We start from the raw sequence: 41319 nt of genomic DNA on the forward strand, positions 1-41319 counted from the left end.
GGAAGGTCGCAATCGCGAGCAGGCTCGCTCCCACATGGAATATCTGACATTCCTTAGTTGAGGCCTGCATGTCTTTCGATCTCGCYGCACGCCTTGCTGCCCGTCGTGCCGAAAATCTCTACCGTCAGCGCCCATTGCTCGACAGCCCTCAAGGCCCGGAAGTAGTGGTCGATGGCCAGCCGTTGCTGGCGTTCTGTAACAACGATTACCTGGGCCTTGCCAATCACCCGCAAGTTATCGAAGCCTGGCGCGCCGGCGCTGCTCGTTGGGGCGTGGGTGGCGGGGCGTCGCACTTGGTCATCGGCCACAGCACGCCCCATCACGCACTGGAAGAAGCCTTGGCCGATCTGACCGGCCGCCCGCGTGCGTTATTGTTCACCACCGGTTATATGGCCAATCTCGGCGCGGTCACGGCGTTGATCGGACAGGGCGATACGGTGCTCGAAGATCGGCTCAATCATGCTTCGCTACTCGATGCCGGTTTGCTCTCCGGCGCACGCTTCAATCGCTATTTGCACAACGACTCGGTGAGTCTGGCCAAGCGCCTGGAGAAAGCCACCGGTAATACGCTGGTGGTCACCGACGGTGTGTTCAGCATGGACGGTGACATTGCCGACCTGCCGGCGCTGGCGCGTGAAGCCAAGGCCAAAGGCGCGTGGCTGATGGTCGATGACGCTCACGGTTTTGGCCCGCTGGGTGCCAATGGCGGCGGGATCGTCGAGCATTTCGGCCTGAGTCAGGAAGATGTGCCGGTTTTGGTCGGCACGCTGGGCAAGGCTTTCGGTACGGCCGGGGCCTTTGTCGCGGGCAGCGAAGAGCTGATCGAAAGCCTGATCCAGTTCGCCCGTCCCTACATTTACACCACAAGCCAGCCACCGGCGCTGGCTTGTGCGACGCTCAAAAGCCTCGAGCTGCTGCGCACCGAGCATTGGCGACGTGAGCATCTGAAAACGTTGATCCGCCAGTTCCGCCAAGGCGCCGAGCAAATCGGTCTGGAGCTGATGGACAGTTTCACGCCGATTCAGCCGATCATGATCGGTGATGCCGGGCGTGCGGTTCGCCTGTCGCAGATGTTGCGCGAGCGTGGGCTGATGGTGACGGCGATCCGCCCGCCGACCGTGCCGGCTGGCAGCGCCCGCTTGCGGGTGACCCTGACCGCCGCTCACAGCGAGGCACAGGTGCAACTGTTGTTAAACGGCCTGGCCGATTGTTTTGCACAACTGAAACCGGAGCCAAGCCATGCGTGATCGACTGATTCTGTTGCCCGGTTGGGGCCTCGGGATTTCGCCGCTGGAACCTTTGGCGGCAGCTTTGCAGGGGTTGGATGAACACCTGCGAGTCGAGATCGAGCCGTTGCCGGAACTGGAGTCGAGCGATCTTCAAGAGTGGCTCGAAGAACTTGATTCGACAGTTCCGCAGGATGCCTGGCTCGGTGGCTGGTCCTTGGGCGGCATGCTGGCGGCCGAGTTGGCGGCGCGTCGGGGTGATCGTTGCTGCGGCTTGCTCACCTTGGCAAGCAGTGCCTCTTTTGTCGCCCATGAGCAATGGCCGAACGCAATGTCTGCCGAGACGTTAGATGCGTTCCTGGCCGGCTGCAAGGCCGATCCACGCATGACGTTGAAGCGGTTTTCGCTGCTGTGTGCCCAAGGCGCGCAAGACCCTCGCGGATTGTCGCGGCTATTGCTCGGCGGTGCGCCACAGACTTCTGCAGCGGCGTTGATGAGTGGTCTGGAAGTGCTTGCACAACTGGACACTCGCCAGGCTTTGCAGGCGTTCCGCGGTCCGCAATTACATTTATTCGCCGGCCTCGACGGTCTGGTCCCGGCCGAAGCGGCGGAGGACTTGCTGGCGCTGCTGCCGGATGTCGAAATTGGTCTGATTGAACAGGCCAGTCACGCGTTTCTTCTGGAAGACCCCCACGGTGTGGCGGGGGCGATTCAGGCCTTTTTGCATGAGTCCGGTGATGACTGATTTATCCATTCCCAACTTGCCTGGCGGTTTGCCCGACAAGCGTCAGGTGGCAGCGTCCTTTTCTCGCGCAGCGGCGAGCTACGACAGTGTGGCCGAGTTGCAGCGTGATGTTGGCAGCCAGTTGTTGAGTCGCTTGCCGGCTGATTTTGTCCCCGGTCGCTGGCTGGACCTGGGCTGCGGCACCGGGTATTTCAGTCGCGCTCTGGGTGAGCGTTTTCCGACGGGGCAAGGTGTCGCCCTTGACATCGCCGAGGGCATGCTCAATCACGCCCGGCCATTGGGTGGTGCCACTCATTTCATCGCGGGTGATGCAGAACGGTTGCCGCTGCAGGATTCGACCTGCGATTTGATCTTCTCCAGCCTTGCCGTGCAATGGTGTGCGGATTTTGAATCGGTGCTCAGTGAAGCGTATCGGGTGCTGAAGCCAGGCGGGATTTTCGCGTTTGCTAGTCTGTGTGTAGGGACTTTGTTTGAGCTGCGTGACAGTTGGCGTCAGGTGGATGGCATGGTGCACGTCAACCGCTTCCGCGAGTTGGGTGTTTATCAGCAACTGTGTGCGACCAGTGGCATGAAAACGGTCAGCTTGCAAACGCGTCCTCATGTGTTGCATTACCCGGATGTGCGTAGTCTGACTCATGAACTCAAGGCATTGGGTGCGCACAACTTGAACCCTGGACGACCAGGTGGTTTAACGGGGCGGGCGCGGATTCTTGGCTTGATCGAGGCCTATGAGCAATATCGTCAGGCCGAAGGATTGCCAGCGACTTACCAGGTTGTTTACGCCGTGTTGGAGAAACCTATATGAGCGCAGCCTATTTCATCACCGGTACTGACACTGACGTCGGCAAGACCACCGTTGCCGCCGGTTTGTTGCATGCGGCGCGGTCGGCGGGCTTGAGTACGGCGGCGGGAAAACCGGTGGCTTCTGGCTGCGACTCGACGCCCAAGGGGTTGCGTAACGCCGATGCGCTGGCGCTGTTGGCCGAGTGCTCGCTGCCCTTGACGTATGCCCAGGTCAACCCGGTCGCGTTCGAGCCGGCCATCGCTCCGCACCTGGCCGCACGGGAGGCCGGAGTGGCATTGACGGTGCAATCGCTGTTGACGCCCATGCGCGAGATTCTCGATTTGCAGGCGGACTTCACCTTGATCGAAGGGGCAGGCGGCTGGCGTGTGCCGTTGGCGGATCAGTCCAATCTGTCTGACCTGGCGATAGCGCTGGGTTTGCCGGTGATTCTGGTGGTCGGCGTGCGGTTGGGGTGCATCAACCATGCGTTGTTGACGGCTGAGGCGATTGCCCGGGATGGATTGCAGTTGGCGGGCTGGGTGGCCAATATCATTGATCCCAAGACTTCGCGCCTGGAAGAGAACCTTGCGACGCTCGCCGAGCGTATCCCTGCGCCATGCCTTGGGCGAGTACCGAAACTCAAATCGGTCACGGCTGAATCCGTGGCGGAGCATTTGCAACTGGATTTGCTGGACTAGGTTTCATCTATGAAGGCACCGCGCTATTGGTGTTTTTGTCGGGCCTTTCACCATAAGGACTGGTTCAATAACCAATGTTGATCCCTCGCTGAACTGTCCCTAGAAGCCGCGACTGTTCGTGGCGTTTCTGCGTAAGTCCTCCTCCTCCCTCAACTAATCTTTTCTACACAGCGCCTGGTTAGTCCAGCGGCGATGCATTGCTGTGTGTCCAGCAAATCGATGATGTGAAGACAAACGGCTACAGATCGATGCTTGACAAGATTTAGTCGTAAACGTATGTTTCAAACAGCTGTTTGATCGCAGCGACAATTCGACGCGGTCGTTCATTCCCGGTTACATCAGCAGAGGTTTTTCGCTATGCCTGACTACAAGGCCCCCTTGCGTGATATTCGCTTCGTTCGTGACGAACTGCTCGGCTACGAAGCGCATTATCAGAGCCTTCCGGCTTGCGCGGACGCAACTCCGGACATGGTTGACGCCATTCTCGAGGAAGGCGCCAAGTTTTGTGAACAGGTACTGGCCCCGCTGAACCGCGTGGGTGACACCGAAGGCTGCACCTGGAGCGAGTCCGGCGTTAAAACCCCGACTGGCTTCAAAGAAGCCTACAAGCAATTCGTTGAAGGTGGCTGGCCAAGCCTGGCTCACGACGTAGAGCACGGTGGCCAAGGCCTGCCGGAGTCTCTGGGGCTGGCAGTCAGCGAAATGGTTGGCGAAGCCAACTGGTCGTGGGGCATGTACCCAGGCCTGTCCCATGGCGCGATGAACACCATTTCCGAACACGGTACGCCTGAGCAGCAAGAGGCTTACCTGACCAAACTGGTTTCCGGTGAGTGGACCGGCACCATGTGCCTGACCGAACCGCACTGCGGCACTGACCTGGGCATGTTGCGCACCAAGGCCGAGCCTCAGGCCGACGGTTCCTACAAAGTCTCCGGCACCAAGATCTTCATCTCGGCCGGCGAACACGACATGGCCGACAACATCGTCCACATCGTACTGGCCCGCCTGCCGGATGCACCGGCTGGCACCAAAGGCATTTCGCTGTTCATCGTGCCGAAGTTCATGCCGAACGCGGACGGTTCGATCGGCGCTCGTAACGCCGTGAGCTGTGGTTCCCTGGAACACAAGATGGGCATCCACGGTAACGCCACTTGCGTGATGAACTTCGACGCAGCCACCGGTTTCCTGATCGGCCCCGCGAACAAAGGCCTGAACTGCATGTTCACCTTTATGAACACCGCACGTCTGGGCACCGCGCTGCAAGGTCTGGCTCATGCCGAAATCGGCTTCCAGGGCGGCCTGAAATACGCTCGTGATCGCCTGCAAATGCGTTCGCTGACTGGCCCGAAAGCGCCGGAAAAAGCCGCTGATCCGATCATCGTTCACCCGGACGTACGTCGCATGCTGTTGACCATGAAGGCATTCGCCGAAGGCAATCGTGCGATGGTTTACTTCACGGCCAAGCAAGTCGACATCGTCAAGTACGGCGTGGACGAAGAAGAGAAGAAGAAAGCCGACGCACTGCTGGCCTTCATGACGCCAATCGCCAAAGCCTTCATGACTGAAGTCGGTTTTGAATCCGCCAACCACGGCGTACAAATCTACGGCGGCCACGGCTTCATCGCCGAGTGGGGCATGGAACAGAACGTTCGCGACAGCCGCATTTCGATGCTGTACGAAGGCACCACCGGTATCCAGGCACTCGACCTGCTGGGCCGTAAAGTGCTGATGACTCAAGGCGAAGCCCTGAAAGGCTTTACCAAGATCGTCCACAAGTTCTGCCAGACCAACGAAGGCAACGAAGCCGTTCAAGAGTTCGTCGCACCGTTGGCTGCACTGAACAAAGAATGGGGCGAGCTGACCATGAAGGTCGGTATGGCAGCCATGAAAGATCGCGAAGAAGTTGGCGCAGCTTCCGTGGACTACCTGATGTATTCCGGTTATGCCTGCCTGGCCTACTTCTGGGCTGACATGGCGCGTCTGGCGGCTGAAAAGCTGGCAGCCGGCACTTCCGAAGAAGCGTTCTACACCGCCAAGCTGCAGACTGCACGCTTCTACTTCCAGCGCATCCTGCCGCGTACCCGCACTCACGTTGCAACCATGCTGTCGGGCGCCAACAACCTGATGGACATGAAAGAAGAAAACTTCGACCTGGGCTACTAAGCCTTAACGCAGTACTTCAAAAAAAACCGCCGCTCCTTTGGGAGTGGCGGTTTTTTTTGCGCTGTGGTCAGGCCTTGATCACCATGGCGTCGGATCCAGGGGGCCGACGCCAGTCGGGGTGCTCACGCCTTCGCCGTTACGTATGAACGGCAGGTGCCAGAAGTCGTTAGGCACCACCGGATCGCCAGGCTTGACGCCTTCCGGAAAGATGAACTCAAACACCGGCGCCACATACTGTCCGGCAATCAGTCCATTGGCGACGGTCAGCCTGCCCGCATTCTGGATGCAACTGTCCACGCCGGCCTGGGATAAGCTTTGCTGTGGAACGCAAAGTGACCGCGCAACGACGCGCAAGGTTCGTGTCGGCTGGCTAAGAAGCCCAGTGGGCGCTTTGGTCGCACGTAATCTGGCGCGTTGTGGCTGAGGACCCGTGTTCTGTGTGGTAATACCACCCGAGGCTCCCAGGCAACTGGCCGCAAGGCCCAGCCCAGGGTTGCATTCACCCGTCATCTCATAGGGTGTAACCCAGCGATTGGTTTGCACACCTGTCGATGGATTGACATCTATCAGATAGATGTCGACCGGGGTCTTGATGTCGGTGGTCGAGGCTTCAAGGAAAATCCGGTCCTGCGTCTCCTGGGCTACTCCGCTGATGGCCGTTGCGGCCGGGTCGGCCGTGCCGACGCCAAATTCCCCGATTGCCAGGTAGCTGGGCTGCGAACCAGGTTGAGTGTAGATCCCGACATTCGCCTCGATCGTGTGTGCAGAGATGAAATCCGGGAGGCCCGTTGTTGTTGACTTGAATAGAGTGCCGGACCAACTGATGAAGTCGCCGACTTCGAAGGGTGCCTGTTGTGTCGGGTCGGGGTCCGTCGCCGTGCGTGTAGCATCGCTGAATCTCTTCATGACGTACTGGCTGCAATAGACCTGCCCCACCGCTGGCCCCGAAAGTTCCCCACTGGCCGGAGGTGTGACGCCGGCCTGGCTGAAATTGCGGCAGTTGTTGGTCGTGGTCGGGGTGACCACTTTTGGCCGGTTTTTCTCTGGGCAGAGCGCATCGTCCCCGGAAATCGTGCGTGGCACGCACATCGGGTAGCCGGTGGCGGCATGGATGGTCGGGTTGGCATCATCGACGGAGAAGCGTGGGTCGGGGCTTTGGGCGCGGCCAAAACGTCCGTTCGGGTCGTTGATCTGAATAATCGTGGGTTGCGTCGGGTTACCACTGTCAACTTCGAGGTTGCCGTTGGTGTAGTCGATCCGGGTGATGAAACCATTACCCGCGTTGACTGATTGCTGGGAGACAAAGATCAGCCCGGCAATCTGCTTGTTGGAGACGTTATTGCCTACCACATGGATCTCGAACGAGGGATAGGCCGCCGCTGATTTTCCGAGCGCCAGGGTTCCACCCCTGACGAAGTCGGCCCAGGTCAGGGTGTTGGCCGGCATCTGCATAACGGTGTTGCAAGGAACTGTAATCGTGACGCCGTTTAATTGGACGGTCCCCCCAAAGCGGCCCGGGTCGCCGGTATTGGGGCAATTCGCATTGGTGGTGTCCAGGGTCATATTTTGGATAAAACCGGTAACGTCAAACCCATTAATCGCAGTCGGGTTTGTAAAAACCGGGTCGGGCAGTGTGGGTGTCGAGAACGGCGAGGGCAAACCCGGGGGCTTGGCAGTCCCGCCACCGCCGCCGCCTCCACCACCACCGCCAGCACCGTTTTTGGCAAATGCATCTCCACCACCAATGACCAGTGCGACAGCGACGGCACTGGCGAGTAGAGCATGGCGACTGAAGATGCCGTTGAGTCGTTTGTGAGGCAGCAGCGCTATGGCGAGCGTTTTTTCGTACAAAGATAAGCTCATGGCTCACTCCAGAATCTTGCAGGACCAATTGCCGGCCAATCGAAATCGCAGATCTGCTGATGCGCTGAATCCTGCGCAAGAAAAACGCAAAGCCGTGAAATTGGGGCTCGATCCAGCGGGAGAAGTGTCTGTGTACGGTCGACACTTGCCGTTCGGAAGCTTTCACCTGCGTTGCGTCGGCCGGTTACGGGCGCAATAGCGAGAGACATTTCCTTGAGCCTGAGGTGTACAAAGCAGTTGTCGTGCCTGTTTTGAAACAATTAGACACAAACAATCGCCAACGCACTCAGAATGCGGGCTGCGCGGCCAAGGATGGTATTGCGCACGACACTACCAAATTAATATCCACCAACATAGGGGGGGGATATATGCCCAAGTTCGGGAGTGTGCGAAGTTAAGTTCAGGTACTCGTTGGGTGAGTTTGGTCCTAAGTACTGAATGAGAAATGTTGTCTATATCTACCCCGGGCGGAATAACATTGCAAGAAAAATATGTTGAAGTATTAGTGGTAATGTTTTTTCTTGGAATTAAATAAAAGCCATAGCTCGCGCAGTGCAACTTGTGCACGCGCGGAATTATGACTTATGTAAGTTTACGCCCCCGATTGACTTAGGCTTGTTAGCCGTATCGTAAATGCATTTGGTTCCTGTGAAGTGTTAGTTGGCAATTGCTATGCCAAGCGAATAAATCGTCACCTTAAAAAATATTTACCTTTAAATTCATTAGGTTGTGATTGTCGTTGTAATCGATGTATGCATGCATTTGGGGGGTTGCCCCCAGTGTTGGGGGAAGTTCACCAAATTTGAGGTGCATCTGTAGTCTTTGTTCGTATGTGTTGTCAGGTGTGTTTGCAATGCATTTTTATTTGTATTGATTTAGACAAAAGCATTGATTTTTTTGCTGCTGAAATTTTTTGTTACAGCTAAGGTTGGGGTAAGCGCACTCGTCGGTGCGACAGAGCAATGTCTTTATCAAGCCTGAGCCAAGAGAGTACTTTGCCAGTTAAGCGTCGCCTTGCCCGAGCCATTTCGAGTGGTGTAACTACTCGTGCAAGCAGCAAGATTTGTGGCGATGAGTTCATCTCGCAACAGGATAATCCCGGAGTTTGGCTACTCCGCACTGAATCGAGAATGTCATGATGTTTAAGTACTTGGACTTCTTTCGAATCACCCGTTTAACCTGTGCGATGGCGTGCGCTCTACTGACCATCGGTCTACCGGTCGCAAGTGCCTGGGCCGCTGACCCGGTAGCGGTCGATCCGCCCGTACCGGACGTGCCCACTCTGCAATCGCTGCGCGGGCTGCTCCCGCCCGACCCGTCGGGAACTGAAGGCGGGCGCAAAGTCGACCTCATGACTGACTACGTGCTCAATCGCTCTGCGGCGGTTCTCTTGGGCAAAGCGCTGTTCTGGGACATGGAGATCGGCAGTGACGGTTCGACTGCTTGTGCCTCCTGCCACTTCCACGCGGGTGTCGATCACCGCACCACCAACCAGATCAACCCCGGTCAGGCGAATACCAACGCGAACGTTTCGTCGATCTTCAACAAGCCGTTCACCGCCTCGGACATTCCAGGCGACGTGCCGAGCTACACCACCAAATCAGGAGGCAAGGGCGGCCCGAACTACCTGCTGAAGAAAGACGACTTTCCGACCCATGTGCTGGCTGATCCGCTGGATCGCAATTCGGCGATTGTCTATTCGACTGACGATGTGATCGGTTCCCAGGGCGTATTCGACGCCAACTTTGTCAAGCCTCATCAGGCGCGTTTCGACAAGTGCATTCAGCAACCGGACGGCATCTTCCAGGTAGGTGGCATCAATGTTCGTCGCAGCACCGGGCGCAACGCACCCACAGTGATCAATGCCGCGTTCAACGTGCGTAACTTTTGGGATGGGCGCGCCAATAACGTCTTCAACGGCCTCTCTCCATTTGGCAATCGCGACCCTGACGCCGGGATTTTCGTGACCAGCGATCGCAGTGGCGTGGCGACCAAAGTCAGACTGGCGCTCAAGGATGCTTCCGCTGCTTCGCAAGCGGTAGGGCCTCCCGGCAGTCCGGTGGAAATGTCCTGCGGCGGTCGTACCTTCGCCGACATTGGCCGACGCATGCTCGACACCTTGATGCTCAAGCAGCAGCGGATTTCGTCTACCGATTCGGTACTGGGGCCAGTGTCCGGCGCCCGCCGGCCGACCTACCGTGAGCTGATCAAGAACGCGTTCCAGCCGCGCCTGTGGAATGCCACGCAGCAGGTCTCGCTGGGTGGTGCGCCATACACCCAGATGGAGGCTAACTTCCCGCTATTCTTCGGGCTGGCGATTCAGATGTATGAGTCCACGCTGATCTCGGACCAGGCGCCGTTGGATGCCTATTTGCAGGGCGATCATGCGGCCATGAACGACCAGCAGGTCCAGGGCATGAATCTGTTCCTGGGCAAGGGCAAGTGCATCAGTTGCCACGGCGGTGCGGAGTTGACCAACGCCGGTAGCCGTTTGCTGTTCCATCCTCGGGAACGGATCGAACGCATGGTTATGGCCGACAACCTGACCACGCTGTATGACAACGGCTTCTACAACACCGGGGTGCGTCCAACGTCGGAAGATCTGGCGCTCGGTGGCTCGGATGCCTGGGGCAATCCATTGTCCTTCACTCGCGAGTACAACACCGTGCTTCAGGGGGGCCAGATCCCTGACCCGCTGGATGTCGATGTGTGCACCTTCGAAGCGCGTTTGAGTCCGGCGATCCCTTGTGATGCGACGCTCAAGCCGAATGTCGGTTTCCGCGACGCGGTCGATGGCGCCTTCAAGACGCCGACCCTGCGCAACATCGCGTTGACCGGACCGTACTTCCACAACGGCAGTCGTGCGACGCTGCGTCAGGTCATGGAGTTCTACAACCGTGGCGGCGACCGGCGAGGTGAAGATGCCAGCAACACCAGTGGCTTCGACCACCCGGCGGTCAATCAGCACAACGGCTCAAACCTCGACCCGGACATGACTCGGCTGAACCTCACCCCGGATGAAGTGGATGCGCTGGTCAAATTCATGGAAGTCGGGCTGACCGATCCTCGGGTCGCATGGGAACGGGCGCCGTTTGATCATCCGTCGCTGGTGCTGGCACAGGGCGCAAAAGGTGATGAAAACTCGGTCGGGCAAAAGCCGGCGAGTCCGAAGATCATTACCCGGCAAGCGCAGGACGCCGAAATCCAGCTCAAACCGGTCGGTGCTGAAGGTCGCACAAGTCTTGAAGGGCCGCTGCAACCGTTCAACAACGACCTGTAACCCTATTTCCCTTTGCGTCACTGGCGGCTGATGGACGCCAGTGACGCCTCTTTTTGTAAATACCGCAGTTTTTCACTCAGCAATTCGGGGTTTCTGCCGTTAAGGTAGTGGGCACAATGCCATCTATTGAACTGACGGGTCGGAGCGTTCCCCTTGCCGCGTTCTTCCGCTGTACGTTTCAGCCATTTCCTACCGTCGTTACTGCTTTTACTTGCGGGGCTTGCGGCCGCCTACATCAAGGACCTCAACGTTTTCTTCACCTCGCTGTTCAACGTGCTACCGACGCTGGTGCTGTTGCTCGGCGGTGCGTACTGCGCGGTGTACCGACGTCAGCGTGAGCTGTTTCTGATGATCACGGTATACATTGCCTACTTTTTGCTCGACACCCAGACCGACTATTACCGCGACAACGGCACAGTCCGTGATGACGCCGCCGTGGTCTTCCATTTGTGTTGCCTGTTGCTGCCGCTGATGTTTGGCGTGTTCGCTGCCTGGCAGGAACGCACGCACCTGTTTCAGGACATGGTGGCGCGCTTCGCTGTGTTGCTGGCCGTTGGCAGTGTGGCGCTGGCGCTGGAGCAAAGTTACCCAGAGGCCTTGTTGGTGTGGTTGTCGGAAATCCGCTGGCCTGCGTTGCATGGCGACTGGATGAGCTTGATCCAGCTGTCCTATCCGGTGTTCATCGCTTCGTTCTTGCTGCTGAGTTGGCAATACTGGCGCAACCCGCGACCGTTGCATGCGGCTCAGTTGGTCGGTTTGATCGGGTTATTCTGGGCGCTGCCGAAAACTTTCATTCTTCCGTTTACTCTCAACATCATGTGCAGTCAGGTGATGTTGATGATTGTCGCTGCGGTCGCCCACGAGGCCTATCAAATGGCCTTCCGCGACGAACTCACCGGTCTGCCGGGTCGTCGCGCCTTGAACGAACGAATGCAGCGGTTGGGGCGCAATTACGTGCTGGCCATGAGCGACGTCGATCACTTCAAGAAATTCAATGACACCCACGGTCACGATGTCGGTGACCAGGTGCTGCGACTGGTTGCCAGCAAGCTGTCGAAAATTGGCGGAGGTGGTAGGGCGTATCGCTACGGCGGTGAGGAGTTTGCGCTGGTGTTCGCAGGCAAGACACTGGAAGAATGCATGCCGCACCTGGAAGTTATTCGCGAATCCATCGCCACCTACAATATTCAGCTACGTAATCAGGACAGTCGGCCTCAGGATGACCAGCAAGGTCGCCAACGTCGCTCGATCCCGGGCGCATTCAGTGTGTCGGTCACGGTCAGCATCGGTGTCGCTGAACGCTTGGAGCAGCGCACCCCTGAAAAGGTCCTCAAATCTGCGGACGAAGCGCTCTACAGCGCCAAAGGCGCCGGGCGAAACTGCGTGGTGGCATTCGGTCAGACGCGCCGCGGCGCGGTGCGCATGGACGCCGCTGCGGGTTGAGTGATGATGGCGCATTCAGCGTCTGGACTGTGATTGTGAGGCGTGGTGGGCGACAGTAGGTTTGAAGTATCTGCTGACGGAGAAACGACCATGCCTGAGTACAAAGCTCCCCTGCGCGACATGCGCTTTCTGATCGACCACGTCTTTGATTTCCACAGCAACTACGCCGCGCTGGGGGCGACCGACGCCAGCCCGGACATGGTCAACGCGATCCTCGAAGAAGGCGCGAAATTCTGTGAAAACGTTCTGGCCCCGCTGAATCGCAGCGGTGACGAAGAGGGCTGCCATTTCGACAATGGCGTGGTGACAACACCTGCAGGTTTCAAACAGGCTTTCGCACAATACGTCGAGGGCGGCTGGCATGGTCTGGCGGCGGATCCGGCGTACGGCGGCCAGGGATTGCCGAGTTCGCTGGGGCTGGTGATTGGCGAGATGGTTGGCTCCAGCAACACATCCTGGGGTATGTATCCGGGCCTGACCCACGGCGCGATGTCGGCGATCCATGCTCACGGCACCGAAGAACAGAAAAACACCTACCTGAGCAAACTCACTGCCGGCCAATGGACCGGTACCATGTGCTTGACCGAGGCCCATTGCGGCACCGACCTGGGCATGATCAAAACTCGCGCCGTGCCTTCGGCCGATGGCAGCTACGCAATTTCCGGCAGCAAGATTTTCATCTCCGCCGGCGAGCACGACATGAGTGACAACATCATTCATCTGGTGCTGGCGAAACTGCCGGATGCACCGGCCGGCACCAAGGGCATTTCGCTGTTTATCGTGCCCAAATTCTTGCCCGATGCCGTGGGAGAGGCGGGCGAGCGCAACGGCGTTTCCTGTGGTTCGATCGAACACAAAATGGGCATCAAGGCTTCGGCGACCTGTGTACTGAACTTCGATGGTGCCAAAGGTTTCTTGATCGGCGAACCGAACAAAGGCCTGAACTGCATGTTCACCATGATGAACCACGCGCGCCTCGGCACCGGGATGCAGGGTTTGTGTCTGGGCGAGGCGAGCTTTCAGGGTGCAATCAAATACGCCAACGACCGTCTGCAAATGCGCTCGCTGACCGGCCCGAAAGCGCCTGAGAAAGCCGCCGACCCGATCATCGTTCATCCTGACGTGCGCCGGATGTTGTTCACCATGAAAGCCTTCAACGAAGGCAACCGTGCGCTGACCTATTTCACCGCGCAACTGCTGGACGTGGCGCATCTGAGTCCGGATGCAACCGCACGTCAGGACGCCGAAGACCTGTTGGCGTTCCTGACGCCCATCTGCAAAGCATTCATGACGGACACCGGGCTGGAAGTGACCAATCACGGCATGCAGGTGTTTGGCGGTCACGGTTTCATTCGTGAGTGGGGCATGGAGCAGTTGATTCGTGATTGCCGGATCGCGCCGATCTACGAAGGCACCAATGGCATTCAGGCGCTGGACTTGCTCGGGCGCAAAGTGCTCGGCAGTCAGGGCAAGCTGCTGCGCGGCTTCACCAAAATCGTGCATAAGTTCTGCGCGGCGAACGCCGAGCACCCGCAGCTCGCCAGCTACGTGGCGCAGCTCAACACGCTGAATCAGCAGTGGGGCGAAGTGACCACTCAAGTCGGGATGGCCGCGATGAAGAATGCTGACGAAGTCGGCGCGGCATCGGTGGATTACCTGATGTACAGCGGTTATATCATCCACGGCTATCTGTGGCTGCGCATGGCGCTGGTGGCTCAGGCACAACTCGATGCGGGTAGCGCTGATGCCGATTATTGCCAGGGCAAACTCGCGACCAACGAGTTTTACTTCAAGCGTTTGCTGCCACGCACCGCCGCTCATCGGGCGGCCATCGAGGCGGGAAGCGATTGCCTGATGAAGCTGCCGGCGGAGTTGTTTGCGCTTTAGTCTTTAAAATCCGTCACAAAGGAGAACCCGCGTAATGGCGGGTTTTTTAATGACTGAATAGTCGGTGACTAAATACTACAAATTGGTCATTGGCTGACCCTATGTGTCACAAATGTTGTTGGGTTACACTCGGACTCAACGAAAACACCACTCCTACGAATCACCTGTTTAGATCTTGCGAGGTTTGCCATGGCTGACTACAAAGCGCCCCTGCGCGATATGCGCTTCGTCCTCAATGAAGTTTTCGAGGTCGCCAAACTCTGGGCCGAGCTGCCTGCGCTGGCCGAGACCGTCGATGCGGAAACTGTCGAAGCCATTCTTGAAGAAGCCGGCAAGGTCACCAGCAAAAGCATTGCGCCCTTGAGCCGTGCGGCTGACGAAGAAGGTTGCCATTGGGTAGACGGAGCCGTCACCACGCCGGCCGGTTTCCCACAGGCTTATCAGACTTATGCCGAAGGCGGCTGGGTTGGCGTTGGTGGTGATCCGACGTACGGCGGCATGGGCATGCCCAAGGCTGTTTCGGCTCAGGTCGAAGAAATGGTCAACTCTGCCAGCCTGTCGTTCGGTCTGTACCCGATGTTGACCGCCGGCGCCTGCCTGTCGATCAACGCCCACGCCAGCGAAGAGCTGAAAGCCGCGTACCTGCCGAACATGTACGCCGGTGTCTGGGCCGGTTCCATGTGCCTGACCGAGCCGCATGCCGGTACTGACCTTGGGATCATCCGCACCAAGGCCGAACCTCAGGCCGACGGTTCCTACAAAGTCAGCGGCACCAAGATCTTCATCACCGGTGGCGAGCACGACCTGACCGAGAACATCATCCACCTGGTGCTGGCCAAACTGCCGGACGCGCCGGCGGGTCCGAAAGGCATTTCGCTGTTCCTGGTGCCGAAGTTCATGGTCAATGCCGATGGCAGCCTCGGCGCGCGCAACCCGGCAAACTGCGGTTCGATCGAACACAAAATGGGCATCCAGGCATCCTCGACCTGTGTAATGAACTTCGACGAAGCCGTTGGTTATCTGGTCGGCGAGCCGAACAAAGGCCTGGCAGCCATGTTCACCATGATGAACTACGAGCGTCTGGGTGTCGGTATCCAAGGCCTGGCGACTGGTGAGCGCTCTTATCAAAACGCCGTTGAATACGCTCGCGACCGCCTGCAAAGCCGTTCGCCGACCGGTGCTCAGAACAAAGACAAAGTCGCAGACCCGATCATCGTCCACCCCGACGTGCGTCGCATGCTGTTGACCATGAAAGCCTCGAACGAAGGCGGCCGTGCGTTTTCCACTTACGTGGCGATGCAACTGGACACCGCCAAGTTCAGCGAAGATGCGACTACCCGCAAGCGCGCTGAAGATCTGGTGGCCTTGTTGACCCCGGTGGCCAAGGCGTTCCTGACCGACTTGGGGCTGGAAACCACCGTTCACGGCCAGCAGGTGTTCGGCGGCCACGGTTACATCCGTGAGTGGGGCCAAGAGCAACTGGTGCGTGACGTGCGTATCACCCAGATCTACGAAGGCACCAACGGCATTCAGGCGCTGGACCTGGTCGGGCGCAAGATCGTCGGCACCGGCGGGGCGTTCTACAACCTGTTCGCTGACGAGATTCGTCACTTCACCGCAACGGCCAGCGCCGATCTGGCGGAGTTCACCAAGCCGCTGAACGATGCCGTGACCACCCTCGACGAACTGACCGCCTGGGTGCTGGATCGCGCGAAAAACAACCCGAATGAAATCGGCGCTGCTTCGGTCGAGTACCTGCAAACCTTCGGTTACGTCGCCTACGCCTACATGTGGGCGTTGATGGCCAAAGCCGCGCTGGGCAAGGAAGCGCAGGACGATTTCTATGCAAGCAAGTTGGGCACCGCGCGGTTCTATTTCGCACGCCTGCTGCCACGCATTCACTCGTTGAGCGCGTCGGTGAAAGCCGGTAGCGAATCGCTGTTCTTGCTGGATGCTGCACAGTTCTGACAAAACATCATGTCATGTAAGCAATCTCTTACATGACGTGCTGCTGTTCTCCCATAGGCGAAGATTGGATCCACAGTTAATCTTCTTTACACGGACGTCGCGCAGGAAGCGCAAAGCAACAACACGGACACGTAGGATTCTGCCAGGACGGCGGAGTGAAATGGATGTCAGGGAAACAGTCTGCAAAGCCCCGCTTCGGCGGGGTTTTCTTTTACCTGCAGAAAAGTGATCAGCCCAGGCCGTCGAGGTTTTTCGAGCGGTTCAAGCGTTCATCGGGCCCGTTCATCACGTCCTCCAGCAACGTGCGCAATAAGGCCAGCGAGGCCTGCTGCCGCTGTACATCCCGACACACCAGACCGACTTTTAGTGGCACTCGCGGCTCGGTCAGCGGTTTCCACAGCAGTTCGTTGTTGCCGAGCGCTTTTTGCGAGCGTCCAGGCAGTACCGTCGCCAACCGGGTGTGYGGCAGGCTGTCGAGAATCCCTGCCATGTTGTTAAGTTCAGCCTGCACCTGTGGACGCCTTCCGAGGCTGGCCAGTTGTGCCTGCCAGATCTGCCGCAGCTGAAATTCTTCTCCTAGCAGCAACATCGGCAATTCGGCAGCCTGACTCATGGAGACTTTCTTGAATTCGCGCAACGGGTGATCGGCGGGGATGACCAGGGTCAGTTCATCTTCGTACAGCATCACGCCATGTAACCCGGGCTGACGGGGCGGCAGGTAGCTGATACCGATGTCCAGGGAACCGTTAAGCAGGCGTCGCTCGATTTCCAGTCCGGTCAGTTCGTAGATCTGCACCACCAGATGCGGCTGAGCTTTGCGCACCCGTTCGAGCATCTGCGGTACCAGGCTGGTGTGGACTGTCTGCAACACGCCAATCGCCAATGTGCGCAGCGCTTGCCCCTTGAAACTGCCCAACGCCTCACGTGCGCGCTGCATGCCATCGAGCAAGGGCACTGCGTGGTTGTACAACGTGTGAGCAGCCAGCGTGGGCAACAGGCGCTTGCTGCTGCGTTCAAACAGGCTCACATCGAGGTGTTGTTCGAGGTGGCGGATCTGCTGGGACAACGCCGGCTGGGAGATGGAAAGCCGCTCGGCGGCCCGGCCGACATGGCCCTCTTCGTAAACCGCGACGAAATAACGCAGTTGCTTGAAATCCCTAAGCAATGATTATCGAAAATACTGGGAAATCGAAATGGCCCGAGGCCGTGTCAAAGCCTAGTCTAACCGTATTCACAGGGCTTACAGGGCCAGAACGCACCATGAGTACCGTTTGCGGCGAGGTTGCTTCCATAGGTAACGCAAAAAACCTTCATCGAGGGTTTTCCGGATGAATCTGTTCAGTTTGCGGCGCTCCTCGCAAAGTCTCGATGATCTGGCGCTCGACACCTTCCAGCCCTCCAGTAACCACCCTTCCAGCGAATACCTGATGCCCAGCGTTGAGCGGCCGAAACAAATTTTCGTCCGAGGCCAAGGTTCCTGGTTGTGGGACAGCGATGACCGCGCTTACCTGGATTTCACCCAGGGTGGCGGGGCCAATAGCCTGGGGCACAGTCCTTCGGGACTGGTCCAGGCGATTGCGCAACAGGCCCGATCGCTGATCAATCCGGGTTCTGCCCTGCACAATCGCGGAATGCTCAACCTGGCTGGACGCCTTTGTACCGCGACTGGCAGTGATCAGGCGTACCTGCTCAACAGTGGCAGCGAAGCCTGTGAAGCGGCCATCAAACTGGCGTGTCAATGGGGCCAACGCTATCGCGGTGGTGCTTCGCGCATCATCGTTGCCAGCAGAGGCTGCCATGGCCGTAGTCTCGGGACGATGTCGGATTTGCACCACGTACCCTTCAATGATCTTGCAGCAATACATGCGGCGGTCGATGCCCGGACCGTGGCAATCATGCTTGAACCGATCCAGAGCGAAGCGGGAGTGATTCCGGCCACCGAGCATTACCTCAAGGGCGTCGAACGGCTGTGTCGTGAGCTGGGCATTCTGTTGATCCTCGACGAGGTGCAAACCGGTATAGGGCGTTGTGGCACCTTGCTCGCCGAACAGTCCTGCGGTGTTCGGGCAGATGTCGTCGTTCTCGGTGAAGGACTGGGCGGCGGCGTGCCACTGGCCGCGTTGCTGGCGCGGGGCAAGGCCTGCTGTTTCGATCCTGGAGAACTGAGCGGCACTCACCATGGCAATGCCCTGATGACGGCTGCCGGGCTGGTGGTACTCGACAGTGTGCAGGACAAGGGTTTTCTCGATCACGTCAGGGGAACCGGCCAACACCTGCGCGAAGGTTTGGGGCGTCTGGCCCACCGTTATGGTCACGGCGAATTGCGCGGGCAAGGGCTGCTATGGGGGCTGACGCTGTCGGACGATTCGGCCGACGCCGTGGTTAATGCTGCGTTGTACGAAGGGCTGTTGCTCAGTGCGCCGCAACCCGACTGTCTGCGCTTCACCCCCGCACTGACGGTCAGTCACGCCAACATCGACGAAATGCTCTTGCGCCTGACTCGTGCCTTCTCCCGCGTGCGCACCGCGCAACTGCAGTGCCGCAAAGGGATTGCAGTCTGATCAGATCTGTCCCACAAAAATTCCAGAACCGTCTCGCGGTAATAACGCATCGCCCCACGTTTGATTCTTTTCGCGTGGGGCGTTTTTTTGTCTGAATAGCTCAGCGAAGCTTCTGCGCTTGGGAAAGGGGAGTGAACCCTGACAAACGGCACAGGTCGATTAGCTATAGTGCTTACACGAGCCTAATTAAAATCAGGAGCTGCCCCATGGACTTTGTTCGAATCATCATCGCCATTCTGTTGCCGCCATTGGGTGTGTTTCTGCAAGTCGGTTTCGGCGGGGCGTTCTGGCTGAATATTTTGCTGACGTTGTGCGGGTATATTCCGGGGATCGTGCATGCGGTTTATATCATCGCCAAGCGCTGAGTTTTGTGGCGTCAGGTAGGTCGCCATCGCGAGCAGGCTCRCTCCCACAGTGACCGGGTTCCTTCAGGGGAATACGGTTGGATGTGGGAGTGAGCCTGCTCGCGATGGGTGCACCGCTATTCAGGCATTGTTCTCTAGTGCCATCACCCGCCGATAAAACAACCACTCCTGCTCCAACGCATGGGCCTGATTGCCAGCTTTGCGAAAGCCATGGCGTTCGTCCGCGTAGTAATGCGCTTCGACCAGGATGCCGTTGTGCTGCAGCGCCGTGACCATGTCGCGTGTCTGTTGCGGCACGACCACCGCATCCAGCTCACCTTGAAAGAAGATCACCGGAACACTGATATTGCTCGCATGCAGCAGAGGCGTTCGTGCGGCGTAACGCTCAATATCCTGTAACGGATCGCCAATCAGCCAGTCCAGATAATCACCTTCGAATTTGTGAGTGGCACGGCCCAGTGCGACGGGATCGCTGACACCATAAAGGCTGGCGCCGGCGCGGAAGACATTGTGAAAGGCCAACGCACAAAGGGTGGTATAGCCACCGGCACTGCCACCGCGGATAAACGCCTTGTCGCCGTCGATCAAGCCGCGTTCGGCCAGATGGGTGACGACCGCGCAGGCATCTTCCACATCCACAATGCCCCAGCTCAAATGCAGTGCCTGGCGATAAGACCGGCCATAGCCGCTGCTGCCTCGATAGTTGAGATCGGCCACGGCAAAGCCGCGTTGCGCCCAGTATTGAATGCGTGGATCAAGCATCGGATAGCAGGCCGACGTCGGCCCGCCATGGATGAACACCACCAGCGGCGGCTTTGTGTCTCCGTTCATCGCCGGATAGAAGAAACCGTGGGCCTCGCCCGAACCGCTCGGGTAACGCAGGGTTTGCGGGGCGCTGATCTGCTCGGCAGGCAAGGGTGCTACCCCACCGGCCAATACCTTGACCTGTCGGTTATCGCGGTCGATGGCAATGACCGACGCCGAACTGATCGGCGATGCGGCGATGCAGTATATGAACTGCTCATCCAGTGCGAGATGGCGGAAGCGGCTGTAATCACCCGTGAAATCCTCACAGGCGTCTCCACAAAGACCCAGTCGGCCAAATCCACCTTCGGTCCAACTGGCCAGGTAACTGTTTTCAGTCAGAGGCAGCCAAGTGCAACCCCCCAATTGCCAAGGGGCCGGTCCATGGTCCGCTGCGGCGCTTGGCAACGGGCTCAAACCGTCTAAAGACTCCCCCCATGGCTGCCAATAACCGCCACGATCGGTCAGACAAAACAGACGACCGTTGTCATCGAATCGAGGTTGTTGCAGCGACTCCTGAACACCCTCGCCAGCCACGCAGCGCGGCGGTGCAAACCCACCATCGCTCTGGCGTTCGGCAATCATCAGCCGAGTTGCGGTCCAGGGCTGATCCGGGCGACTCCATTCGATCCACGCGAGGCGTTGCGCGTCTGGGCTCAGGGTCGGTGCCGCGTAGAAGTCGGCACCTTCTGCCAGCAGATGACGCCCACCATCATGCACATCAATCGCGACCAGCCGATGCCGGTCACGGTTCTCTTCAACCGCCAAAACCTGTCCGTTGACAAATTGCAGATCGCCGTAACGGTATCCGCTTGAAGTCAGCACTTGAGGTGTTTCACCCTTCAGCGACTGCCGATACAGCTGCTGGTCCGCCTCGTTGACGAAAACAACTCCGTCATCAGTCAGACAAAACGCGCCACCGCCATATTCGTACACCCGACTGCGCACACTGAAACCCGCAGGCGTCAGGCAATGTGCCTGGCCATCACGCCAATGCCAGATCCGGCAGGCGGCATCTTCGGGACGGTATTCGTTCCAGAACAGGCCATGTCGGCCGACCTGCAGTTCGGCAAAATCGACACCGGCAGCGACGGCTTTAGCGGCGCTGAAGGGCTCAGCTTTTTGCGATGAGTCGTGAATTTCGTTCATTGCGAAAGGCCAGTTGTTCGATGGTCTGGGTCGCGTGCTCGGCTTCTTCCCGGGCCTTGAGGATCACGCCGTGATGGTGCGATTTGCTGCACACCGGATCAGCGTTGCTCGCATCACCCGTGAGCATAAACGCCTGGCAGCGACAGCCGCCAAAGTCCTTCTCTTTTTCGTCGCAGGAACGGCAAGGCTCGGGCATCCAGTCGTAACCGCGAAACCGGTTGAAGCCGAACGAGTCGTACCAGATGTGCTGCATGCTGTGGTCGCGCACGTTGGGAAATTGCACCGGCAGCTGTCGGGCGCCGTGACAGGGCAGGGCGGTGCCGTCCGGTGTGACCGTCAGAAAGATGCTGCCCCAGCCATTCATGCAGGCTTTCGGGCGCTCTTCGTAATAGTCCGGCGTGACGAAAATCAGTTTGCACGGATGCCCTGCGGCTTCGAGTTTGGCGCGGTATTCGTTGGTGATGCGCTCGGCGCGGACCAGTTGTTCTTGGGTCGGCAACAGGCCGACGCGATTGAGTTGCGCCCACCCGTAAAACTGGCAGGTGGCGAGTTCGACGAAGTCCGCCTCAAGAGCGATGCACAGCTCAATGATCCGGTCGATCTTGTCGATGTTGTGCCGATGGGTCACGAAGTTAAGCACCATCGGGTAGCCGTGAGCCTTCACCGCACGGGCCATTTCCAGCTTCTGCGCAAAGGCTTTTTTCGAACCGGCCAGCAGGTTGTTCACTTGCTCATCGCTGGCCTGAAAGCTGATCTGAATATGATCCAGGCCGGCCTTCTTGAAGTCGCTGATTTTCTGCTCGGTCAGGCCGATGCCGGAGGTGATCAGGTTGGTGTAGAAACCCAGCTTGCGCGCTTCGGTAATCAATTCGGCGAGGTCTTGGCGCACCAGCGGTTCACCACCGGAAAAGCCCAACTGCGCCGCGCCCATCTCCCTGGCTTCGCGGAATACTTTCAGCCACTGCTCGGTGCTCAACTCCTTGCCTTGCTCGGCAAAGTCCAGTGGGTTGGAGCAATACGGGCATTGCAGCGGGCAGCGGTAAGTCAGCTCGGCGAGCAGCCAGAGCGGCAAGCCGATTTCGGGTTTGGGCGGTAACTTGACTGAAGTGGCGTCAGGCAAGTTCGATCCAGTGCTGAGCACGGGCGACCTCCATGAATTGCTCGATGTCTTCACCGAGCTCGGGCACGCCGGGGAACTGCGCGTCCAGTTCGGCAATGATCGCCGCGACATCGCGTTCGCCGTCGATCAAGCCACCGATCAGCGCGGCGCTTTCATTGAGTTTGATCATGCCTTCCGGGTACAGCAGCACATGGCCTTTTTGCGCCGGTTCGTACTGGAAACGGTAGCCCGGGCGCCAGGTCGGGGTCTTGCTGCGGTCGAAACTCATAAGGTGATTCCTTTGTGCCAGACCCGTTGCTCGGTCACGCTGTGATACGGCGGGCGTTTCAGTTCGTAGGCCATGCTCATGGCATCGAGCATGCTCCAAAGAATGTCCAGTTTGAACTGGAGAATTTCCAGCATGCGCTCCTGGCCTTCCCGCGTCGTGTAGTGATGCAAAGTGATGGTCAGTCCGTGTTCCACATCACGGCGCGCCTGGCCCAGGCGGGTGCGGAAATATTCATACCCTGCCGGGTCGATCCACGGGTAATGCTGCGGCCAGCTGTCCAGGCGCGATTGGTGGATCTGTGGCGCGAACAGCTCGGTCAGCGAGCTGCTGGCGGCTTCCTGCCAACTGGCCCGGCGGGCGAAGTTGACGTAGGCGTCGACCGCGAAGCGTACGCCGGGCAGGACCAATTCCTGCGATCGCAGTTGATCCGGGTCGAGGCCGACGGCCTGGCCCAGACGCAACCAGGCTTCGATACCGCCGTCTTCGCCAGGCGCGCCGTCGTGGTCCAGCAAGCGCTGGATCCACTCGCGGCGAATTTCACGGTCCGGGCAGTTGGCGAGGATGGCGGCGTCTTTCAGGGGAATGTTCACCTGATAGTAGAAGCGGTTGGCGACCCAGCCCTGGATCTGTTCGCGGGTCGCCCGGCCTTCATACATCGCCACATGGTAGGGGTGATGGATGTGGTAATAGGCGCCTTTGGCGCGCAGGGCGGCTTCGAATTCGGCGGGGGACATTGGGGCGTCAGTCATTGTGGTTCTCCGGGGAACAACCGGTGGATTCTTTGGTGTCAGGACCGGCCTCATCGCCAGCAGGCTGGCTCCCCCAGTTGATCGCATTCCCCTGTGGGAGCCAGCCTGCTGGCGATAGACCGCGCAGCGGTCTCGGCTTCTTACAACACAATACTCATGCCGTCATACGCCACTTCAACATCCCGCCGAACGAGCTCGGCACGCTCCGGCGAGTCCTCATCAAGAATCGGATTGGTGTTGTTGATGTGGATAAGCACCTTGCGCTGTTTCGGCAGTTGCTCCAGCACTTCCAGCATGCCGCCGGGGCCGTTCTGCGCCAGGTGGCCCATTTCCCTCCCGGTACGGGTGCCGACGCCACGGCGCTGCATTTCATCGTCGTCCCACATCGTGCCGTCCACCAGCAGGCATTCGCTGGCGGCCATGATTTCCAGCAGCGGCGCGTCAACCTTGCCCAGCCCCGGTGCGTAGAACAGCTTGCCGCCGGTGTTCAGGTCTTCGACGATCAGGCCGATGTTGTCGCCAGGATGCGGGTCAAAGCGGTGTGGCGAATACGGTGGGGCGGCGCTGCGCAATGGCAGCGGCGTGAAACGCAAGTTCGGGCAGGCCGCAATGGTGAAGCTTAGATCCAGTTCGATCCGGTTCCAGACCAGCCCGCCATTCCAGTGGGTCAGCATGGTGAACAGCGGAAAACCGGTGCTCAAGTCTTCATGGACCATGTCGGTGCACCAGACCTGGTGCGGACAACCTTCGCGCAGGCTGAGCAGGCCGGTGGTGTGATCGATCTGACTGTCCATCAGGATGATCGCGCTGATGCCGGTATCGCGCAGGGCGCGGCCCGGTTGCATCGGGGCAAAGCTTTGGAGCTGGGCGCGGATGTCTGGCGAAGCATTGCACAGCACCCAGTTCACGCCGTTGTCGGAGATCGCGATAGACGACTGGGTTCTTGCCTTGGCATTCAGGCTGCCATCGCGAAAACCGGCGCAGTTCACGCAGTTGCAGTTCCACTGGGGGAAACCGCCGCCGGCGGCGGAACCTAGAATCTGGACAAACATGGCCGCTCCATCATTCGAAAACTGAAAATAAAAACGCCTCGGCGAGCCGAGGCGTTGGCACTGCGATACAAAAAGATTAGCGGCTGGCGAAGTACATGGTGACTTCAAAGCCGATACGCAGGTCGGTGTAAGCAGGTTTGGACCAGGACATGTGAGTGCTCCTTCAGGTGACGGGACAGGTGAGATCTATACATATAGTCCACCTCCAGCCGGAGATGGTTCAGATAGTTAGGTTGCTATGTTACTCAAAATTACAGTGAGGTTGCCCGTGAAACTTTGAGAAAGCTAATTGCGCCGCCTGTAATGATCATTTTGTCACTTGCCAAATCTCGCTTGGGCCGGGGCGGCTGGCCACGCAGCGCCAGCCGCCCAGCGCTTGATTCAATCGCTGCGCTGCGGCCAGTAATACTTCGCGGTCGATCATCAGAATTGTTTCAGGCAGATGCTCCAGATAATCCGACGAGTGGCCAGCCAGCTTGCCCTGCCAGAGCAGCTCGGCAGCCTGATGGACGGGTAGGGCGTTCAAGTCGAATTGCTCCACCAAGGACTGACGCTGGGCGATAAACGTGGCCTCGTCGATGCCATCGATCATTCCTGGCAACTCACTCAAAAAGTGTTCGATGTGTTCCAGCAGGCCGGCAGGTGCAACGCTCGGTGATTGCACGCCGAACAGGATCCCGATCTGCCCATGGATCTGGCGTAATGCGCTGAACACGGCGTAGCCGAGTTGCAAGTCCACCCGCAGGCGCTGGTAGAACGGCGTCTGGCACAGGTGCGCGAGCAAGCGCCAGGCGGCTTCATCGGCGATGTCCCGTGTGGCGGTCGGACAGAACAGCAACAGCGCGTGCTCGCTGGAGTTGGTATCGACGGTGCTCCATAGGCGCTGCGAGTTGATCGAAGGCTGCGACGATTGTTGATCTGCAACCCCGGGCACGCGGCTCAGCGCCAAGCCCATTGCTGCTTGTGTCTGTGACGACAAGCCAACGGCCAGACCTTCCCAGTGTGCGCTCGACCAAAGTTGCTGCAAGTCCCCTRAGACAACGGCGGGTTCACGGCAGTGGTCAGGCAGCGCCTTCAGCAGTTGTTTGATCGGCATCAACGCAACAATTGGTGGTTCGTCTTTTAGGACTCCGTCTGCCGGTGTTGTCAGCTCTTTCAATGCCTGTTCGAGGATGCTTGGCATCGCTGCCTGTAGCCCCGTCATCTTCAGCAGCCATTCATTGCCTGAGGCACTGAAGGAAAAGTCGACACCGGCCTGATGCGCATCTTCACGCAATGGCTGCAACTGGTTTTCCAAGGTCGACTGAAGGCTGGCGTGAGGTTTGAAGTCGAGACGCCAGCGCAGGTAAATCGCCCCTTCATCGGTGTTGTCCGGCAAGGCCTGACTGAACTGCATCGGGGAATTTTCGCGACGACTGCGCGAGCGGTCTTGGGCAAACGTGCGCAGACCACGGTGTTTGCTGGTCTGGCCGCGAATCAGCCCGGCATTGGCGGCGGGTGCTTCGGCGCGTAAAAACGGGTTAGGCGATGGCAGTTGCCATTCATCATTGAAGTTATCCACAGCGCCGATTTTGATCAGGATGTCTTTTAGGGCTGCCACCCCCTGCGCCGATAACCCGGTTTCCAGCTGTTTGCTGTCCAGTTGGGCTAATTGCAAGGCTCCGCTGACTTGCTGCCGGCGTTGAAGCAGGGCTGCGTATTCTTCGCGCAAGCCGGCCCAGTCTTGATGGGAGTCAAAGAAGCCCAGCCAGTCGAGTAACTTCTCGCGGATCACGCTCCCCGGTTGAGTGGTGGTGAATTCAATGTGCAGCAAGGCTTGCCCGGCGAACTGGTAGAGCGGCGCGGCTTTCAGGCTGTCAGCCAGTCCCTGTTCCCGCAGCTTCGCCAGCAGACCGCCAGGTTTCGCGGTGTTCAGCCAATGGCACATAAACGCCAGCGCTTCACGGGATGACTCAGGCAACGCTTCGAACGCGAACAGAAGATCCAGCCGGCGTTCGCCAGCCTGTTGATAAGTTTTTTCCGAGGTCTCCATCAGCACAGAGGGCGATTGTTGCGGGACTCGTTGCCCGGCGGGAATCTCGGCGCTAAAGCGCTGAGCCATCTCACGCAATTCATCAAGACTCTGCGGCCCGGTCAGGCTCAGTGTCATTTGCCCGGCCTGATAAAACCGCTGATGGAAATCCTGCAACGCTTGCTGAAACTCAGGCTGCGGCACGGGCAGGCTGTCGCGGTTTCCGGCATGAAACCCACGCAAGGGATGAGCGGGCGAAAGTCCATCGAACAATGCCAATTGCTGTTGCGCCGCCGCATCCTGTGACCAGGCAACAAATTCTGCGTGCAGCACTTCCCGTTCCCGCAACTGCTCGTCCGCATTCATACGAGGATGAGCGAACATGTCTGACAGGCGCTCCAGCCCACCGGCAAACGCCTGAGTCGGCAGCTCGAAAAAGAAGTCTGTCGTGCGCTCATTGGTCCGTGCGTTGACCTGGCCGCCATGACCCTGAACGTAGGCCATCAGTCCTTGGGCGGCAGGAAAACGCTCGGTGCCAAGAAACAGCAAATGCTCAAGAAAATGCGCCAGACCAGGCCACACCAGCGGCACGTCGTGACTGCCCGCCACGACCCGCAGCACCGCCGCGCAGCGCTTCAAATTCGGGGCATGACGCAGCGTCACCTGCAAGCCGTTGGCCAGGGTTTCAGTGTGGGGGCGAGGGTGATTCAGCGCAGGCATGAGCACTTCCAGAACAGAGAAGCGCTAATGCTAGCGGATTACAGGGGATCAGCGCTTGTTAAGGTCGCCGTAAAGCTCGGGACGGCGATCAACGAAGTAGCGATTGGCGGCGCGTGAGTCGGCCATCAACTGGCGATCCAGTTCGCCGACAATCAGCGCTTCATCCAGGCCGGCCTGGGCGATGCGGCTGCCATCCGGCGCGGCGATGCTGCTCTGGCCGCAGTAGTGGATCTCGTCTTCATGGCCGCAGTAGTTGGCATAGGCCACGTAACATTGGTTCTCGAAGGCGCGGGCGCGGACGGTGACGTCGGCGATGAAGTCGTAGGGAATCATGTTCGCCGTCGGCACCAGGATCAGCTCGGCACCGGCCAGGGCCAAGCGCCGGGCGTTTTCCGGGAACTCCATGTCGTAGCAAATCAGGAAACCAAGCTTCCAGCCGTTAAGTTCCACCAGCGGAAAATCATCTGCGCCGGGGCTGAACATCGAGTGATCGAGGTCGCCGAACAGGTGAGTCTTGCGGTAATTGCACAACCGCTCGCCGTTGGCGTCGATCAACTGCACGGCGTTGTAGATCTGTCCATCCTCGGTGCGCTCCGGGTAGCCATACAAAATGGCGATCCCGGCAGATTTGGCAATGCGCGCAATCTGCTGCGCCGACTCACCGTTGTTCACCTCCGCGAGGACGCTGACAGCGTCGACGCCGATGTTGTAGCCGGTCAGGAACATCTCCGGCACCACCAACAAATCAGCACCTTTGGCCTCCAGCGCCAGTTGATGCAGGCGTTGCAGATTGCCAGCGACGTCCAGAGGCAGCGGTGGACATTGGTAAAGGGCTACGCGCATTTCGGATTCCTCTTACTCGGGCAGGGCGATCGGTCCGATCTCGTTGAACACATCTCCTGGACCCGGGTTTTCGGCGTGAGTTTCACCGCCGAAGTGTTTCATGATGCCCCATACCGCGTTGAGCGAAGTCTGCACTGCGCCTTCGACCCAGGCCGGCGTCCACGAAACGTCGTCGCCGGCGATGAAAATCCCGCGTTGCTCGGCCGGCATCTCGTCCTGCATGAAGTGCGCGTACATGCGCTGGTTGTAGCGGTAGTGGCCGGGCAGGGCACCTTTAAAGGCGCCGAGGAAATGCGGGTCGGCTTCCCACGACACGGTGATCGGATCGCCGATGATGCGCGCGGCAATGTCGACTTTCGGGTAGATCTTCTTCAGTGCGTCCAGCGCCAGTTTCACGCGTTTTTCCACCGGATGCGGGAGCATTTTCAGCGCGTCGCTCATCCACGAGTACGACAGGCAAATCACCCCCGGCTTGTCGTCGCCGTTATCGAACAGATAAGTGCCACGGGTCAGGCGGTCGGTGAGGGTCATGCTCATCAGGTCGCGACCGGTTTCCGGGTCCTTGTCCTTCCAGAATGGCCGGTCGACCATCACGAAGGTCTTCGACGATTGCATGTAGCGGGTGCGGTCGAGGGCCATCCACATTTTTTGCGAAAACAGGGTTTCGTCGCACTCGATCTGGGTGGTCAGCAGCCAGCTCTGGCAGGTGGTCAACACCGCGGCGTACTCGCGGGTGTCGCCCCAGTTGTCGGTAACGGCAAAACGGCCACCTTCGGCGTGGGCGATCTTTTTCACTCCGGTACGCGGCGCGCCATTGTGCAGCGAGCTGAGGCTGGTGCCTTCAGGCCAATGCACGCATCGTTCCGGCACATGACGCCAGATACCCTGAGGCACTTGCTCCACACCACCGACCACCAAGTGCTGGTGATCGTCGCAGTTGGTCATCACCACGCGGAAGATTTCCAGCATCGAGTTCGGGAAGTCCGAGTCCCAGCCACCGGTGCCGAAACCGACCTGGCCGAACACTTCGCGGTGATGGAACGACAGCTTGGCGAAGGCTTTGGACGTGGCGACGAAGTCGTAGAAGGTGCGGTCGTCCCACAGCGGCACGAGGGTGTTCCACAGCTCCTTCAGGCGGGGCACGTCGCGATCGCGGATCGCTTGCTGGATATCGGAGAACTGCGAGCCGGCTTCAAGGGCATCGGCCCAGGCGTCAGCGACCTCCTGGAACAAGGCAGGAAGATCCGCCAGTTTCTGTGCGTAATGGGTTTTGCCTTCCAGATCGATCACGGTGCTGCCCGAGGCGGGTGTCAGCGGGTTCGGGAAGGGTTTGGTCTCAAGGCCGAGTTTGTCGACGTAGTGATAAAACGCGGTAGACGAGACCGGAAAGCGCATTCCGCCGAGCTCGGCGATGATGCCCTCGGCGCCATTGAACGCCTGAGAGCGCAGGCGACCGCCCATCTTCGAGGCTTCGTAGACGACCGGTTTCAAGCCCAGTTTCATCAGTTCGTAAGCCGCCACCAGGCCGGCGATGCCGGCGCCGACAATCGCCACCTCGGCACCGTGGTTGTGCGCAGGAATGCTGCCCAAGCCAGCCGGGTGTTCGATCCAGTCGTCGAAGGCGAAAGGAAAGTCCGGGCCGAAAATGGTGACTGGTTTCTTACCGTCTGCAGGATGGCGATTGTTCTTGTTCATGGCTGACCTTGCTGGCGACCCGACGCGGGATGCGCGTCTGAGTATAGGAAAAGATGGCAGCCATTCTAGTGAGCGTAGAACACGTTAATAAGACGCAATGTGTCGTCGTTTTGCTAATTAATCGATCAATATGACAATAAGATAATTCAATCTGACGAAACCTGATCCCTGCGGGAGCGAGCCTGCTCGCGAAGAGGCCCTGTGAGCCCCCAAAAAACCCAAGCCAGAGCTCTAAACCGGCTGCCCCCGATCAATCTTGCTACTCAAAATAATCGAGGTCGTCGTTTTCTCCACCCCATCGACACTGCCAATCTGATCCAGCAGCTGATCCAGTTGCTCTGGCGAGTCCGTACGCAACCACGCCACATAATCAAATTCGCCACTCACCGCACACAACTGCTGAACCTGCGCCATCGCACTGAGCCGGCGCAGCACTTCCTTGCCCGAGCGTGGTTGCACCGTGATCCCGACATACGCCTGCAAGCCGCCATCCACCAGGCGCTGACCGAGACGCACACCGTAACCGGTGATGACTTTGGATTTTTCCAGTCGCGCCAACCGAGACGTGACGGTCGTACGAGCGATGCCCAATTGCCGGGCCAGCATGGCCACGCTCTCGCGGGCGTTGATCTGTAGGGCTGCGATCAACTGGCGGTCGATCTCATCTAGAACGGGCGGGCGTGTGTCAGGCAAGGGGCGTCTCCAGTGGCGTGAAACAGTGGCTGAGCATGTTACAGGCTCGTTCGACAGGACGCTTGTGGCCGATTTTCGAACTGATCATCGTACCGTTCGGGACATTTTTACCTGCGACAAATTGCCATAAGTAACTAGGTGGTACATTATTCCGCGCTTGTCACAAATGGGGAAAATTACCGACATGAATAATTCTGTGGCTGCCGTCGGCGGCAAATGGCTGCTGCGCGGTCTGGGTGTGCTTATTGCCTTGATCGGGCTTGGCCTGGCGGGTGGCGGCGGCTATCTGATTGCGATTGGCGGCAGCGCTTACTTCTTGCTGATGGGCCTGGCGATGCTGGTGTCCGGGCTGATGATTGCCAATTGCAAGCCGCAAGGCGCATGGCTGTATGGTCTGGCGCTGATCCTGACCTCGATTTGGGCCGTATGGGACACCGGTTTCGAATACTGGCCGCTGGTCTCGCGTGTGCTTACGTTTGCCGTGATCGGTGTAGTCGTTGCGCTGATTTATCCGACGCTGGTGCGCTCTTCAGGCGCGACGGCGGGTCGCGGGGCTTATGGCGTGGCCGGAATCCTGGGCGTCGGCGTCGTCGCAACGATGGCCTACATGTTTGTGCCGACGCATGTGGTCAAGACCGCCGTTGAACCGACGCCAACCCCGGTGACGCCGGGCACCGAGCAAAAAGACTGGGCTCATTGGGGCAACACCACCGCTGGCAATCGCTTTGCCGCGCTGGACCAGATCAACAAAGGCAACATCGACAAGTTGCAGGTCGCGTGGACTTTCCGCACCGGTGACATTCCTGAAAGCACCGGTGCTGGCGCTGAAGACCAGAACACGCCGCTGCAAATCGGCGACACGGTCTACACCTGCACCGCCTACGGCAAGGTCTTCGCCCTCGATGCCGATACTGGCGCCCAGCGCTGGAAGTTCGACCCGCAAGGCACCGCGCCAAACTGGCAGCGCTGCCGTGGCCTGGGTTATTCCGAAGCCTCCGCGTCTTCGGATAACCAGCCAACGGCCTGTACGAAACGTCTGTTTCTGCCGACCGGCGATGCCCGTCTGATCGCCATCAATGCCGACACCGGCAAGCCCTGCGAAGAGTTTGGCAACAAAGGCACTGTCGACCTGACAACCGATATGGGCGAAGTGAAGCCTGGCTACTACCAGCAAACTTCGACCCCGTTGGTCGCCGGCGATGTGGTGATTGTCGGCGGCCGCGTGGCCGATAACTACTCCACCGGCGAACCGCCAGGTGTGGTCCGTGCCTATGACGTGCGCAGTGGGGAACTGGTGTGGGCATGGGATCCGGGCAATCCGAATACCACCAAACGCCCGCCTGCCGGTGAGACCTATACCCGTGGCACGCCGAACGTTTGGTCGGCCATGTCCTACGACGCCAAACTCGGTCTGGTGTACCTGCCAACTGGCAACGCCACCCCGGACTTCTTCGGCGGCCAGCGCACGGCATTCGATGACAAATGGAACTCGTCCATCGTCGCCATCGACGTGAAGACCGGGCAGGTGCGCTGGCACTTCCAGACCACTCACCACGACCTGTGGGACTTCGACCTGCCTGCCCAACCGCTGCTGTACGACGTGCCCGACGACAAGGGCGGCCTGCAGCCAGCTTTGGCACAAGTGACCAAACAGGGCGAGATTTTCCTGCTCAACCGCGAAACCGGTGTACCGATCGCCCGCGTCGAAGAGCGCCCGGTGCCGCAAGGCAACGTACCCGGCGAGCGCTATTCACCGACCCAGCCGTTCTCGGTGGACATGCCGTCAATCGGCAACAAGACATTGACCGAATCCGACATGTGGGGCGCCACGCCGTTTGATCAACTGATGTGCCGCATCCAGTTCAAAGGCATGCGCCATGAAGGCGTCTACACCCCGCCAGGCATGGACCGCGCGTTGCAATTCCCGGGTTCATTGGGTGGCATGAACTGGGGTAGCGTTTCGGTGGACCCGAACACTAATTACATGTTCGTCAACGACATGCGCCTCGGCCTGGCCAACTACATGATCCCGCGCAACAAGATCGCTGCCGGAGCCAGCGGTATCGAAATGGGTGTCGTCCCACAGGAAGGCACACCGTTTGGTGCCATGCGCGAACGCTTCCTCTCGGCGGCCGGCATCCCGTGCCAGAAACCACCGTTTGGCACCATGTCCGCCATCGACCTCAAGACCCACAAACTGATGTGGCAAGTCCCGGTCGRCACCGTGCAGGACACCGGCCCACTGGGAATCCGCATGCATTTGCCGATTCCAATTGGCATGCCGACGCTGGGGGCTTCGCTGGCGACCCAGTCGGGGCTGTTGTTCTTCGCCGGGACCCAGGATTTCTACCTGCGTGCTTTCGATACCGGCAATGGTAATGAGATCTGGAAATCGCGTTTGCCTGTGGGCAGTCAGTCGGGGCCGATGACGTACGTTTCGCCCAAGACCGGCAAGCAGTACATCCTGCTGACTGTTGGCGGTGCGCGTCAGTCGACGGATCGTGGGGATTATGTGATTGCGTATGCGTTGCCTAAGTAAGGGCTGAATCGCATGTACGAAAAAGCCGCGCATTTGCGCGGCTTTTTTGTTTGGTGGGCCCACACGGACTTGAACCGTGGACCAAAGGATTATGAGACTTATCACATACCTTTCCCAACTGCTCCGATTGTCTGATAAGTATTTGTATTTCCTTGACTTCGGCGTTTAATTCCTCTCCTGTTTGATCCCTTATCTTCCTCCCATTCGGGGTGTGGAACGGGGTGTGAGGAGAGCGAATGAAGTTAACCGACAAGATCGTCCGCGCGACCCTGCCCGGCACCAAGATAACCGACGACGGAGAGCACGGCGGCGGCCGGCTGGTGCTGTTTGTCTCCGCAACGGGCGCACGCACATGGCACATCCGCTCCCGCGCTAACGGCACCGACCGCACCCGGAAGCTGGGCGAATACCCGACGATGGGCCTTGCTGCGGCTCGGACTGCGGCTCGGGCGATGGCTGGAAAGGAATTGGTGCGCACCGGCACGCTGCAAGACCTCCTCACCGCCTACCGCGAAAGTCTCGGTGAGCGGCCGACCGCCCGCGATGCCAAGATTGTTTTCAATCTGGCCTTCCCCGAAGGCGACCCGCTGCTGAAGCGCGAAGCATCGAGCATCACCACCGCCGAGGTGGCCGCGGTACTCCGCCGCCGTGCTGCGACGGGTATCACCACTTCGGTCAACCGTCTGCGCAGCCTGCTTCACGCCGCCTTCGCCCACGCCGCCAAGTACGACTACGACCCGAGAAAACCCGCCGGTACAGCGACCTTCAAGATCACACACAACCCCGTCTCCGGCACCCCCCGGATCGCCGAATGGGAGCGAGCGAACGACCGGGTGATGACCGATGCCGAGATTCAGGCGTTTTGGGCAAAAGCCTCCGCGGCCGGGCCAATTGGTGCCTTCTGGAAACTCATACTGCTGACCGGCGCCCGGATGGAACAACTGCGCACCGCCGACTTCGGCGAAGGGCTGATAAGCATCACCGACACGAAGGGCCGCGGCAGCCGGGCGAAGGTTTGCTTGTTGCCGGTGATCGATCCCGACCTGACCGCCGCGGCCAAGATCGCAACCGAGACCGCAACCGAGAACAGCGTGCGAGGCGCCGGTCCACGACTGCTGCCGGAGGGCGTGAAACCCAGCGACATCCGGCGCACTGTTGAAACCCGGATGCAGGAGCTAGGTATCAGCCGCGACCTGCGCGGGGCGTTGCTGTCGCACGGCCAGACCGGCGTGCAGGCCAAGCACTACGAGCGTGCCGAACTGCTGCCGGAAAAGCGAGCAGCGCTAGAGATGTGGCATGCTGAAATATCGCGGGTAATTGGAGAAAATCATGGCAGCTAAATATAGCGGCCAGCACTGCGCTGAGATGGCCCTCCACTGGGTTGCATATCAGATCGGGCGCTCTGGGCTGTCCACGCTTCCAACTTCGCGCAATGCTGCGGGGGCCGACCTATTTGTCTACGCCGATGATTGCGCCATAGCTATCGGCGTTCAAGTGAAAGGCAGGCAAGGACGCGGCGACGTCCCTCTCGGCCACGACTTGGGGAAAATCAAAGGCGCGTTCTGGGTTATCGCGAGCAATGTAGGTTCAGACTCGCCGGTGTGCTATGTCCTGACCCCAGACGAGGTAAAGAGCCAAGCCACTCGCGACAAAAACCCAAGCAAAGGCACAGGGAAGCATCACTACTGGTTGAAGCCTTCTGCATTCGAGCAGGAGCAGTTTGTTAATGCGTGGGAGCGAATATCCCAAGCCATCAAGCTGCCGGCTGAGAAGGTCGTAGTATGACGCCGGAAGAGCTGAACCGCATCAATGCCGAGCACTACGCCCAGCGGCAGGCGGCCGAAGAGCAGCGCATTGCCGAAAAGCTGGAGCGCGCGGCCAAGCTGGCGGCGGCGGGCTTGGGTGACGATCCGGCGTTTCAGGCTGACGTCGACGTCGAGGCCGCGCTCTTGTCCGAAGCGCAAGCCCAGGTCGACGCCGAAGCGGGCGAACGGGCCGCGGCAAGGGCTGTACTCGACAAGATGGACATGGAGCGGCAGGCACTCGATGAGGCGGCCCAGGATGCCATCCACACCCGGCAATCCGCGGCAGGCAGCAAGAAAGGCCAAGCCGACCGCCTCAAAGTGCTGGAGCTGTGGGATAACGAATGGAAGGGTAAACGGGAGACTACCGGGCCTTTTGCTCAATGGGCGTTTGCTCGGTTGGGCGGCGAGTACAGCGCGGCCGGTGAGAAGGCGGGAGGAGCGCCAACGGATCGGACTATCCGCAAATGGATCAACGAAAGCCGGCTGAGAAAATAAACCTTACCGTATTCGTGCATGCGGTAAGTCGGCCTGCTTCCCTTCCGGTTGAATTGGTAGCGTCAAACCAATTCGGAGCGTTACCACATGAATGTTTCAAACCGAGAAGCTCCCGGCATCACGCCGGTCTACGTCGATCAGAACCTTGTCGCGGCCTCGTTCGGCATATCGCTACAGACCCTTCGCAAGATGGCGCTCGTTGACCCGGCTTTCCCGAAGCCCGTGCGCATCTCCCACAAGAAGCGCGTCTTCCCATGGGTTGAGGTGAAGGCGTACTTCGACTCCCGCCAAGGTAACGTCGACCCGATCGCGCCCAGCCTGCGCGTTGCCGCGGCCGAAGCGAAAACCGCTGCAGCCTGCCAATAAAAACGCCGCCACGGTCGGAGAAACCGGGCGGCGTCGGATGTAGCGTGCCTTGCGAGCGGTTCAATTTTCCTCTTTTTCAGCACGTTCGTCGATGCACCCCGTGACCTCCTCCCGCGGCCGAGGAGAGACACATGGAGATGAAAGACCACCTCAACGCAGTGATCACCGCACTGGAGGCTTGGCGCGACTCACTCCCGGTCGAGCAGTCCACGCCGACAGCTGCGGCCACCACTGTCGAGCCTGCCCCGGCACCGATCAAGCCCAAGTCCAAGCCCACACCCCGGCCGCGGAAGACCGAAGCCGAGGAGGAAGCGGAGATAGCCGCCGCGGGCAAACGGTTGGCGCAATACCGCTTCCACATGAAGAAAGGCACCTACCTCCACATCGGAGAAAAACGCCGGGCGTCGGTTCGCGAGATCAATGACGCCGCCGGCCGGCATTCGATGGCTCCCAACCCATTGCGCGGTCGCTATTCCCCTGCGCAATGGGTTGGGTACTACCAGAAAGCCACACCTGAGGAAGTCGAGTTGTGCGGTGAGAAATGGGGAGGTGGCCGCTATGAGTAAGTCATCCAAGCGGCGCGCCGCTTGCATCCTCGCGTTCAAATCCGCCCCCGGCGTCAACCCCGTGACGATTGCCTCCGGCCGAACAGAGCGGCGGCTGACAGCGAAAGCGTTGAAGAAGCAAACGAGGAAGGCTGCGTCGGTCGGCCTCCGTGAAGACGAGGTGATCTATGACTGGTGACCTCGATAAATTCCTGGACCTACTCGCCGCGGGGCTCCGACCGGATGAGCGGCTTGTGGGCACTGCCTTCGCTGGCAATCCGAAACGCCGTGGCTGGCCGGCCGAAGAACTAACCCGCCAGCCCGACGGCAGCTGGAACATGCCCGGCACCGCCGGCCTCAACCGCTACACCTGCGTGTCAGCCTTCCATCAAGCCGAAGACGGCAGCTGGCACCGCCGCAAGGAGGACTTCGCCGCGGGCGTCGCGCTGATGGTCGACGACGTGGGTGACCTCGCCGCGTCGGTGGCCGAGGCTGAAGAGCAGAACAAGCAGGCGGTGGCCGAGGGCAAGCCTCCCGAGCACAAGCCCTCGGTTAAGGCTGACTGGTCGGTGCTCGATGGATGGAAGCCGACTGTGAAGATTGAGACGTCCAAGGGCAATTTCCAAGTGTGGTTCATTCTCGAAGAACCCTGCCGCGACATCGACAAGTTCGAGCGGTTGCTGGACCAGTTCGTGACGGTGCGTGGCGGCGACAAGTCTTGTAAAGACGTTGCCCGGCCCGCGCGCACGCCCGAGTCGAGGAACTGCAAACCGAAGTGCGGCCGTGGGGGTTGGGAGGTTGTGGTGCATCACCTCGACGGCCCGCGGTACTCGTTGGAAGACCTCGAAGACATTTTCGAGCTCAACCTGACGGTGCCGTACCGGCGGCCTGCTCCGCAGATCGGTGACGAGGTAGCGGCGATGCGAAGGGCTCACTTCTACCGCTGCCTCGCGGTGCTGAAGGCGGCCGGGATGGTGAAGCGGCGGCAAGGGCCGCGAGGGTGGATACAGATCACCTGCATCAACGTCGACAACCACACCGACCGGAAAGACGACGGAACCGCCCTCGCCGAACCGTCCGAAAAAAACGGCATGACCGGCGCATACAACTGCAAACACGATTCTTGCACGACTTCGACGGACGCCCGCGGCAACCGCGTAGGTATCGGCTGGCCCGAGTTCACCGACTGGGTGAATGAGCAAATGGTCGGCCAAGTCGAAGAGGGCAACGCGGCCGCGCCTGATGCGTGGAGCGGGAGGATTTGTAATGAGTGAGAAGAAGAAAACAAGCCTGGCATCCACCAAGGGCGCCGATGAACTGGCCGTAAAACGTAAGGAGCGCGAGGCAACGAAACGAGCGGCCGGCGAGGCCAAACGTGAACGGCTTGCTGGCCGCTGGGATGCAGATAGCACATCGAATACCGCGGCTGCCGAGGTGCTGACTTGCGCCGATATGCTGAAGCGGTGCCGGTATGTCCGCAAGCTGAATGCTGTGGTCACGCTTCCTCATGAAGACTTTGTAACGGGGGGCGTTGTGCTGGACGTCTTGGGCATCGAACACTTCAAGACCGAGTATGCAGCTTCGGTGGAGACGGTGGCCGGGGTCGGCGCCAAAGGCCCTCGCGTTGTCAGCTCAGCGGAGCTTTGGCTGAAGGATCCGGGGCGGGTTCAAATTGCCGACGCGGGTTTGGCGATTGGCCTGCCACGGTCCTATCTCGCTAAAGGCGTGCGCATGATGAATACATGGACGCCTCGCAAGCGCCAACCGGCGACGGCAGATATTGCGCCGTTCCTGGAGCACATCGAATATCTGATACCTGTGCTGGAAGAGCGTGAGCGCTTCCTCGATTGGCTGGCGCATTGCGAGCGGGTGCCGGAAGTGCTGCCGCATCACGGCTACCTCTTCTACACGCCGACGATGGGTATTGGTCGCAACTGGTTGGTTGATGTTCTGTCTCAGGTGTGGCCGGGGGAGGTAGCCAGCGGTCTGGACTTGGGCGGACTTTTGCAGAGCGCCTTCAACGACGACATTGCCGGCACCCGGTTCGCTTGCGTCGATGAGATCCACATCGGGACACACAAGGACTTACTCGTTCAAGCCGCGAAGCTGCGGAGCATGATGACCGCGAGCGAACGCCGAATTAACGCGAAGTACGGCAAGAAATACTGGGAAAAGAACTCGGTGCGGTGGCTGATTTTATCGAACCATGATGACGCCTTGCCGATTGATGCGAAGGATCGCCGCTGGGCAGTGATCAAGAATCCGGAAGAGCCAAAGTCCGCGGACTACTACACCCGCCTGTACAGCCTCGTTACTCCTGAATTCGGGACCGCGGTAGGGGCATGGTTGGCCCAGAGGGACATCAGCAAATTCAATCCCGGAGAGCGGCCGGCCATCAATGATGCGAAGCGCGCGGTGATCTGTGCCACGACTCCGCAGATGGAACTGGACTTGGGCGAGGTGCTGGCCGACTGGAAGGCCGCGGGCGTGACCGAATTCGGCAGCGAAGACCTGCGGTATGCGCTGGGTTTTGATGAGGGAGCCGTGTGGGTTAATGCCTCGAAGGCGCTGGTTCACATGCTGCGACGGGCTGGTGTTCACAAAATCGGTAGCCAGTGCCGCATCAATGGCGTGGTCAAGTCCGTGCTTGAGAGTCTGTATGCTTTTGATAAAGCCGTCGTTGTCGACACCGCGGCGCTGGAGAAGGCACGGAGAACTCCCGGCCATGCTCTACATCAGGCTTTATGACCGAGGGGGAGTTTTGCGATTCAACTCAGAAAATCTCAAAACGCTAGCTGAAAGCCACGAGATAGAGCGGTCGGTGTGTTTTTTAGTTTTGCGATTTGAGATTATTCTTAAAGTTTAGGATTATTTTATATAGAGGGTACCGGCTCAGCAGCCCCGGTTCCGGGGAAACTTTTTAGCAAAATCTCAAAACGCAAAACTTCGCCGTTCCCGAGGCTCTAACTCAATAGTTTCAGGCAGTTTTGAGATTTTGCGCATCTTCGCAAATCTCAAAACTTTCAGAAAACTCAACCCTGCGGTCAGACCGAAGAGCAGAATCGACCCCGCGGCCGGATCACCGCCACCACCAACGAGGAAAACAGTATGACCGACGAAGAAGCCGAGCGCGCTTTAAACGCAGCCACGAACGCCCACCGCGAGATGTTCGGCTTTTGTAGTGGCCCGCTTTATGGGGTTCCCCTCTGCTATTGGGTCGAGGCGCTTCAGGAGGCAGTCGCGGCCGGCAAGCCAGTCGACACCTCCCGGTTCTACTCGCCCCGGCCCAACGAGCCGACATGACCTCTGGCCTACTGCTGTGCAGGGTGGGCGATCACCCCCGACCCTAGGCCGAGACTTGGCCTGGAGAGACGAGAAGCGCGGCTGGAGGTGAATAGAGCAACCTGAGGGGCTTCTCGCGCATACTCAGTGGATTGGCGCGCTAATCCCTCCCCCCTCAAAATAATGGCCACTCTCGCAGGTGGCCTTTTCGTTTGAGATGTACACCGGTCATTTGACTCCCGCTCTTTCCGGGCTCGCCCTTTGGCAGTCGGTCCGGGTTGCTCTGCGGGAGCCGTTCCTGACTCGGTACGGGTTTCTTCGCCTCGCCATTGCGCTTATTGATCAATTCATACGTCCTCGGCGCGCCGAGAAGGTAGCCGAGGAAGCCTGCGCCAAGCCTGACTGCAGCGACTATTGAAACCAGCCAGATGCATCACGCCAGTACCCACATTGTAACCCTTCGTTATTTGTTATACACTGTGGGTACACGGGGCATGACGCTCTGTGTTGTGCGCTACGCGCACATATTAGTGATTGCTTCAGTTAATGAAGCTTATTAGACATGAGCTAGGCGCGTACGCCTAGCGACCCCGCTTTCGGCATACCCAACGTTCAGTCGGAAATGTACGAAAGCCTCCCACGCCAGTAGGGAGTAAAAGCCACTGAGGGTTATTGGAATGAGAACGCAAATTAGACGAGTGGGCAACAGCGCAGGCGTTGTGATCCCAGCTGTGATGTTGAAGGAGGTGAATGTAGAGGTAGGGACAAGTATTGAACTAACCGTTTTAGACGGCGCATTTGTAGCAAGACCGATCATTGAGAAGCAGAGACGAGTCGCCCGGAGCACACTGACTTTGGGGGCGTTGATTGCCAATTATGTTCGGTTTGAAGATGAAGTTTTTTCCAAACCAACAGATAGAGAGGTAATCCATGACAACCACGCAACTGAACAAAGACAGCATTGGGCAACTTGAACAAGGCGACATCATCAAGCTTGAGCTCGATCCAACAATCGGGCATGAACAACAAGAGTTTCGCCCCTGTGTAGTGCTTTCCATTCAACCCTGGAACGCGGCAATCCGGGGTTTTGTTTTTGTCGCTCCGTTGACTGGCACGGTTCACCCCAACCCCAGCGCTGAATACCCGAGGCTTGAAAAAGAGCAGACGGATTGTGGCGTTTATGGGACCGTGCTGCTCGATCAGATCCGCTCGATTGATGCAGTTGGCCGCAAAGCCAAACGAGTGGGTAAGGTGACCGATTTGCAAGTGATCGACGATTTGCGCGCCGCAATCTGTCTGATCATGGGCGTTGGTCCCGACTTTTTTCCTATTGAAGATCAAGTGTAAGCACTGCGCGGGTGCGTCCATCGCACGCCCGTCGATTTTTGTTGGTGAATGACAGGTCGAACTAAGCATCCAAGGCGCCCCCCCAAGGCGCCTTTTTCATTTCTCCGCCTCGCTGCTACTCTTCCAGTTTTCTCGAATGGAGTCGAAGCCATGCCTGCACCCGAATACTCTCTACCTGACGTCCTCGAACGCCTGTACAACAATCAGCTGGCGCTGGAAGCGGCCGTGATGGAGCTGACGCTGCTGGTCGAACAACAAGGTCACGCCGAGGCCGGTGATAACGTTCGCGGTGCTCTCTACGCCATTGGCGAGAACGAGGGACACATCCGGCAGGGCTTGGCGAAGCTGGTGCTCCAGCACCGTGGTGACGCTCAGTAAATGTCAACGGTATCGATAGACAGTGGAGTGGCGAAATACTAGCATCGATAAAAACACCACCTCGCAAGGCATTCAATGATACTGATTACTCGCCATACCACCCCAGTCGCACTCGATTTGACAAAAGCCATTATTGGATTGGTAGGCGAAAACGTAACATCACTCAGCATGGTGCATCCTCTGAAGAAGGACCCATTTTTTGCCGGCTATAAGACAGCTCTGATAGTGGAGGTTCATGCATACCTAACTCGTTCTGATCTGCCTCAGATAGAGGTGATCACTGCATCTTCTGAAGATGGTCAACTGGCCGGCTTCATGCTGTATGGAGTAGCAACTACCGACGTAGTAGAGTGCAATATCTATTATACCGCTGTGCAAAAGGAGTTCAGGGGCCAAGGTGTAATGAGTCAGATGATGCGCGAAGTGCTCGCCAAATACTCAGCTCTCGCACTTTCCTGTGATGTAGCAGTAGTAC

General features: G+C 58.8%; 37 protein-coding genes. 25 read left to right on the forward strand and 12 right to left on the reverse strand.

Annotated features, from left to right (window positions below; genetic code table 11):
* Window positions 1–68: 68 nt before the first annotated feature.
* From bioF to AC1DSG_RS05240, 5 genes are all read left to right on the forward strand, one after another.
* Window positions 69–1247, forward strand: a complete 1179-nt coding sequence (bioF, locus tag AC1DSG_RS05220) for an 8-amino-7-oxononanoate synthase (protein WP_477789905.1) — start codon at window positions 69–71, stop codon at window positions 1245–1247.
* A complete protein-coding gene (locus tag AC1DSG_RS05225; protein ID WP_477789906.1) occupies window positions 1240–1971 on the forward strand; it encodes an alpha/beta fold hydrolase in 732 nt (243 codons plus the stop codon). Before bioF ends, AC1DSG_RS05225 begins: the two co-directional genes overlap by 8 nt.
* Entirely contained in the window at window positions 1964–2776 is an 813-nt protein-coding gene (gene bioC, locus AC1DSG_RS05230) for a malonyl-ACP O-methyltransferase BioC (protein ID WP_477789907.1), read from the forward strand. The genes AC1DSG_RS05225 and bioC overlap by 8 nt, the downstream gene beginning before the upstream one ends.
* Window positions 2773–3453: a dethiobiotin synthase gene (gene bioD / locus AC1DSG_RS05235; protein WP_477789908.1), complete on the forward strand. Its 681-nt coding sequence runs from the start codon at window positions 2773–2775 to the stop codon at window positions 3451–3453. The genes bioC and bioD overlap by 4 nt, the downstream gene beginning before the upstream one ends.
* Window positions 3454–3810: 357 nt before the next feature.
* Window positions 3811–5616, forward strand: a complete 1806-nt coding sequence (locus tag AC1DSG_RS05240) for a phenylacyl-CoA dehydrogenase (RefSeq protein WP_477789909.1) — start codon at window positions 3811–3813, stop codon at window positions 5614–5616.
* A gap of 78 nt (window positions 5617–5694) precedes the next feature.
* On the opposite strand, the gene AC1DSG_RS05245 is transcribed toward AC1DSG_RS05240, so the two are convergent.
* A complete protein-coding gene (locus AC1DSG_RS05245; RefSeq protein ID WP_477789910.1) occupies window positions 5695–7479 on the reverse strand; it encodes a hypothetical protein in 1785 nt (594 codons plus the stop codon).
* 1138 nt (window positions 7480–8617) lie between these two features.
* Between AC1DSG_RS05245 and AC1DSG_RS05250 the strand changes: the two genes are divergently transcribed.
* The 4 genes from AC1DSG_RS05250 (at window position 8618) to AC1DSG_RS05265 (ending at window position 16057) form a co-directional block, all read left to right on the forward strand.
* A complete protein-coding gene (locus AC1DSG_RS05250) occupies window positions 8618–10759 on the forward strand; it encodes a cytochrome-c peroxidase (RefSeq protein ID WP_477789938.1) in 2142 nt (713 codons plus the stop codon).
* A 153-nt stretch (window positions 10760–10912) separates the two neighbouring features.
* Window positions 10913–12202, forward strand: coding sequence for a GGDEF domain-containing protein (locus AC1DSG_RS05255; RefSeq protein WP_477789911.1), 1290 nt, complete (start codon window positions 10913–10915; stop codon window positions 12200–12202).
* A 90-nt stretch (window positions 12203–12292) separates the two neighbouring features.
* A complete protein-coding gene (locus tag AC1DSG_RS05260; protein WP_477789912.1) occupies window positions 12293–14089 on the forward strand; it encodes an acyl-CoA dehydrogenase C-terminal domain-containing protein in 1797 nt (598 codons plus the stop codon).
* 189 nt (window positions 14090–14278) lie between these two features.
* Complete coding sequence (locus AC1DSG_RS05265; RefSeq protein WP_477789913.1) at window positions 14279–16057, forward strand: acyl-CoA dehydrogenase C-terminal domain-containing protein; 1779 nt, start codon at window positions 14279–14281, stop codon at window positions 16055–16057.
* Between the two features lie 229 nt (window positions 16058–16286).
* On the opposite strand, the gene AC1DSG_RS05270 is transcribed toward AC1DSG_RS05265, so the two are convergent.
* Window positions 16287–17222 carry a LysR family transcriptional regulator gene (locus AC1DSG_RS05270; protein WP_477789914.1) on the reverse strand — a complete coding sequence of 312 codons (936 nt, stop codon included), beginning with the start codon at window positions 17220–17222 and terminating at the stop codon, window positions 16287–16289.
* A 163-nt stretch (window positions 17223–17385) separates the two neighbouring features.
* Here AC1DSG_RS05270 and AC1DSG_RS05275 point away from each other — a divergent pair, with 163 nt between their 5' ends.
* Window positions 17386–18618 (forward strand): aspartate aminotransferase family protein, encoded by a 1233-nt coding sequence (locus AC1DSG_RS05275; protein ID WP_477789915.1) that lies wholly within the window; start codon window positions 17386–17388, stop codon window positions 18616–18618.
* 206 nt (window positions 18619–18824) lie between these two features.
* Window positions 18825–18983 carry a YqaE/Pmp3 family membrane protein gene (locus AC1DSG_RS05280; protein ID WP_007947822.1) on the forward strand — a complete coding sequence of 53 codons (159 nt, stop codon included), beginning with the start codon at window positions 18825–18827 and terminating at the stop codon, window positions 18981–18983.
* Between the two features lie 120 nt (window positions 18984–19103).
* Here AC1DSG_RS05280 and AC1DSG_RS05285 read toward each other — a convergent pair whose 3' ends face one another.
* The 10 genes from AC1DSG_RS05285 to AC1DSG_RS05330 all read right to left on the reverse strand — a co-directional run bounded on the left by AC1DSG_RS05285 (window position 19104) and on the right by AC1DSG_RS05330 (window position 30087).
* Window positions 19104–20936 (reverse strand): S9 family peptidase, encoded by a 1833-nt coding sequence (locus tag AC1DSG_RS05285; protein WP_477789916.1) that lies wholly within the window; start codon window positions 20934–20936, stop codon window positions 19104–19106.
* Window positions 20902–22056 carry a pyrroloquinoline quinone biosynthesis protein PqqE gene (pqqE, locus tag AC1DSG_RS05290; RefSeq protein ID WP_477789939.1) on the reverse strand — a complete coding sequence of 385 codons (1155 nt, stop codon included), beginning with the start codon at window positions 22054–22056 and terminating at the stop codon, window positions 20902–20904. The genes AC1DSG_RS05285 and pqqE overlap by 35 nt, the downstream gene beginning before the upstream one ends.
* Window positions 22049–22324: a pyrroloquinoline quinone biosynthesis peptide chaperone PqqD gene (gene pqqD, locus AC1DSG_RS05295; RefSeq protein WP_477789917.1), complete on the reverse strand. Its 276-nt coding sequence runs from the start codon at window positions 22322–22324 to the stop codon at window positions 22049–22051. The genes pqqE and pqqD overlap by 8 nt, the downstream gene beginning before the upstream one ends.
* Entirely contained in the window at window positions 22321–23073 is a 753-nt protein-coding gene (gene pqqC / locus AC1DSG_RS05300; RefSeq protein ID WP_477789918.1) for a pyrroloquinoline-quinone synthase PqqC, read from the reverse strand. Before pqqC ends, pqqD begins: the two co-directional genes overlap by 4 nt.
* 140 nt (window positions 23074–23213) lie before the next feature.
* A complete protein-coding gene (gene pqqB, locus AC1DSG_RS05305) occupies window positions 23214–24125 on the reverse strand; it encodes a pyrroloquinoline quinone biosynthesis protein PqqB (RefSeq protein ID WP_477789919.1) in 912 nt (303 codons plus the stop codon).
* A 76-nt stretch (window positions 24126–24201) separates the two neighbouring features.
* The gene (gene pqqA, locus AC1DSG_RS05310) at window positions 24202–24276 is read right to left on the reverse strand and encodes a pyrroloquinoline quinone precursor peptide PqqA (protein WP_009045898.1); all 75 of its coding nucleotides are present in this window, start codon (window positions 24274–24276) and stop codon (window positions 24202–24204) included.
* 156 nt (window positions 24277–24432) lie between these two features.
* The gene (gene pqqF, locus AC1DSG_RS05315; protein WP_477789920.1) at window positions 24433–26856 is read right to left on the reverse strand and encodes a pyrroloquinoline quinone biosynthesis protein PqqF; all 2424 of its coding nucleotides are present in this window, start codon (window positions 26854–26856) and stop codon (window positions 24433–24435) included.
* A gap of 48 nt (window positions 26857–26904) precedes the next feature.
* Complete coding sequence (locus AC1DSG_RS05320) at window positions 26905–27699, reverse strand: carbon-nitrogen hydrolase family protein (protein ID WP_477789921.1); 795 nt, start codon at window positions 27697–27699, stop codon at window positions 26905–26907.
* Between the two features lie 12 nt (window positions 27700–27711).
* Entirely contained in the window at window positions 27712–29394 is a 1683-nt protein-coding gene (locus tag AC1DSG_RS05325; RefSeq protein ID WP_477789922.1) for a flavin monoamine oxidase family protein, read from the reverse strand.
* 231 nt (window positions 29395–29625) lie between these two features.
* Complete coding sequence (locus AC1DSG_RS05330; RefSeq protein ID WP_477789923.1) at window positions 29626–30087, reverse strand: Lrp/AsnC family transcriptional regulator; 462 nt, start codon at window positions 30085–30087, stop codon at window positions 29626–29628.
* Window positions 30088–30271: 184 nt separating this feature from the next.
* On the opposite strand from AC1DSG_RS05330, the gene AC1DSG_RS05335 reads away from it, so the two are divergent.
* The 14 genes from AC1DSG_RS05335 to AC1DSG_RS05400 all read left to right on the forward strand — a co-directional run.
* Window positions 30272–32626, forward strand: coding sequence for a glucose/quinate/shikimate family membrane-bound PQQ-dependent dehydrogenase (locus AC1DSG_RS05335; protein ID WP_477789924.1), 2355 nt, complete (start codon window positions 30272–30274; stop codon window positions 32624–32626).
* Between the two features lie 236 nt (window positions 32627–32862).
* Window positions 32863–33966 carry a tyrosine-type recombinase/integrase gene (locus AC1DSG_RS05340; protein ID WP_477789925.1) on the forward strand — a complete coding sequence of 368 codons (1104 nt, stop codon included), beginning with the start codon at window positions 32863–32865 and terminating at the stop codon, window positions 33964–33966.
* Window positions 33956–34411: a hypothetical protein gene (locus AC1DSG_RS05345; protein ID WP_477789926.1), complete on the forward strand. Its 456-nt coding sequence runs from the start codon at window positions 33956–33958 to the stop codon at window positions 34409–34411. The genes AC1DSG_RS05340 and AC1DSG_RS05345 overlap by 11 nt, the downstream gene beginning before the upstream one ends.
* The gene (locus AC1DSG_RS05350) at window positions 34408–34926 is read left to right on the forward strand and encodes a hypothetical protein (protein ID WP_477789927.1); all 519 of its coding nucleotides are present in this window, start codon (window positions 34408–34410) and stop codon (window positions 34924–34926) included. The genes AC1DSG_RS05345 and AC1DSG_RS05350 overlap by 4 nt, the downstream gene beginning before the upstream one ends.
* Before the next feature lie 87 nt (window positions 34927–35013).
* Window positions 35014–35292, forward strand: coding sequence for a helix-turn-helix transcriptional regulator (locus tag AC1DSG_RS05355; protein ID WP_477789928.1), 279 nt, complete (start codon window positions 35014–35016; stop codon window positions 35290–35292).
* Between the two features lie 131 nt (window positions 35293–35423).
* Window positions 35424–35858: a hypothetical protein gene (locus AC1DSG_RS05360; protein ID WP_477789929.1), complete on the forward strand. Its 435-nt coding sequence runs from the start codon at window positions 35424–35426 to the stop codon at window positions 35856–35858.
* Complete coding sequence (locus AC1DSG_RS05365; RefSeq protein ID WP_477789930.1) at window positions 35851–36036, forward strand: hypothetical protein; 186 nt, start codon at window positions 35851–35853, stop codon at window positions 36034–36036. Before AC1DSG_RS05360 ends, AC1DSG_RS05365 begins: the two co-directional genes overlap by 8 nt.
* Complete coding sequence (locus tag AC1DSG_RS05370) at window positions 36026–37111, forward strand: DNA-primase RepB domain-containing protein (RefSeq protein ID WP_477789931.1); 1086 nt, start codon at window positions 36026–36028, stop codon at window positions 37109–37111. The genes AC1DSG_RS05365 and AC1DSG_RS05370 overlap by 11 nt, the downstream gene beginning before the upstream one ends.
* Window positions 37104–38585 carry a primase-helicase family protein gene (locus AC1DSG_RS05375; protein ID WP_477789932.1) on the forward strand — a complete coding sequence of 494 codons (1482 nt, stop codon included), beginning with the start codon at window positions 37104–37106 and terminating at the stop codon, window positions 38583–38585. Before AC1DSG_RS05370 ends, AC1DSG_RS05375 begins: the two co-directional genes overlap by 8 nt.
* 360 nt (window positions 38586–38945) lie before the next feature.
* On the forward strand, window positions 38946–39140 hold the full coding sequence (locus AC1DSG_RS05380; RefSeq protein WP_477789933.1) for a hypothetical protein: 195 nt from the start codon (window positions 38946–38948) through the stop codon (window positions 39138–39140).
* 656 nt (window positions 39141–39796) lie between these two features.
* Window positions 39797–40093 (forward strand): AbrB/MazE/SpoVT family DNA-binding domain-containing protein, encoded by a 297-nt coding sequence (locus tag AC1DSG_RS05385; protein WP_477789934.1) that lies wholly within the window; start codon window positions 39797–39799, stop codon window positions 40091–40093.
* Window positions 40050–40466: a type II toxin-antitoxin system PemK/MazF family toxin gene (locus AC1DSG_RS05390; protein WP_477789935.1), complete on the forward strand. Its 417-nt coding sequence runs from the start codon at window positions 40050–40052 to the stop codon at window positions 40464–40466. The genes AC1DSG_RS05385 and AC1DSG_RS05390 overlap by 44 nt, the downstream gene beginning before the upstream one ends.
* A gap of 150 nt (window positions 40467–40616) precedes the next feature.
* Window positions 40617–40844, forward strand: a complete 228-nt coding sequence (locus AC1DSG_RS05395; protein ID WP_477789936.1) for a hypothetical protein — start codon at window positions 40617–40619, stop codon at window positions 40842–40844.
* Window positions 40845–40919: 75 nt separating this feature from the next.
* On the forward strand, window positions 40920–41319 hold a 400-nt coding region (locus AC1DSG_RS05400; RefSeq protein ID WP_477789937.1), incomplete at its 3' end, for a GNAT family N-acetyltransferase.

This window comes from Pseudomonas sp. P5_A12 (assembly GCF_056400685.1).

Bases quoted from the DNA above. Each gene is read 5' to 3' on its own strand.
- AC1DSG_RS05395 (WP_477789936.1), top strand. From the start codon at position 40,617: ATGCCTGCACCCGAATACTCTCTACCTGACGTCCTCGAACGCCTGTAC.
- AC1DSG_RS05280 (WP_007947822.1), top strand. From the start codon at position 18,825: ATGGACTTTGTTCGAATCATCATCGCCATTCTGTTGCCGCCATTGGGT.
- AC1DSG_RS05240 (WP_477789909.1), top strand. From the start codon at position 3,811: ATGCCTGACTACAAGGCCCCCTTGCGTGATATTCGCTTCGTTCGTGAC.
- bioD (WP_477789908.1), top strand. From the start codon at position 2,773: ATGAGCGCAGCCTATTTCATCACCGGTACTGACACTGACGTCGGCAAG.
- AC1DSG_RS05250 (WP_477789938.1), top strand. From the start codon at position 8,618: ATGTTTAAGTACTTGGACTTCTTTCGAATCACCCGTTTAACCTGTGCG.
- pqqB (WP_477789919.1), bottom strand. From the start codon at position 24,125: ATGTTTGTCCAGATTCTAGGTTCCGCCGCCGGCGGCGGTTTCCCCCAG.
- AC1DSG_RS05385 (WP_477789934.1), top strand. From the start codon at position 39,797: ATGAGAACGCAAATTAGACGAGTGGGCAACAGCGCAGGCGTTGTGATC.
- AC1DSG_RS05345 (WP_477789926.1), top strand. From the start codon at position 33,956: ATGGCAGCTAAATATAGCGGCCAGCACTGCGCTGAGATGGCCCTCCAC.
- AC1DSG_RS05355 (WP_477789928.1), top strand. From the start codon at position 35,014: ATGAATGTTTCAAACCGAGAAGCTCCCGGCATCACGCCGGTCTACGTC.
- AC1DSG_RS05380 (WP_477789933.1), top strand. From the start codon at position 38,946: ATGACCGACGAAGAAGCCGAGCGCGCTTTAAACGCAGCCACGAACGCC.
- pqqC (WP_477789918.1), bottom strand. From the start codon at position 23,073: ATGACTGACGCCCCAATGTCCCCCGCCGAATTCGAAGCCGCCCTGCGC.
- AC1DSG_RS05390 (WP_477789935.1), top strand. From the start codon at position 40,050: ATGACAACCACGCAACTGAACAAAGACAGCATTGGGCAACTTGAACAA.
- AC1DSG_RS05225 (WP_477789906.1), top strand. From the start codon at position 1,240: ATGCGTGATCGACTGATTCTGTTGCCCGGTTGGGGCCTCGGGATTTCG.
- AC1DSG_RS05365 (WP_477789930.1), top strand. From the start codon at position 35,851: ATGAGTAAGTCATCCAAGCGGCGCGCCGCTTGCATCCTCGCGTTCAAA.
- AC1DSG_RS05260 (WP_477789912.1), top strand. From the start codon at position 12,293: ATGCCTGAGTACAAAGCTCCCCTGCGCGACATGCGCTTTCTGATCGAC.
- AC1DSG_RS05320 (WP_477789921.1), bottom strand. From the start codon at position 27,699: ATGCGCGTAGCCCTTTACCAATGTCCACCGCTGCCTCTGGACGTCGCT.
- AC1DSG_RS05325 (WP_477789922.1), bottom strand. From the start codon at position 29,394: ATGAACAAGAACAATCGCCATCCTGCAGACGGTAAGAAACCAGTCACC.
- AC1DSG_RS05275 (WP_477789915.1), top strand. From the start codon at position 17,386: ATGAATCTGTTCAGTTTGCGGCGCTCCTCGCAAAGTCTCGATGATCTG.
- bioC (WP_477789907.1), top strand. From the start codon at position 1,964: ATGACTGATTTATCCATTCCCAACTTGCCTGGCGGTTTGCCCGACAAG.
- AC1DSG_RS05340 (WP_477789925.1), top strand. From the start codon at position 32,863: ATGAAGTTAACCGACAAGATCGTCCGCGCGACCCTGCCCGGCACCAAG.
- AC1DSG_RS05375 (WP_477789932.1), top strand. From the start codon at position 37,104: ATGAGTGAGAAGAAGAAAACAAGCCTGGCATCCACCAAGGGCGCCGAT.
- AC1DSG_RS05285 (WP_477789916.1), bottom strand. From the start codon at position 20,936: ATGAACGAAATTCACGACTCATCGCAAAAAGCTGAGCCCTTCAGCGCC.
- pqqD (WP_477789917.1), bottom strand. From the start codon at position 22,324: ATGAGTTTCGACCGCAGCAAGACCCCGACCTGGCGCCCGGGCTACCGT.
- AC1DSG_RS05360 (WP_477789929.1), top strand. From the start codon at position 35,424: ATGGAGATGAAAGACCACCTCAACGCAGTGATCACCGCACTGGAGGCT.
- AC1DSG_RS05265 (WP_477789913.1), top strand. From the start codon at position 14,279: ATGGCTGACTACAAAGCGCCCCTGCGCGATATGCGCTTCGTCCTCAAT.
- AC1DSG_RS05370 (WP_477789931.1), top strand. From the start codon at position 36,026: ATGACTGGTGACCTCGATAAATTCCTGGACCTACTCGCCGCGGGGCTC.
- AC1DSG_RS05350 (WP_477789927.1), top strand. From the start codon at position 34,408: ATGACGCCGGAAGAGCTGAACCGCATCAATGCCGAGCACTACGCCCAG.
- AC1DSG_RS05245 (WP_477789910.1), bottom strand. From the start codon at position 7,479: ATGAGCTTATCTTTGTACGAAAAAACGCTCGCCATAGCGCTGCTGCCT.